At 64.5% G+C, this 54,261-nt stretch carries 62 protein-coding genes and 1 tRNA gene (1 of these 63 only partly in view); 12 read left to right on the top strand and 51 right to left on the bottom strand.

Translation table 11 applies throughout. The features are described from left to right. Nucleotides 1-1,267, bottom strand: partial view of a carboxyl transferase domain-containing protein gene (locus ACTIF6_RS22870; RefSeq protein ID WP_439590047.1) — the 5' portion only. The gene continues 356 nt to the left of window position 1, outside the view; 1,267 of the gene's 1,623 nt are visible here — the first part of the coding sequence; its start codon is at nt 1,265-1,267; the stop codon falls past the left edge of the window. A 107-nt stretch (nt 1,268-1,374) separates the two neighbouring features. Between ACTIF6_RS22870 and ACTIF6_RS22865 the strand changes: the two genes are divergently transcribed. Further along, the gene (locus ACTIF6_RS22865) at nt 1,375-2,412 is read left to right on the top strand and encodes an AraC family transcriptional regulator (protein ID WP_439590046.1); all 1,038 of its coding nucleotides are present in this window, start codon (nt 1,375-1,377) and stop codon (nt 2,410-2,412) included. On the opposite strand, the gene ACTIF6_RS22860 is transcribed toward ACTIF6_RS22865, so the two are convergent. After that, nucleotides 2,377-3,039, bottom strand: a complete 663-nt coding sequence (locus ACTIF6_RS22860; protein WP_439590045.1) for an HAD family hydrolase — start codon at nt 3,037-3,039, stop codon at nt 2,377-2,379. The two genes, ACTIF6_RS22865 and ACTIF6_RS22860, sit on opposite strands and share 36 nt — an antisense overlap. 8 nt (nt 3,040-3,047) lie before the next feature. After that, entirely contained in the window at nt 3,048-3,434 is a 387-nt protein-coding gene (locus ACTIF6_RS22855) for a YchJ family protein (protein ID WP_439590044.1), read from the bottom strand. Nucleotides 3,435-3,524: 90 nt separating this feature from the next. Between ACTIF6_RS22855 and ACTIF6_RS22850 the strand changes: the two genes are divergently transcribed. Then, entirely contained in the window at nt 3,525-4,229 is a 705-nt protein-coding gene (locus ACTIF6_RS22850; RefSeq protein WP_439590043.1) for a glutathione binding-like protein, read from the top strand. Between the two features lie 115 nt (nt 4,230-4,344). Here ACTIF6_RS22850 and ACTIF6_RS22845 read toward each other — a convergent pair whose 3' ends face one another. The 9 genes from ACTIF6_RS22845 to ACTIF6_RS22805 form a co-directional block, all read right to left on the bottom strand. Next, nucleotides 4,345-5,805 (bottom strand): TrkH family potassium uptake protein, encoded by a 1,461-nt coding sequence (locus ACTIF6_RS22845; protein WP_439590070.1) that lies wholly within the window; start codon nt 5,803-5,805, stop codon nt 4,345-4,347. An 18-nt stretch (nt 5,806-5,823) separates the two neighbouring features. Then, nucleotides 5,824-7,215: a Trk system potassium transporter TrkA gene (trkA, locus tag ACTIF6_RS22840; RefSeq protein WP_439590042.1), complete on the bottom strand. Its 1,392-nt coding sequence runs from the start codon at nt 7,213-7,215 to the stop codon at nt 5,824-5,826. 205 nt (nt 7,216-7,420) lie between these two features. Beyond that, on the bottom strand, nt 7,421-8,548 hold the full coding sequence (locus ACTIF6_RS22835; RefSeq protein ID WP_439590041.1) for an acyl-CoA dehydrogenase family protein: 1,128 nt from the start codon (nt 8,546-8,548) through the stop codon (nt 7,421-7,423). A 19-nt stretch (nt 8,549-8,567) separates the two neighbouring features. Further along, nucleotides 8,568-9,755, bottom strand: a complete 1,188-nt coding sequence (locus ACTIF6_RS22830) for an acetyl-CoA C-acyltransferase (protein ID WP_439590040.1) — start codon at nt 9,753-9,755, stop codon at nt 8,568-8,570. A gap of 31 nt (nt 9,756-9,786) precedes the next feature. Beyond that, nucleotides 9,787-11,574: a bifunctional isocitrate dehydrogenase kinase/phosphatase gene (aceK, locus tag ACTIF6_RS22825; protein ID WP_439590039.1), complete on the bottom strand. Its 1,788-nt coding sequence runs from the start codon at nt 11,572-11,574 to the stop codon at nt 9,787-9,789. Between the two features lie 55 nt (nt 11,575-11,629). Then, nucleotides 11,630-12,289 (bottom strand): carbonate dehydratase, encoded by a 660-nt coding sequence (gene can / locus ACTIF6_RS22820; protein ID WP_439590038.1) that lies wholly within the window; start codon nt 12,287-12,289, stop codon nt 11,630-11,632. Nucleotides 12,290-12,304: 15 nt separating this feature from the next. Continuing rightward, on the bottom strand, nt 12,305-13,486 hold the full coding sequence (locus ACTIF6_RS22815) for an isovaleryl-CoA dehydrogenase (RefSeq protein WP_439590037.1): 1,182 nt from the start codon (nt 13,484-13,486) through the stop codon (nt 12,305-12,307). A gap of 33 nt (nt 13,487-13,519) precedes the next feature. Further along, nucleotides 13,520-13,903 carry a PaaI family thioesterase gene (locus tag ACTIF6_RS22810; RefSeq protein ID WP_439590069.1) on the bottom strand — a complete coding sequence of 128 codons (384 nt, stop codon included), beginning with the start codon at nt 13,901-13,903 and terminating at the stop codon, nt 13,520-13,522. A gap of 151 nt (nt 13,904-14,054) precedes the next feature. Beyond that, nucleotides 14,055-14,627, bottom strand: coding sequence for a TetR/AcrR family transcriptional regulator (locus ACTIF6_RS22805; protein WP_439590036.1), 573 nt, complete (start codon nt 14,625-14,627; stop codon nt 14,055-14,057). An 85-nt stretch (nt 14,628-14,712) separates the two neighbouring features. Between ACTIF6_RS22805 and ACTIF6_RS22800 the strand changes: the two genes are divergently transcribed. Continuing rightward, nucleotides 14,713-15,141, top strand: coding sequence for a VOC family protein (locus tag ACTIF6_RS22800; RefSeq protein ID WP_439590035.1), 429 nt, complete (start codon nt 14,713-14,715; stop codon nt 15,139-15,141). Here ACTIF6_RS22800 and ACTIF6_RS22795 read toward each other — a convergent pair. Further along, nucleotides 15,138-15,506, bottom strand: a complete 369-nt coding sequence (locus ACTIF6_RS22795; protein WP_439590034.1) for a DUF1304 domain-containing protein — start codon at nt 15,504-15,506, stop codon at nt 15,138-15,140. The two genes, ACTIF6_RS22800 and ACTIF6_RS22795, sit on opposite strands and share 4 nt — an antisense overlap. 42 nt (nt 15,507-15,548) lie before the next feature. Next, nucleotides 15,549-15,950: a MerR family transcriptional regulator gene (locus ACTIF6_RS22790; RefSeq protein WP_439518088.1), complete on the bottom strand. Its 402-nt coding sequence runs from the start codon at nt 15,948-15,950 to the stop codon at nt 15,549-15,551. A gap of 128 nt (nt 15,951-16,078) precedes the next feature. On the opposite strand from ACTIF6_RS22790, the gene ACTIF6_RS22785 reads away from it, so the two are divergent. Further along, nucleotides 16,079-17,146 (top strand): MBL fold metallo-hydrolase, encoded by a 1,068-nt coding sequence (locus ACTIF6_RS22785; RefSeq protein WP_439590033.1) that lies wholly within the window; start codon nt 16,079-16,081, stop codon nt 17,144-17,146. On the opposite strand, the gene ACTIF6_RS22780 is transcribed toward ACTIF6_RS22785, so the two are convergent. The 9 genes from ACTIF6_RS22780 to ACTIF6_RS22740 form a co-directional block, all read right to left on the bottom strand. After that, nucleotides 17,147-18,028, bottom strand: a complete 882-nt coding sequence (locus tag ACTIF6_RS22780) for a M48 family metallopeptidase (RefSeq protein ID WP_439590032.1) — start codon at nt 18,026-18,028, stop codon at nt 17,147-17,149. It abuts the gene before it with no gap. A gap of 8 nt (nt 18,029-18,036) precedes the next feature. Beyond that, nucleotides 18,037-18,786 carry a lysophospholipid acyltransferase family protein gene (locus tag ACTIF6_RS22775; protein WP_439590031.1) on the bottom strand — a complete coding sequence of 250 codons (750 nt, stop codon included), beginning with the start codon at nt 18,784-18,786 and terminating at the stop codon, nt 18,037-18,039. A gap of 12 nt (nt 18,787-18,798) precedes the next feature. Continuing rightward, a complete protein-coding gene (gene gmhB, locus ACTIF6_RS22770; RefSeq protein ID WP_439590030.1) occupies nt 18,799-19,386 on the bottom strand; it encodes a D-glycero-beta-D-manno-heptose 1,7-bisphosphate 7-phosphatase in 588 nt (195 codons plus the stop codon). 4 nt (nt 19,387-19,390) lie between these two features. After that, entirely contained in the window at nt 19,391-21,517 is a 2,127-nt protein-coding gene (gene glyS / locus ACTIF6_RS22765; protein WP_439590029.1) for a glycine--tRNA ligase subunit beta, read from the bottom strand. 21 nt (nt 21,518-21,538) lie between these two features. Continuing rightward, the gene (gene glyQ, locus ACTIF6_RS22760) at nt 21,539-22,444 is read right to left on the bottom strand and encodes a glycine--tRNA ligase subunit alpha (RefSeq protein WP_439590028.1); all 906 of its coding nucleotides are present in this window, start codon (nt 22,442-22,444) and stop codon (nt 21,539-21,541) included. 102 nt (nt 22,445-22,546) lie between these two features. After that, nucleotides 22,547-24,433 (bottom strand): apolipoprotein N-acyltransferase, encoded by a 1,887-nt coding sequence (lnt, locus tag ACTIF6_RS22755; RefSeq protein ID WP_439590027.1) that lies wholly within the window; start codon nt 24,431-24,433, stop codon nt 22,547-22,549. A 19-nt stretch (nt 24,434-24,452) separates the two neighbouring features. Next, nucleotides 24,453-25,319 carry an HlyC/CorC family transporter gene (locus ACTIF6_RS22750; RefSeq protein ID WP_439590026.1) on the bottom strand — a complete coding sequence of 289 codons (867 nt, stop codon included), beginning with the start codon at nt 25,317-25,319 and terminating at the stop codon, nt 24,453-24,455. Nucleotides 25,320-25,413: 94 nt separating this feature from the next. After that, nucleotides 25,414-26,064, bottom strand: a complete 651-nt coding sequence (locus tag ACTIF6_RS22745; protein ID WP_439590025.1) for a GNAT family N-acetyltransferase — start codon at nt 26,062-26,064, stop codon at nt 25,414-25,416. Between the two features lie 88 nt (nt 26,065-26,152). Next, a complete protein-coding gene (locus tag ACTIF6_RS22740) occupies nt 26,153-26,626 on the bottom strand; it encodes an Lrp/AsnC family transcriptional regulator (RefSeq protein ID WP_439590024.1) in 474 nt (157 codons plus the stop codon). A gap of 129 nt (nt 26,627-26,755) precedes the next feature. Here ACTIF6_RS22740 and hppD point away from each other — a divergent pair, with 129 nt between their 5' ends. Both hppD and phhA read left to right on the top strand, forming a co-directional pair. Further along, nucleotides 26,756-27,877, top strand: a complete 1,122-nt coding sequence (hppD, locus tag ACTIF6_RS22735; RefSeq protein ID WP_439590023.1) for a 4-hydroxyphenylpyruvate dioxygenase — start codon at nt 26,756-26,758, stop codon at nt 27,875-27,877. An 11-nt stretch (nt 27,878-27,888) separates the two neighbouring features. Continuing rightward, the gene (phhA, locus tag ACTIF6_RS22730; protein WP_439590022.1) at nt 27,889-28,743 is read left to right on the top strand and encodes a phenylalanine 4-monooxygenase; all 855 of its coding nucleotides are present in this window, start codon (nt 27,889-27,891) and stop codon (nt 28,741-28,743) included. Here the strand turns inward: phhA and ACTIF6_RS22725 are convergent. Next, entirely contained in the window at nt 28,665-29,666 is a 1,002-nt protein-coding gene (locus ACTIF6_RS22725; RefSeq protein ID WP_439590021.1) for an esterase/lipase family protein, read from the bottom strand. The genes phhA and ACTIF6_RS22725 overlap by 79 nt on opposite strands. A 70-nt stretch (nt 29,667-29,736) precedes the next feature. Here ACTIF6_RS22725 and ACTIF6_RS22720 point away from each other — a divergent pair, with 70 nt between their 5' ends. The 3 genes from ACTIF6_RS22720 to ACTIF6_RS22710 all read left to right on the top strand — a co-directional run bounded on the left by ACTIF6_RS22720 (nt 29,737) and on the right by ACTIF6_RS22710 (nt 33,259). Then, nucleotides 29,737-30,483: an FFLEELY motif protein gene (locus ACTIF6_RS22720; RefSeq protein WP_439590020.1), complete on the top strand. Its 747-nt coding sequence runs from the start codon at nt 29,737-29,739 to the stop codon at nt 30,481-30,483. Nucleotides 30,484-30,597: 114 nt separating this feature from the next. Further along, a complete protein-coding gene (locus ACTIF6_RS22715; protein ID WP_439590019.1) occupies nt 30,598-32,298 on the top strand; it encodes an AMP-binding protein in 1,701 nt (566 codons plus the stop codon). A gap of 19 nt (nt 32,299-32,317) precedes the next feature. After that, complete coding sequence (locus ACTIF6_RS22710) at nt 32,318-33,259, top strand: MBL fold metallo-hydrolase (protein WP_439590018.1); 942 nt, start codon at nt 32,318-32,320, stop codon at nt 33,257-33,259. Between the two features lie 80 nt (nt 33,260-33,339). On the opposite strand, the gene ACTIF6_RS22705 is transcribed toward ACTIF6_RS22710, so the two are convergent. The 26 genes from ACTIF6_RS22705 to ACTIF6_RS22580 form a co-directional block, all read right to left on the bottom strand. Next, nucleotides 33,340-33,416, bottom strand: a tRNA-Met gene (locus tag ACTIF6_RS22705). A gap of 17 nt (nt 33,417-33,433) precedes the next feature. Further along, entirely contained in the window at nt 33,434-33,829 is a 396-nt protein-coding gene (gene rplQ, locus ACTIF6_RS22700) for a 50S ribosomal protein L17 (protein WP_439590017.1), read from the bottom strand. A gap of 71 nt (nt 33,830-33,900) precedes the next feature. After that, nucleotides 33,901-34,887, bottom strand: coding sequence for a DNA-directed RNA polymerase subunit alpha (locus ACTIF6_RS22695; RefSeq protein ID WP_086122381.1), 987 nt, complete (start codon nt 34,885-34,887; stop codon nt 33,901-33,903). Nucleotides 34,888-34,977: 90 nt separating this feature from the next. Next, complete coding sequence (gene rpsD / locus ACTIF6_RS22690) at nt 34,978-35,601, bottom strand: 30S ribosomal protein S4 (protein WP_428289079.1); 624 nt, start codon at nt 35,599-35,601, stop codon at nt 34,978-34,980. 149 nt (nt 35,602-35,750) lie between these two features. Further along, nucleotides 35,751-36,155 carry a 30S ribosomal protein S11 gene (rpsK, locus tag ACTIF6_RS22685; RefSeq protein WP_056268973.1) on the bottom strand — a complete coding sequence of 135 codons (405 nt, stop codon included), beginning with the start codon at nt 36,153-36,155 and terminating at the stop codon, nt 35,751-35,753. A gap of 18 nt (nt 36,156-36,173) precedes the next feature. Further along, a complete protein-coding gene (gene rpsM / locus ACTIF6_RS22680) occupies nt 36,174-36,539 on the bottom strand; it encodes a 30S ribosomal protein S13 (protein WP_086122379.1) in 366 nt (121 codons plus the stop codon). A 23-nt stretch (nt 36,540-36,562) separates the two neighbouring features. Then, the gene (gene rpmJ, locus ACTIF6_RS22675; protein ID WP_009514917.1) at nt 36,563-36,676 is read right to left on the bottom strand and encodes a 50S ribosomal protein L36; all 114 of its coding nucleotides are present in this window, start codon (nt 36,674-36,676) and stop codon (nt 36,563-36,565) included. A 43-nt stretch (nt 36,677-36,719) separates the two neighbouring features. Then, entirely contained in the window at nt 36,720-36,938 is a 219-nt protein-coding gene (gene infA, locus ACTIF6_RS22670) for a translation initiation factor IF-1 (RefSeq protein ID WP_066267877.1), read from the bottom strand. 4 nt (nt 36,939-36,942) lie between these two features. Then, a complete protein-coding gene (gene secY / locus ACTIF6_RS22665) occupies nt 36,943-38,262 on the bottom strand; it encodes a preprotein translocase subunit SecY (RefSeq protein ID WP_439590016.1) in 1,320 nt (439 codons plus the stop codon). 22 nt (nt 38,263-38,284) lie between these two features. Further along, nucleotides 38,285-38,719, bottom strand: coding sequence for a 50S ribosomal protein L15 (gene rplO / locus ACTIF6_RS22660; RefSeq protein WP_439590015.1), 435 nt, complete (start codon nt 38,717-38,719; stop codon nt 38,285-38,287). Between the two features lie 14 nt (nt 38,720-38,733). Beyond that, nucleotides 38,734-38,916: a 50S ribosomal protein L30 gene (gene rpmD / locus ACTIF6_RS22655; RefSeq protein ID WP_086122376.1), complete on the bottom strand. Its 183-nt coding sequence runs from the start codon at nt 38,914-38,916 to the stop codon at nt 38,734-38,736. 11 nt (nt 38,917-38,927) lie between these two features. Then, nucleotides 38,928-39,446, bottom strand: coding sequence for a 30S ribosomal protein S5 (rpsE, locus tag ACTIF6_RS22650; protein ID WP_086122375.1), 519 nt, complete (start codon nt 39,444-39,446; stop codon nt 38,928-38,930). Between the two features lie 18 nt (nt 39,447-39,464). Beyond that, complete coding sequence (rplR, locus tag ACTIF6_RS22645) at nt 39,465-39,830, bottom strand: 50S ribosomal protein L18 (protein WP_086122374.1); 366 nt, start codon at nt 39,828-39,830, stop codon at nt 39,465-39,467. Between the two features lie 11 nt (nt 39,831-39,841). Beyond that, the gene (gene rplF / locus ACTIF6_RS22640; protein WP_086122373.1) at nt 39,842-40,375 is read right to left on the bottom strand and encodes a 50S ribosomal protein L6; all 534 of its coding nucleotides are present in this window, start codon (nt 40,373-40,375) and stop codon (nt 39,842-39,844) included. Between the two features lie 22 nt (nt 40,376-40,397). Beyond that, on the bottom strand, nt 40,398-40,793 hold the full coding sequence (gene rpsH / locus ACTIF6_RS22635; protein ID WP_086122372.1) for a 30S ribosomal protein S8: 396 nt from the start codon (nt 40,791-40,793) through the stop codon (nt 40,398-40,400). Between the two features lie 18 nt (nt 40,794-40,811). Then, a complete protein-coding gene (gene rpsN / locus ACTIF6_RS22630) occupies nt 40,812-41,117 on the bottom strand; it encodes a 30S ribosomal protein S14 (RefSeq protein ID WP_086122371.1) in 306 nt (101 codons plus the stop codon). An 8-nt stretch (nt 41,118-41,125) separates the two neighbouring features. Continuing rightward, on the bottom strand, nt 41,126-41,665 hold the full coding sequence (gene rplE / locus ACTIF6_RS22625; protein WP_297396180.1) for a 50S ribosomal protein L5: 540 nt from the start codon (nt 41,663-41,665) through the stop codon (nt 41,126-41,128). A gap of 2 nt (nt 41,666-41,667) precedes the next feature. Beyond that, nucleotides 41,668-41,988 carry a 50S ribosomal protein L24 gene (rplX, locus tag ACTIF6_RS22620; RefSeq protein WP_439590014.1) on the bottom strand — a complete coding sequence of 107 codons (321 nt, stop codon included), beginning with the start codon at nt 41,986-41,988 and terminating at the stop codon, nt 41,668-41,670. A 9-nt stretch (nt 41,989-41,997) separates the two neighbouring features. Beyond that, on the bottom strand, nt 41,998-42,366 hold the full coding sequence (gene rplN, locus ACTIF6_RS22615; protein WP_056268999.1) for a 50S ribosomal protein L14: 369 nt from the start codon (nt 42,364-42,366) through the stop codon (nt 41,998-42,000). A gap of 176 nt (nt 42,367-42,542) precedes the next feature. Further along, on the bottom strand, nt 42,543-44,117 hold the full coding sequence (locus ACTIF6_RS22610; RefSeq protein ID WP_439590013.1) for an FAD-dependent oxidoreductase: 1,575 nt from the start codon (nt 44,115-44,117) through the stop codon (nt 42,543-42,545). 70 nt (nt 44,118-44,187) lie between these two features. Beyond that, on the bottom strand, nt 44,188-45,921 hold the full coding sequence (locus ACTIF6_RS22605; RefSeq protein WP_439590012.1) for an ABC transporter substrate-binding protein: 1,734 nt from the start codon (nt 45,919-45,921) through the stop codon (nt 44,188-44,190). Between the two features lie 89 nt (nt 45,922-46,010). Beyond that, the gene (locus ACTIF6_RS22600) at nt 46,011-46,319 is read right to left on the bottom strand and encodes a DUF2160 domain-containing protein (RefSeq protein WP_439590011.1); all 309 of its coding nucleotides are present in this window, start codon (nt 46,317-46,319) and stop codon (nt 46,011-46,013) included. 1 nt (nt 46,320) lies between these two features. Continuing rightward, on the bottom strand, nt 46,321-47,133 hold the full coding sequence (locus tag ACTIF6_RS22595; RefSeq protein WP_439590010.1) for a carbohydrate ABC transporter permease: 813 nt from the start codon (nt 47,131-47,133) through the stop codon (nt 46,321-46,323). Nucleotides 47,134-47,204: 71 nt separating this feature from the next. Beyond that, nucleotides 47,205-48,098, bottom strand: a complete 894-nt coding sequence (locus ACTIF6_RS22590) for a carbohydrate ABC transporter permease (protein ID WP_439590009.1) — start codon at nt 48,096-48,098, stop codon at nt 47,205-47,207. Beyond that, entirely contained in the window at nt 48,095-49,171 is a 1,077-nt protein-coding gene (locus ACTIF6_RS22585) for an ABC transporter ATP-binding protein (protein ID WP_439590008.1), read from the bottom strand. Before ACTIF6_RS22585 ends, ACTIF6_RS22590 begins: the two co-directional genes overlap by 4 nt. Further along, the gene (locus ACTIF6_RS22580) at nt 49,171-50,247 is read right to left on the bottom strand and encodes an ABC transporter ATP-binding protein (RefSeq protein WP_439590007.1); all 1,077 of its coding nucleotides are present in this window, start codon (nt 50,245-50,247) and stop codon (nt 49,171-49,173) included. The genes ACTIF6_RS22585 and ACTIF6_RS22580 overlap by 1 nt, the downstream gene beginning before the upstream one ends. 167 nt (nt 50,248-50,414) lie before the next feature. On the opposite strand from ACTIF6_RS22580, the gene ACTIF6_RS22575 reads away from it, so the two are divergent. From ACTIF6_RS22575 to proC, 3 genes are read left to right on the top strand one after another with little or no spacing between them, the layout of a single operon-like run. Next, on the top strand, nt 50,415-51,197 hold the full coding sequence (locus ACTIF6_RS22575; RefSeq protein ID WP_439590006.1) for a DeoR/GlpR family DNA-binding transcription regulator: 783 nt from the start codon (nt 50,415-50,417) through the stop codon (nt 51,195-51,197). A gap of 10 nt (nt 51,198-51,207) precedes the next feature. After that, complete coding sequence (gene glpK / locus ACTIF6_RS22570) at nt 51,208-52,701, top strand: glycerol kinase GlpK (protein WP_439590005.1); 1,494 nt, start codon at nt 51,208-51,210, stop codon at nt 52,699-52,701. 4 nt (nt 52,702-52,705) lie between these two features. Then, entirely contained in the window at nt 52,706-53,533 is an 828-nt protein-coding gene (gene proC, locus ACTIF6_RS22565; protein ID WP_439590004.1) for a pyrroline-5-carboxylate reductase, read from the top strand. A gap of 123 nt (nt 53,534-53,656) precedes the next feature. On the opposite strand, the gene ACTIF6_RS22560 is transcribed toward proC, so the two are convergent. Beyond that, the coding region (locus ACTIF6_RS22560) for an IS30 family transposase (RefSeq protein ID WP_439590003.1) at nt 53,657-54,261 on the bottom strand (605 nt) is incomplete at its 5' end.

Here is a 54,261-nt window from a genome sequence, read left to right as displayed (position 1 = left end):
CGTAGCTGCCGCCAATGATCACGGTGAACTTGGGCACCTGCGCGGTGGCCACGGCGGTGACCATCTTGGCGCCATGGCGCGCAATGCCTTCGCTCTCGTATTTCTTGCCGACCATGAAACCGGTGATGTTCTGCAGGAACAGCAGCGGCACTTTGCGCTGGCAGCAGAGTTCGATGAAGTGCGCACCCTTTTGTGCGCTCTCCGAGAACAGCACGCCGTTGTTGGCGACGATGCCGATCGGCATGCCTTCGATGTGGGCGAAACCGCAGACCAGGGTGGCGCCGTAGCGCGCCTTGAATTCGTGGAACTCGCTGCCATCGACGATGCGGGCGATGATCTCGCGCACGTCGTAGGGCTTGCGCGTGTCGACCGGGATCACGCCATAGATTTCCTGCGGGTCGTAGAGGGGCGCGCGCGGTTCGCGCAGCGCCTGCGTGGCGATCTTGCGGCGGTTGAGCGTGGCCACGGCCTGTCGGGCCAGGGCGAGTGCGTGGGCATCGTTCTGTGCCAGGTGATCGGCCACGCCCGAGAGGCGCGTGTGCACGTCACCACCGCCCAGGTCTTCAGCCGACACGATCTCGCCAATGGCCGCCTTTACCAGGGGCGGGCCGCCCAGGAAGATGGTGCCCTGGTTCTTGACGATGATGGTCTCGTCGCTCATGGCCGGCACGTAGGCGCCACCGGCGGTGCACGAGCCCATCACCACGGCGATCTGTGCAATGCCGTTGGCCGACATGTTGGCCTGGTTGTAGAAGATGCGGCCGAAGTGGTCGCGGTCGGGAAACACGTCGTCCTGGTTCGGCAGGTTGGCGCCGCCCGAGTCCACCAGGTAGATGCACATCAGGTTGTTCTGCATCGCCACCTCTTGCGCCCGCAGGTGTTTCTTCACCGTCATCGGGTAGTAGGTGCCGCCCTTCACGGTGGCGTCGTTGCAGACGATCATGCAGTCCACGCCGCTCACGCGGCCGATACCGGTGATGACGCCGGCGCAGGGCGCGCTGTCGGTTCCATCGCGATCGGGGTACATGTTCAGCGCGGCGAGCGGGCTGAGTTCGAGGAAGGGCGTGCCCGGATCCAGCAGCATCTGCACGCGGTCGCGCGGCAGCAGCTTGCCCCGTTTGGTGTGCTTGGCGCGTGCGGCCTCGCCACCGCCCAGCGTGGCTTTTTCCACCTGCGACCGGAGGTCGTCGACCACCGCGCGCATGGCCTCGGCATTGGCCTGGAATTCGGCGGAACGGGCGTTGAGTTGTGTCTCCAGGATCGGCATGGTGGCATCCGTGGTTGTTTTCGGGGATTGTGGAGGATAGACATCGCGGCGACGCACCGCGGGCCATGAAGGTTGCAAATCGTGCCAAACCAGTGGAAACTTCATCGATGTCCGACTCGTCCGATGCCAGCGCCATCCAGCACGGCTCAGCACTCACACCGATTGCCCTGGTGAGAGCGATGGTGCAGGCTTATGCCACCCGGGGCCTGGATGCCAGGGGGGCCTTGGCGCAGGCACAAATCAGGACATCGGATCTCGATGACCCTGCAGCCCGCATCACCGCCACCCAGATGGAGGTGATCTCGGGGGCTGCCATGCGCGAGCTCGACGATGAAGCTCTGGGCTGCTTCGATCGCGCCCTTCCCTGGGGCAGCTACGGACTGCTCGCTCGCGCCTCTCTCACATCCCCAACCCTGGGCGTCGCCCTCAAACGCTGGTGCAGACACCACGGCCTGCTCGCCACCGACCCGCTGCCCGTGCTGGAGATCGAGGGCGATGTGGCGCGCATCGCCGTTCGCATGCATCGCGACACCGGCGACATGACCGAACTCTGCGTGGTCTCCCTGCTGCGCAACATCCACGGTCTGGCCTGCTGGTACGTGGACTCCCGCATCCCGCTGCAGGGCGCGCAACTGCCTTACCCCGCGCCGCCACATGTGGACGCGTATGCCCTGCTGTTCGATGGCCCTTCGACGTTTGGTGCGGACCACGCCGCGATCCACTTTGACGCGCGTTACCTCGCCCTGCCGGTGCGGCGCGACGAAGCGGCCATGACACAACTGCTGCAACGTGCGCTGCCCTTGACCGTGCGCTCGTTCCGCCGCGATCGCCTGCTGGTGCAGCGCGTACGCCAGGTGCTGGCCACCCAGCCGCTGGACGCACACAACGCCGACGATCTGGCCGCCTTGCTCAACCTTTCGGCCCGCACGCTGCACCGCCAGTTGAAGGAAGAAGGCGCTTCCCTGCAGGCGCTCAAGGACGAGGTGCGCCGCCAGCGCGCCACCGAGCTGCTGCTGCGCACCAAACGCCCCATCAAACAGGTGGCGCAGGCGGCCGGGTTTCAGAACGAGAAGAGTTTCATCCGGGCGTTCAAAGCCTGGACGGGCCAGTCACCGGGCGACTGGCGCAGCGAACAGCTGCCGTAGCTCGTCCATGTGGTGGAAGACGCGGTGCACGCCCATGCCACCGAACGCCCGCCCGTGCCCCTCGGCGCAATAGCCCCACACCGTGGCGCCCGCCGCCAGGCCGGCCTGCGCGCCAGTGGCGGTGTCCTCGATCACCAGGCAGCGCGCCGGGTCCACACCCAGGTGTGCGGCGGCGGCCAGGTACACGTCGGGCGCGGGTTTGGAGCGCGGCTGATCGTGGCCGCTGAAGATGCGATCACCAAAGTACGGCAACAGACCGACATGGTCGAGCTGCATCACCACCTTGGGTCGGTCGGCGCCGGAGGCACAGGCGATGCGGCCGTCGACCTGGCGGTGGATCGCGGCCACGGCGTCCACCGCACCCTTCACCGCTTTGAGTTCGGCCAGCAGGCGTGCATTGCGCCGGGCATAAAAGGCCTGCATCCAGTCCTCCGTGAGCGGTCGGCCAGTCTCGGCTTCGATACGCGCGCGCTCGTCGCGCACCGCCTTGCCGATGAAGATCTGCATGCACTCGGCCTGCGTGATCGCCCAGCCGCTTTCGTTGAGCACCTCGCGCAGCACGCCATTGGTGATGGGTTCGCTGTCCACCAGCACGCCATCGCAGTCAAACAATACGCCGTCGAACATGTCTTCCTTCAAGGGAGGATGTCGCCATCCACATAAAACCAATGGCCATTCTCCCGCACGAAGCGGCTGCGTTCGTGCAGGCGCTGACCGCGCCCCTGGATGCGCGAGCGCGCCACGAACTCGACCTCGGCGTGGTCGGCATCGATGACGGTGTGGCGTTTCACCTCCAGCCCCAGCCATTTCACGCCCCCGTCCAGTTCGAGCAAAGGAGCTCGATGGCTCGCGTGCCAGGTGGCCTGAAGGTAGCCCACGTCGCCGAGCACGAAGGCGGTGTAGCGCGAGCGCATGAGCGACTCGGCATCGGGCGCGGGCGCGCCGGTGCCCAGGTAGCGCCCACAGCAATCAGAAAATCCCGGCGCGCGGCCGCAGGGGCAGGGGTTTGGGTTCGTCGGCATGGCGGAGCGATTATCGATTCCCTTGCAAGGGTGGGGACATGGCAGGCCGGTGTTCCAATGGGCGCTTTCGCCCCGAACTCAGGACCGTCCATGAGCACCCTCGACACCTTCCCCATCACCCAGAAATGGCCTGCCACCCACCCCGATCGCCTGCAGCTGTATTCGCTGCCCACGCCCAACGGCGTGAAGGTGTCGATCATGCTGGAGGAGACCGGCCTGCCGTATGAGCCGCACCTGGTGAGCTTCGAGACGAATGACCAGATGTCGGCGGCCTTTCTTTCGCTCAATCCGAACAACAAGATCCCGGCCATCCTGGACCCGAACGGACCCGACGGCCGCCCGCTCGCGCTGTGGGAGTCGGGTGCCATCCTGGTCTACCTGGCGGGCAAGACCGGGCGCTTTTTCCCGAAAGACGTGGCAGCGAAATACGAGACCCTGCAATGGCTGATGTTCCAGATGGGCGGCGTGGGGCCGATGTTTGGCCAGCTCGGCTTCTTCCACAAGTTCGCCGGCAAGGACTTTGAGGACAAGCGCCCGCGCGACCGTTACGTGGGAGAGACCAAGCGGCTGTTGGGCGTGCTCAACCAGCGCATGGAGGGCCGCGCCTGGCTCATGGGCGACGAGTACACCATCGCCGACATCGCCACCTGGCCCTGGGTGCGCAACCTGGTGGGCTTCTACGGCGCTGGCGATCTCGTGGGCTTCCAGGACTTTCCGAACTTGAGGCGGGTGCTGGAAGCGTTCGAACAACGCCCTGCGGTGCAGCGCGGCCTGAAGATCCCCGCAAGGGGTTGATGCCCTACGAGCGAAGTGACTTGAGTCCAGAGATGCCGCAGAACCGGCTTCGCCGGGCCGCAGGCATCGCCCCCTTGAGGGGGTGACGCGCTGAAGGCGCGGCGCGGGGGTGGGTCTACTTCCTCCAGAAGTGCCCGGTAAAGAGAACGAGGACTGCGAGCAGTTCGAGGCGACCGAGCAGCATCGCGAACGACAGTACCCAGATCTGCACGCTGTTGAGCACACCGAAGTTGCTCGATGGTCCCACCTCTCCCAGCCCTGGACCGATGTTGTTCACGGTGGCCACCACGGCGGAAAACGCGGTCACGATGTCGAGTCCCGTGAACAGCAGCACCATGGTCAGGCCCATGGTGGCGGCACCGTAGATCAGCATGTAGCCGAGCACCGCGGTCATGACCGACGGCGGCATGACGCGCCCGCCGAGCGTGACCGGATTGACCACGCGCGGATGGATGATGCGCACCAGCTCACGCCGCGCCTGCTTGACCAGCAACACCATGCGAACCAGCTTGATGCCACCTCCGGTGGACCCTGCGCAGGAAACAAAACAACCCAGAAACATCATCAGCACAGGCGCAAAGACCGGCCACTGTTCGTAGTCCACGGATGCGTAACCCGTGGTGGTGGCCACAGACACCACGTGGAAAGCACTGGTGCGCAAAGCCTCCGGGAAGTCCGCCACCACGCCTTCTGCCACCAGGAGGATCGCCACGGCGACGATGGACACCGTCAGCACGGCGATGTAGGTGCGGATCTCCCGGTCGTTGGTGAGCGGGCGCAAGGTGCGATGGCGGATAACGACGAAGTAACGCATGAAACTAACGCCCGCCAGTGTCATGAAGACGGTGGCCACCGCCTCGACAGCGTGCGAATCCCAATGGCCGAAGCTCGCATCGTGCGAGGAGAACCCGCCCAGGCCCATGGTGGTGCACATGTGCATGAAGGCATCGGGCCAGCTCATGCCCGCCCAGCGGTAAGCCAGCATGCAGGCCACCGAGAACATCACATACACGCCCCACAGGCCTCGCGCCGTTTCGGCAATGCGGGGCGTGAACTTGGTGTCCTTCATGGGGCCAGGGGTCTCCGCGCGGTAGAGCTGCACGCCACCCAGACCCAGCAACGGCAGCACCGCCACCACGAGCAGCATGATGCCCAGACCACCCACGAGCTGCAGAAAGCAGCGCCAGACGTTCACCGAAACAGGCAGCGAGTCCAGGCCCGAAAGCGCGGTCGCTCCGGTGGCAGTCAGAGCGCTCATGGACTCAAAATAGGCCTTGGTCCAGGTGATGTCGGGCACCGTGAACATCAGCGGGGCCGCCGCAAACGCTGGCAGCAGGGTCCACACCAGGTTCACGAGCAGGAAGCCATCCTTGGCCTGCAATTCTCGCCGGTGCCTGCGCGTGGTCTGCCACAGGATCAGGCCGCAAGCGCTGGTGAAACCAAAGCCGTAGGCCCACACCAGAGCGTGGTGCTGTTCGTCCAGCACCCACGCCCACGCCAGCGGAACCAGAAAAGCGGGCGAAAACGCCAGCATGATGCGCGAGAAGACCGAGAGAACCGGGAGCAGGCTGTGCAGCACGAAATCGACCTGGGCTCAGCCAAAGAAGGTGGCACCCACCTGGAACAGTTTTTCCACTTCGCGCACCAGGCGCTTGTTCGGGATGAACATGATGATGTGATCGTCGGTCTCGATCACTGTGTCGTGGTGCGGCATCAGCACCTCGGACTTGCGCCCTTCGCCGCGCACGATGGCACCAATGCGCGCGCCCTTGGGCAATTTGACCTCTTCCACCTTGCGCCCCACCAGCTTGCTGGTCTTCACGTCGCCGCGCGCGATGCCTTCGAGTGCTTCAGCAGCGCCACGGCGCAGGCTGTGTACCGCTGCCACATCGCCGCGGCGCAGGTGCGTGAGCAGCTCCCCTATGACGGTCTGCGAAGGCGAGATGGCAATGTCGATCGTGCTGCCTTGCATCATGTCGGCATAGGCGCGGCGGTTGATGAGGGACATCACGCGGTTGGCTCCCATGCGCTTGGCCAGCATGGCCGACATGATGTTGTCCTCGTCGTCGCTCGTGAGCGCGAGGAACATGTCCATCTGGCCCACGTTCTCTTCGAGCAGCAGGTCTTCGTCGGCACCGTCGCCCTGGAGGATGAGCATGCCGGAAGGCAACTGGCTCGCCAGGTACTCGCAGCGCTTCTTGTCGCGCTCGATGATCTTGACCTGGCACTGACCTTCGAGCGTGCGCGCCAGCCGAAGCCCAACCCTGCCACCGCCCGCGATCATGATGCGACGCACCGGCTCGTCGATGTTGTGGATGGCACCCAGCACGTAGCGGATCTTTTGCGTGTCGGCCAGCACGAACACCTCGTCACCGGCGAGGATGCGCGTCTGCTTGGTGGCTTCCATCTCGGTGTCGAGTCGGTACAAGGCCACAACCCGCATTTCCGCCTGAGGGAAACGGTCGCGGAACTCGCCGATGGTGTGGCCCACCAGGGCGCCGCCATGCGTGGCTCGCACCGCAATCAGGCTGGCGCGACCATCGGCAAACTCCAGCACCTGCAGCGCTTCGGGGTAGCTGACGAGCTGGTGGATGTAGCGCGTGACCGATTCTTCGGGGCAGATCACGTGGTCCACCGCGAAGCCGTTCTTGCCAAGCAGTTCATCGCCTTCGTTGAATTCGGGCGAGCGCAGGCGGGCGATGGTGCTGGGCACGTTGAAGATGTCGTGAGCGATCTTGCACACCACCAGGTTGGCTTCGTCGTTGGCGGCGCAGGCAATCACCATATCGGCGTCCTTGGCGCCGGCCTCCTGCAGCACCGAGGGCTGAATGCCGTTGCCGACCACCCCTCGAAGATCGATGCGCTCCTCCAGACTGCGCAAGCGGGCCGGATCCATGTCGATCACCGTGATGTCGTTCTGTTCGGAGACCAGGCTTTCGGCAACGCTTTCGCCCACTCTGCCAGCCCCGAGGATGATGATGTTCATGGTCGCGGAATCATACGCGGGGCTTTGTCTTCCTTGGTGCTTTCTCAACTGCCCCTCGCGACTGCCCACGAGGTCATCGGCGGCCATGGGGCACGGCGCAGCGGAATAAAGGAGGAGGACCGGCGAAGCCGGGCCGGGGGACATCCGCGGAGCCGTGCCCCGTGGTCGCCGATGACCGGAACCTCCGGAGAAAGACGAAAAAAACTCAGGCCAACGCGCGTTGGATGATGATCTTCTGCACGTCCGAAGTGCCTTCGTAGATCTGGCACACCCGCACATCCCGGTAAATGCGCTCCACCGGGAAGTCGTTCACGTAGCCATACCCACCGTGCACCTGGATCGCTTCCGAACACACTCTTTCCGCCATCTCGCTGGCAAAGAGCTTGGCCATGGCGGCCTCCTTCAGGCAGGGCTCGCCGGCGTCGCGCAGCGTGGCCGCATGGTGGGTCAGTGCTCGGGCGGCTTCGATCTGCGTGGCCATCTCCGCCAACCGGAACCCCACCGCCTGGTGGTTGAAGATGGGCTGACCGAAACTCTCGCGCTGCTTGGCGTAGGTGAGCGCGCACTCCAGGGCACTGCGCGCCATGCCGATACTCTGCGCCGCAATGCCGATGCGACCGCCTTCCAGCGCCGACAGCGCGATCCTGTAGCCCTCCCCCTCGGCACCGATCAGGTTTTCCGCCGGAATGCGGCAGTTGTCGAAACGGATCTGCGCCGTGTCGCTGCTGTGCTGGCCGAGCTTCTCTTCAAGGCGCTCCACCACATAACCCGGTGTGTCGGTCGGCACCACGAAGGCACTCATGCCCTTCTTGCCAGCGCCTTTGTCCGTCACCGCGATCACGATCGCCAGATGCCCGTTCTTGCCGCTGGTGATGAACTGCTTGACGCCGTTGAGCACATACTCGCCGCCCTGCTTCACAGCCGTGGTGCGCAGCGCTGAAGCATCGGAACCCACATGCGGCTCGGTGAGGCAGAACACACCCAGCATCTGGCCAGCGGCCAGCGGGCGCAGCCACTGTTCCTGCTGGCGCGCGCTGCCATAGCGCATCAGGATGGCGTTGACGGGACAGTTGGTCACCGAAATGGCCGTGCTGGTGCCACCATCACCGGCGGCGATTTCCTCCAGCACCACGGCCAGCGTCACGTAGTCCAGCCCGGCGCCACCCAGTGCCTCGGGCACGCAGATGCCATAAGCACCCAACTCGGCCAGCCCCTGGTGCACGTCCTTCGGAAAGTGGTGCTCCTTGTCCCAGCGTGCGGCGTGCGGCCACAGTTGTTCCTGGGCAAAGGCGCGCACCGCGTCGCGGATCATGAGTTGGTCCTGGTTCAGCATGGCTGTGCCTCGGTTCTGATCACACCAGCTCGACGGCCATGGCGGTCGCCTCGCCGCCGCCAATGCACAGCGTGGCCACGCCCTTCTTGCCACCGCGCGCCTTCAGCGCGTGGATCAGCGTGACGAGGATGCGCGCACCGCTGGCACCGATGGGATGGCCCAGCGCGCAGGCCCCGCCGTTCACGTTCACTTTTTCGTGCGGGATGCTCAGCTCGGTCATGAGTGCCATCGGCACCACGGCGAAGGCTTCGTTGATTTCCCACAGGTCCACGTCGGCCACGGTCCAGCCGGTGTTCTTCAGCAGCTTCTGCGTGGCGCCCACCGGGGCGGTGGCGAACCAGTTGGGTTCCTGAGCGTGGGTGGCGTGGCCCACGATGCGCGCCAGTGGCTTGGCACCGAGCTTCTGCGCGGTGGACTGTCGCATGAGCACCAGCGCGGCCGCGCCGTCGTTGATGGAAGAGCTGGAAGCAGCCGTGATGGTGCCATCCTTCTTGAAAGCGGGCTTCAGGCTGGTGACCTTGTCGAGCTTGACCTTGCCCGGACCTTCGTCGGTGGACACCACGCGCTCGCCGCTGCGGTCTTTCACCGTCACGGGCGTGATCTCGGCCGCAAAGGCGCCGCTTTCCGTGGCGGCCTTGGCGCGAGTGACCGAGGCGATCGCGAAAGCGTCCTGCTGCTCGCGGGTGAAGCTGTACTTGGCCGCGCAGTCCTCACCGAAGGTTCCCATGGAGCGGCCGGGTTCGTAGGCGTCTTCCAGGCCGTCGAGCATCATGTGATCGAAGATCTTGTCGTGGCCCATGCGGTAGCCACCACGGCCCTTCTGCAGCAGGTAGGGTGCGTTGGTCATGCTTTCCATGCCGCCCGCCACCATCACGGTGGCGCTGCCCGCCGCCAGCATGTCGTGCGCGAGCATGGTGGCCTTCATGCCAGAGCCGCACATCTTGGAGAGCGTGACGGCGCCGGCCGACTTGGGCAGGCCACCCTTGAAGGCAGCTTGCCGCGCTGGCGCCTGACCCTGGCCGGCCATGAGGCAGTTGCCGAACAGCACCTCGTCGACCTGCGCAGGGTCGATGCCGGCGCGTTGCACCGCCGCCTGGATGGCTGCACCGCCAAGGTCGTGCGCGGACAGGCTGGCGAAGTCGCTCTGGAACGAGCCCATGGGGGTGCGTGCGGCACCGACGATGACGATGGGGTCTTGCTGGGACATGAAGCTCTCCTTGAAGGGGTAAAAAAAAGGATCAGGCGAGCGCGTGGGCCAGAAAGCGCCGGTCGCGTTCGTAGGGGAAAACGTCGTGCACGTGGCCAGCGGCAATGCGCGCCTTGTGCTGCTGCCAGAAATCGGCGTCGAGCAGGTCGGCATGGTGCTTCATGAACACCTCGCGCACCATGTCGTTGCCGAGCAGGAAAGGGCCGAAGGTCTCGGGGAACACGTCGTGCTTGCCCACCGGGTACCAGACTTCGCCGGACATCTCGTCCTCTTCGTTGCGCGGCGCCGGCACGCGGCGGAACTGACAGTCGGTGAGGTACTCGATCTCGTCGTAGTCGTAGAACACCACCTTGCCGTGGCGGGTGATGCCGAAGTTCTTCCACAGCATGTCGCCGGGAAAGATGTTGCCGGCCACGAGGTCCTTGATAGCGTTGCCGTATTCGATCACCGCGCGCTCCACCTGCGCCTTTGCCCCGGTGTCGAAGGCCTCCTGCAGGTAGATATTGAGCGGGATCATGCGGCGTTCGATGTAGACGTGCCTGAGCACCACTTCGATGGTGCCATCGCCGTCACGGTCGCTGATCTCGAGCTGGCTGGGCGCGAACTGCTGGATCTCGGCAATCAGTTCGTCGGTGAAGCGGTCGCGTGGGAACCCCACCTCGGAGAACTCCAGCGTGTCCGCCATGCGGCCCACGCGGTCGTGCTGCTTGACCAGCAGGTATTTTCCGCGGATCTGCTCGCGCGAGGTGTCCTTCTGCGGCGGGTAGAAGTCCTTGATGAGTTTGAACACGAAGGGAAAGCTCGGCAGGTCAAACACCAGCATGACCATGCCCTTGATGCCCGGCGCGATGCGGAAGCGATCGGTGCTGTGGCGCATGTGGAAGAGGAAGTCGCGGTAGAAGAGCGTCTTGCCCTGCTTGGCCAGGCCGAGTGCGTTGTACAGCTCGGCGCGAGGCTTCCTCGGCATCATCCCGCGCAGGAACTGCACATACGCGCTCGGCACTTCCATGTCGACCATGAAGTAGGCGCGCGCGAAGCTGAACAGCATGAGCAGGTCGTCTTCGCCGAACAGCGCCGCGTCGATCACCAGCTTGCCAGCCGTGTTGTGCAGCACCGGCAGGGCGAACGGCACTTCCTGGAAGCCATTGATGATCTTGCCCACCACATACGCACCCTTGTTCCGGTAGAACAGGCTGGAAAGCACCTGGAACTGGAAGTTCGCGCGCAGCCGGGCGTGATCGAAGTGCCGGAGCATCGCTGCGAGCACAAGACCGGCATCGCGCGGCAGGTCTTCGAAAGGCACGCGCAGGTCGAAGTCTTCCAGCAGGTGCAGCAATTCCGCCTGCATGTTGTCCGACGTGGGGTAGTAGCAGCGGTAGGTCGGGCGGGCGCTGGGTTCTTCGTTCTCGATGTATTCGGTGGAGACTGCGGGACGCACGAAGATGAAGTCGTTCTGAAAGTAAGCCCGCTTCAGGATCTTGGTGGTGACCGAATTGAAGAAAGTCTCCGCCAGCTCGGGCTGGTGGTGGTTCACCAGCAGCCCGATGTAGTGCAGCTTGACCTGTTCCCAAACCGCCATGGGCTGCTGGTCGGCCTGGAATTCCTTCATGAGGCGCATCAGGCATTCCTTGACCCGCAGGTCGTAGAACTCGATGCGCTCGCGCTGTGCCCGTTGCTGGCCCAGCCAGTCGCGCGTTTCGAAACGGTGTTTGGCTCGGGCCGACTCGGTGCGAAACAGGCGGTAGTGGCGGTTGAAGCCGTCCAGCATGGCCTTGGCGATGGCGTAGGCCTGGGGAGCGTCGAGGCGTTGGGGGAACATGGTGCGGGAAGGCCGGGTCGTCCCGCGATGTTCAAGACAGGTGGCGTGCCAGCGCTCAGCTCTGGCGCACCGCGCCCACGCCGGCCACCGCCGCCCGGTACACCGCGTCGATCTGGTCCTTCCCATCGACGGTCATGTGCATGTCGTGCAGCAGGCCGTCGCGCAGGCCGTACACCCAGCCGTGCAGCGTGAGCGACTGCCCGCGCGCCCAGGCGTCCTGCACCACGGTGGTCTGCGCCACGTTCATCACCTGCTCGATGGCGTTGAGCTCGCAGAGCACATCGGCGCGGTGTTGCTCGGGCGTGGCCTCGATCAGCGCTGCGTGGCGATCGCGCACGTCCTTGATGTGGCGCAGCCAGTTGTCGGCCAGGCCCACGCGCACGTCGCGCAGGGCAGCCTGCACGCCACCGCACCCATAGTGCCCCACCACCATGAGGTGCTGCACCTTGAGCATGTCCACCGCGTACTGGATGGTGGAGAGACAGTTCAGGTCGGTCGGCACCACCACGTTGGCCACGTTGCGGTGCACGAACACCTCGCCGGGGTCCAGTCCCGTGATCTGGTTGGCAGGCACGCGGCTGTCGGAACAACCGATCCACATGTATTGCGGGCTTTGCTGGGCCAGCAGATCGGTGAAGAAGGTGGGGCGCGTGGCCACCATGTCGGCGGCCCAGGCGCGGTTGCGCTGGAACAGGTCGGTAAGCTGTGAAGTCATGGTGGGCAATCTTAATCAGCAGGTTTCGGCAAACAACTCCCGTCCGATCAGCATGCGTCGGATTTCGCTGGTGCCAGCACCGATTTCGTAGAGCTTGGCATCGCGCCACAGGCGGCCCAGGGGGTATTCGTTGATGTAGCCATTGCCGCCGAAGATCTGGATGCCGTTGCCCGCCATCTTCGTGGCCTCTTCGGCACACCACAGGATGACGGACGCACAATCCTTGCGCACCTGGCGCACGTGTTCGGCACCCAGCAGGTCGAGGTTCTTGGCCACGGTGTAGGCGAACGAACGACCCGCCTGCAGCACGGTGTACATGTCGGCCACCTTGCCCTGAATCAACTGGAATTCGCCGATGCTCTGGCCGAACTGCTTGCGGTCGTGAATGTAGGGAACGATGTTGTCCATGACGGCCTGCATGATGCCCAGCGGACCACCGGTGAGCACGGCGCGTTCGTAGTCCAGCCCGCTCATGAGCACCTTGGCGCCGTTGTTGAGTCCACCCAGGATGTTCTCGACCGGCACCTCGACGTTGTTGAACACCATCTCGCCGGTGTGGCTGCCGCGCATGCCGAGCTTGTCGAGTTTCTGCGCGGTGGAAAAGCCCTTCATGCCCTTCTCGACCAGGAAGGCGGTCACCCCCCTGGCACCCATCTCGGGCTCCGATTTGGCGTAGACCACCATGGTGTCGGCGTCCGGGCCGTTGGTGATCCACATCTTGCTGCCGTTGAGCAGGTAGTAACCGCCCTTGTCTTCGGCCTTGAGCTTCATGGAGATCACGTCCGAACCCGCGCCGGGTTCGCTCATGGCCAGCGCGCCCACGTGTTCGCCAGAGATCAGCTTGGGCAGGTACTTCTTGCGCTGCGCCTCGTTGCCGTTGCGCTTGATCTGGTTCACGCACAGGTTGCTGTGCGCGCCGTATGAGAGACCCACCGAAGCGCTGGCGCGGCTGATCTCCTCCATGGCGATCATGTGTGCCAGGTAGCCCATGCCGGCGCCGCCGTATTCCTCGCCCACGGTGATGCCGAGCACGCCCAGGTCGCCCATCTTTCGCCACAGGTCCATGGGGAACTGGTCGTTGGTGTCGATGGCACCCGCGCGAGGCGCAATCTCGGCCTGGGCGAAGTCGCGCACCGCATCGCGCAAGGCATCGATGTCTTCACCAAGCTGGAAATTCAGGCCGGGGAGCTGGTTCATGGGTCTTCCTCTTTGTGTGGATGTGTCTCGGGCTCAGCCCTGGATGTTGTCACGGCCGACGACCGCCATGAGCGTGCAACCCATGGTGGCCACCAGCTTTTCGCGCCCACCGTCGATGGCAAACGCCTGACCCTCGCACACCGTGACGGTGCGCCCGGGTTTGATCACCGTGCCGATCATGCGGAAATGTTCGCCTTGAGCAGGCGCCAGCAGGTTGATCTTGAACTCGATGGTCAGCACCGCCGCATCTTCCGCCATGAGGGTGAAGCCAGCGTAGCCGCAGGCCGAATCGAGCGCCGTGGCCACCATGCCGGCGTGCAGGAAGCCGTGTTGCTGGGTCAGCGGTTCTGCCCAGGGCAGCGTGACCACCACCCGCCCGGGCTTCACTTCGGCCAGGCTGGCACCCAGCGTGCGCATGGCCGCCTGGCGAGCAAAGCTCTCGCGCGTGCGGGCGTCGAAGTCGGGGTTCCGGGGTTCGAAAGCGGGTGGTTTCACGGCGTCCTCGGTGTGCAGACAGCCCGCGATTCTACGTTGACGTTTACGTAAACGTCAATTGAACACCACCAGATCAGACGGCGATCAACTTCGAGAGCAGCAGGCGCGTGGCCTTTTCATAAGGCGCCCCCGGCTCGCCCCGGGCAATGGCCAGCGCGGCGCGATCGAACACCGCCGCGAGCAGCACGGTCAGTTCGTGCAGCGGCCATTTGGCACCCGGAAGAGCCTGTCGCAGACCTTCCTGCAAAGCCTGGAAGCCGGCCAGGTCGTTCAAGACCATCACCTGTTCGGAGCTCAACACGGCAGGCGCCTCCAGCAGCAACAGGCGCGCGCGCCCTCGTCCGGCCATGGCGGCGAAATAGGCCTGTGCCCCGGCCATCAAGGCTTCCACAGGCTCCGTGTGAAAGCGCGATTGCAGGGAAATCTCGTCCGCCACCTCCTGCGCCACCTGCTGCGCCACCGCCTCGAACAACTGCGCCTTGTCGGAGAAATGGTGGTACAGCGCACCGCGGGTCACGCTGGCGGCGGCCACGATTTCGGGCGTGCCGGTGGCGGCGTAGCCGCGCTCCTCGAACAGGCTGCGCGCGGCCTGTATCAGTGCCGCCCGAGTGGTTTCGGTGCGCTCGCCCTGCGATCGACGGTTCATGTTGGCCCTCTTTTAATACATGCAGCCTGTATGTTATAGTTCGTTTGCATGCACATTGTATGTAACTTTCAGCAGGAGCCCCGACATGAAATCGACGCAGTACTACCCCGTCCTCATGACCCATCGCGTGGCAGACACCGCGCGCTTTTACGAAGACCACTTCCGGTTCATGCGCCAGTTCGACAGCGACTGGTACATCCACCTGCAGTCGGCCGAGGATCCCTCGGTCAACCTCGCGGTCCTCGACCGCAACCACCCCACCATTCCGGCGCCGGCACGGGGCCAGCAGGTCAGCGGCATGCTTCTGAACTTTGAAGTGGCCGACGTGGACGCCGAATACGAGCGCGCCGTCGCGCAAGGCCTCACCGTGCTGCTGGCGATCCGCGACGAAGACTTCGGCCAGCGCCACTTCATCGTGCAGGATCCCAACGGCGTGATGATCGACGTGATCCAGCCAATCCCACCGAGCGAGGCATTCCTGCGCCAGTATGCCGACGGCGCGGCAGCCAGCTAGGTCGCGCCGCGGCTCAGGTAGAGCAGCACCAGGCCCACGGCCGCGGGCAGCGCCTGCACATAGAGGATCTTGCGGCTGGCGGTGGCCGCGCCGTAAAGACCAGCCACCAGCACGCAGGCCAGGAAGAACACCTTCACGCCGAAGCCCTCCGGACCAAGCCACAGGCCCCAGACCAGGCCAGCGGCCAGGAAACCGTTGTAGAGCCCCTGGTTGGCCGCCAGCACCTTGGTGGCTGCAGCGGAAGCGGGCGTCTGGCCGAAGGCGCGCATGCCGGCGGGCTTGTCCCAGAGGAACATCTCCAGCACCAGGAAGTAGGCGTGCAGAAGTGCAACGAGACCGATGACGATGCTGGCGAGCAAATACATGAGTGACAGGTCCTGGTGGGTGCGAGACACGGGCGCCGCAGCTTACGCCTTCTTCTCCACCTTGCCCAGCAGCGCGCGCGCTTCCTTCTCGTGCGTCTTCACCTCGTCGAGGTTGGCCACCAGGTCGGCCATCTGTTCTTCGAGCTCGCGGCGGTGATCGGCCAGCACCGCGAGAAACTTGCGCAGCTGTGGCCCGGTGTCGCGCGGGCTGTCGTACATGTCGATGATTTCGCGCGCCTCGGTGAGCGAAAGGCCCAGGCGCTTGGCGCGCAGCGTGAGCTTCAGGCGCGTGCGGTCGCGCGCGGTGTAGACCCGGTTGCGTCCCCCGGGCCCTTCGCGCTGGGGCTGCAGCAGCCCCATGTCTTCGTAGAAACGGATGGCGCGGGTGGTCAGGTCGAACTCGCGCGCCAGGTCGCTGATGGTGTAGGTCGGGTTCGTCGCCATGGGTTCGAAATGCCGTTGCGTGCCGTGTCGGGTTTCAGACAGTGCGAGACGCGTTCACTCCGTAGAATGCCTGGAGTCTTTACGTTTACGTCAACGTCACTTGGCGATCTTAACGGAATCCCGCACCCATGAGCCTCTCCCGCGAGCAGTTGGAAGCCCAGCTGCACTACCCCCTGGGCGACACGCTGCCCGCCTCAGGTCGATCGCTGGAAGTGGCGCCCGGTGTGCGCTGGATCCGCATGGCACTGCCTTTTGCACTGGACCACATCAACCTCTGGCTGCTTCGAGACGAAATCGATGGCCAGCAAGGCTGGACCGTGGTGGACTGCTGCATCGCGCGCGATGAAGCCAAGGCGCAATGGGAAGCCATTTTTGCCAATGAACTGCAGGGCTTGCCGGTTCTGCGCGTGATCGTCACGCACATGCACCCGGACCACATCGGTCTGGCCGACTGGTTGTGCCAGCGCTGGAACTGCCGCTTGTGGGTGAGCGCCACCGACTACGCCATGGCCCGCCTGGGCTCACAGAGCACCACCGGCTTCGGCGGCGAAGCCGCTGCCGACTTCTTTGCCGCCAATGGCCTGAGCAACCCGGAAAGCCTGGCGAAGATCCGCGGCCGCGCGAGCTACTACCCCAGCCTCGTGCCTTCGGTTCCCAATGAATACCACCGCCTTTACGACGGCTTGCAAGTGCCGATCGGCGGACACCGCTGGCGCTGCATCAGTGGCTATGGCCACGCGCCGGAACACATGGCACTGCACTGCGAGGAACTCGGCGTGCTGATCAGTGGCGACATGGTGCTGCCACGCATCTCCACCAACGTGAGCGTGTACGACCAGGAACCCGAGGCAGACTCACTCACCCTCTTCCTCGATTCGCTGGAGAAGTACCTGCCACTGCCGGCCGATACGCTGGTGCTGCCCTCGCACGGCAAACCCTTCACCGGCCTGCACGAGCGCATCCAGCAACTGAAAGACCACCACCGCGATCGCCTCGACGAGGTGATGCAGGCATGCAGCGAAAAGCCCTGCAGCGGCGCCGACGTGCTGCCGGTGCTGTTCCCGCGCGCGCTGGATCTGCACCAGACCACCTTCGCCATGGGCGAAGCGGTGGCGCATCTGCACTGGTTGTGGATGGCGGGTGAACTGCGGCGTGCACGCGACGCGCAGGGCGTCTGGCGGTTCAGCGCACGCTGATCACTCGTCCAGGGGCACCGCTGCCTCGCGCAGCGCCCGCCGCCGCTCGGCGTGGTCCGGCAGCACGCTGGCCACCACGTCCCAGAAACGCGGGCTGTGGTCCATGTGGCGCAGGTGGCTGAGCTCGTGCACCACCACGTAGTCCACCATCTCCATCTTCAGATGAATGAGCCGCCAGTTCAGGCGGATGCTGCCGTCGGCACTGGCGCTGCCCCAGCGTGTGCCGGCGCTGGACAGCCGCAGCTTCGTGTAGCGCACACCGAGTTGCGGCGCGAAGTGATCCAGCCGCTGGGTGAAAAGCAACTTGGCCTGGCGCATCAGCCAGGCCTGCGCCGCATCCCGGATCTGGCCTTCGTTCGCGTTGTGGGCCAGCCCCAGGCGCAAGGTGGCCACCTCGCCAGTGTCCTCGAGCACCGCACCCACCTGGGTGAAGCCGTGCGAGGGGTCGAGCACCAGGCGCAGGCGCGCACCCAGGTAATCGAGCTCGGCGCCGTTGGCCCAGACGATGCGGGCCTGGTCGATCTCGCTCGCGCGTTCGCGCGCACTCTGCAATTTTTCCAGCACCCAGGCCGACTTGTCGTGCAGCAAGGCTTCGACCTCGCCCACCGGCGTCCAGCGCGGCGCCCGCACGCTCAGACCGTCGGTGCTGATGGACAGGCCGATGGTTCGTCGCTTGCCGCGCTTGAATTCGTAGCCCACTTCGCAGGAGCCCAGCCGCAGCATGCGGTTGGCACGCGGGTGGTGCCAGGCCGCCGGCTGGAACACCTGGGTCATGGACAACGCGGGTGGTTCGGGCTTCCTGGGCGCTGAAGGCGCAGGGGGCGCCACGGCGGGCTCGGGGCCACCGAAGAAGTCAAGCGCCAGTTGCACGAAGCGCTGCATGGTCTGACTCAGGCAGTGCGGTACGCATCGGGATCGAGCCGATGCATCTCCGCTTCGATCCAGGCTTCCACCTCGCGCATCAGTTCGTCGGGCTCTCGCCCCTCGCTGGGAATGGGCTTGCCGATGGAGAACTCCACCACACCGGGCTTCTTGATGAAAGCCTTGCGCGGCCAGCACTTGGCAGAGGTCACCGCAATCGGAATCACTGGTGCGCCAGTTTCCACGGCAAGGCGCGTGCCACCGCTCTTGTAAACACCCTTCTGCCCGCGCGGTATGCGGGTGCCTTCGGGAAACATGATGACCCAGGTGCCCTGATTCAACAGCCGCTGCCCCTGCTCCACGACCTTTGTGAAGGCCTGCGCGCGCTTGCTGCGATCGATGTGGATCATGTCCATACGGCCCATCGCCCAGCCGAAGAACGGCACGTAGAGCAACTCCTTCTTGAACACATAGGCCAGCGGGTGCGGCATCAGCGTGGGCATGCAGAAGGTTTCCCAGGTGGACTGGTGCTTGAGCAACAGAATGGCCGGTGCGGTGCTGCTCACCGGCAGGTTCTCGAAACCCGTCACCTGGTTGCGGATCCCCAGCATCAGCTTGCCGCTGCTGACCGCCACCCTCAGCCAGCCCACGCACATCCAGTAGATCTGCGTGCTGTTGAGAAACGGCGCGGCCACGAGCACGGCAAGCGCCCACGGCACCACCGTGATGGCCATGAAAAGCGTGTGCAGGATGGCGCGCAGCAGGTTGACCAGGATCATGGTGAGGGGTGTTCAGTTCGGGGCCGGCTGCGCGAGCAGCCAGTCGGCAAAGGCGCCGAGGTCTTCGTGAATCATTGTGGTGAGCGGCAGGTTGGGTGCCAGCGCGGCGATGTCCTGCACCCCGCCCAGCCCCAGCCGTCCCCGCAGGTGCCCGGACTTGCCGGTCAGCAGCAGGTGCGTGGGGCACCCCGCGCGCGCAGCCGCTTCCATGTGGCGAACGGAGTTGCCAGCGGCCGGCGCGTTCGCCAGCAGCGAGCCAAAGCGCTCACCAATCTGCTCGAACAAGCCCGGTGCAGGCTTGCGGCAGCGACACGCATCCTCCGGCGCGTGCGGGCAGAAAAACACCGCTTCCACGCGAGCGCCCACGGCCGCGAGTTGACGGTGCATCTTGGCGTGGATGGCGTTGAGCGAAGCCATGTCGAACAGGCCGCGACCGATGCCGGACTGGTTGGTGGCCAGCACCACGCGCCAGCCACCCTGGTTGAGCCGCGCCACAGCCTCGAGCGCGCCGGGCAGCGCCTCCCACTCGTCCGGCGAGGCGACGTAGTCGTCGCGGCTGCGGTTGAGCGTGCCGTCGCGGTCAAGGATGAGGAGCTTCATGGCGTCAGGCCAGGCGGGAGAGGTCGGCCACGCGGTTCATGGCTTCGTGCAGTTGCTTGAGGAGGCCCAGGCGGTTCGCCTTGAGCGCAGGGTCTTCGGCGTTGACCATCACACCGTCGAAGAAGGCGTCCACCGGCGCGCGCAAGGCCGCGAGCGATTGCAACGAAGCCGTGTAGTCACCGGCCTCGAATTTTGCGTTGGCCTTGGGCACGGTGGACCGCATGGCGCCCAACAGGTCCTTCTCGGCGGCTTCCACCAGCAGGACGTCGTTCACATCCGCGCCCACTTCGCCATCGGCCTTTTTCAGGATGTTGGCGATTCGCTTGTTCGCGGCGGCCAGCGAGGGCGCTTCGGGCAGTGCCGCAAAGGCACGCACCGCCGCAAGCCTTGCAGGGATGGACGACCACTGGCCAAGTTGCCGCGCATAGATGGCGGCGTCCACTTCGGCTACAGAGAAGCCCGCATCGCGCAGGTAACCTTTGAGCCGCTCGATCAGGAACTCATCCAGCTCCACGCTCCTGTCCTGCAACAGCCCCTCGGGAAATGCGGCAAACGCCAGACGCGTGAGCTCATGGAACTGCAGCGAAAGCTTGCCCTCCATGAGCATGCGCACCACACCCAGCGCATGCCGCCGCAACGCAAACGGATCCTTGTCACCGGTGGGCAGGTTGCCGATACCGAACATGCCGACCAGCGTCTCCAGCTTGTCCGCCAGTGCCACTACCACACCCGTGGCATTGCGTGGCAACTCGTCGCCCGCAAAGCGGGGTTTGTAGTGGTCTTCAATGGCAAAGGCGATGTCTTCGGAAAGGCCATCGTGGCGCGCGTAGTAGCCGCCCATGATGCCTTGCAACTCGGGAAATTCACCCACCATGTCGGTGAGAAGATCGGTCTTGGCCAGCTGTGCGGCGGTGTCGGCGCTTTTCGCGAGCACGTCGCCACCGAGTTGCTGGCCAATCGCCCGTGCAATGGCACGAACACGCTCCATGCGCTCTCCCTGCGTGCCCAACTTGTTGTGATAGACCACCTTGGACAGGCCTTCGACGCGCGAAGCCAGCGTCTTCTTGCGGTCCTGATCGAAGAAGAACTTGGCGTCGGCCAGGCGAGGGCGCACCACGCGCTCGTTGCCACCGATCACGGCGCTCGCATCGTCGGGCGTGATGTTGCTGACCACGAGGAACTGGTGCGTCAGGCGACTCTGCGCATCGAGCAGCGGAAAGTACTTCTGGTTGGCCTTCATGGTGAGGATGAGGCATTCCTGCGGCACGTCGAGGAACTGTTTCTCGAACGCACACACCAGCACATTGGGGCGCTCGACCAGCGCAGTCACTTCGTCGAGCAGCGCGTCGTCCTCGATCGGCCGGCAACCGCCGCCGACGCTGGCGGCGGCAGCCGCGAGCTGGCGTACGATCTCGGCCTTGCGTTCGGTGAACGAGGCGATCACGGCGCCGTCCTTCGCAAGCGTGGCTGCGTAGCTGTCGGCGTCTTTCAGCACCACAGGCGAGACCGCCGCCTCAAAGCGGTGGCCGTGCGTGGTGTGACCCGCCCTGAGGCCCAGCGCCTTCACCGGCACCACCGAGCCGCCATGCAAGGCCACCAGGCCGTGCGCGGGGCGCACGAAGTTCACGCTGCTCCAGCCGGGCAACTCGCAATCCGTCTCCAGTTGGTAACTCATGACCTTGGGAATCGGCAACTTCGCAATGGCCTCCTCGAGCGCTTTCTGCAAACCCGTGGCCAAGTCAACACCCGCCTGCACGCTGTCGAAGAACAGGGCCTCGGCCTTGCCGTCCGGCGCGCGCTTGAGCCCGGCGACGGCAGCGGCGTCAGCACCCAGCGCAGCCAGTCGCTTGAGCAGCGCAGGCGTGGGTTGCCCGCTGGCGTCCAGCCCCACGCTCACGGGCATGAGTTTTTGCGACACGGCCTTGTCGGCAGCTTGCGCGAGCACACCACTCACGTGCACGGCCAGCCGGCGCGGCGAAGCAAATGCCGTCACGGCGGCGTCCGCCGGGGCCAGGCCTTGGGCCTTGAGCTGGTCGCCCAGCACGGTGGCAAACGCATCGCCGAGCTTCTTCAATGCCTTGGGAGGCAGTTCTTCAACGAACAGCTCGACGAGCAGGTTCTGTGCGGTCATTCTTGGTCTTTCACGCGGCCTTCAGGCGGCTTTCTTCTCGATCTGTGCCACCCACTCGCGCGGCGCCATGGGGAAACCCAGGCGCTCACGACTCTCGTAGTAGCTCTGCGCCACAGCGCGCGCCAGATTGCGGATGCGGCCGATGTAAGCGGCGCGTTCGGTCACGCTGATCGCACCGCGCGCATCCAGCAGGTTGAAGCTGTGCGCGCACTTCAGCACCTGCTCATAGGCCGGCAGCGCCAGTTGCTGCTCCATCAGGTGTTTCGCCTGCTTCTCGTGTGCGCCGAATGCGGTGAAGAGGAACTCGGCGTCGCTGTGCTCGAAGTTGTAGGCTGACTGCTCCTTCTCGTTCTGCAGGTACACGTCGCCATAGCTCATGCTGTCGGTCCACTTCAGGTCGTAGACGTTGTCCACGCCCTGCAAGTACATCGCCAGGCGCTCCAGGCCGTAGGTGATCTCACCCGTGATGGGCCTGCAATCGATGCCGCCGACCTGCTGGAAGTAAGTGAACTGCGTGACCTCCATGCCGTTGAGCCACACCTCCCAGCCCAGGCCCCAGGCGCCCAGCGTGGGATTTTCCCAGTCGTCTTCCACGAAGCGGATGTCGTTCTTCTTCAGGTCGAAGCCCAGGGCCTCCAGGCTGCCGAGGTAGAGCTCGAGGATGTTGGACGGCGCGGGCTTGAGCACCACCTGGTACTGGTAGTAGTGCTGCAGGCGGTTGGGATTCTCGCCGTAGCGGCCGTCCTTGGGGCGGCGGCTGGGTTGCACATAGGCCGCTTTCCAGGGCTCGGGCCCGAGCGCGCGCAGGAAGGTGGCCGTGTGGCTGGTGCCCGCGCCCACCTCCATGTCGTATGGCTGCAGCAGCGCGCAGCCCTGGCGGTCCCAATAGGACTGCAGGGTCAGGATGATTTGCTGGAAGGTCAACATGCAAGGAGACCGGGGCGCTGCCCGGCAGGGGAGTGTCGAGTTGGGGGAGGCGGGCGACCAGCCGGATCGCGCCGCCCGATCGTGCGATTTTACGGGGCGCGCTCAGCGGCGGCGCGTGCGGCCACCGCGTCGGCCCAGGCCGCGCATCGAGGCGATCAGCAGCGCCAGCGTGAGACAGCCGATCCACAGCGGCGACAGACCCCAGCGCGCGGTCCACACGGCATAGGGGGTGAGGCCGCTGCGCCCTTCCACCGTGGCTTCGAGCCGGCCCTGCGTGAGGCGCTCCAGCGCGTGCGTGACGCGACCGCGGTGGTCGATGACGGCGGTGGCACCGGTGTTGGTGGCGCGCAGCATGGGCCGCCCGAGCTCGATCGCACGCAGCCGCGAGATCTGCAGGTGCTGGTCGATAGCGATGGTGTCGCCGAACCAGGCGATGTTGCTCAGGTTCACGAGCAGGGTGGGCGCCAGCAGGGGATCGCGGAACGAGGCCGCGAGCTCTTCACCGAACAGGTCCTCGTAGCAGATGTTGGGGGCGATGCGCTGGCCACCGAGCGCCCAGGACGGTTGGGGCAAGGCGCCACGGTTGAAATCGCCGAGGGGGATGTTCATGAGGTCGGTGAACCACCGGAAAAGCGGTGGGATGAACTCACCGAAAGGCACCAGGTGGTGCTTGTCGTAGGTGTAGATGCCGGTGTCGCTCGCGTCCAACCGGCTGCCCGCCGCCCGCCGGGCCGAATCGGCGCTGAGGCCCCAGACCGAATTGGTGTAGCCGGCTTCCATGCTGCCCAGCGGCAGGCCCACCAGCGCCCCCAGGGCGTTGGTGCTGCCCGGTTGCTGCGCCAGGTCTTCCAGCAGGGGCTGCCAGAACGACGCGCCGAGCTGGTCGGGCAGCAGCGGCACCGCGGTCTCGGGCGCGACCACCAGTTGTGGCCCGCTGGCGGGTGCGGCGCGCGTGGCGGCGATCGCTTCCGCGATCTGCCGCGGATACCAGGCCAGGGCTTGCGCAATGCCGGTGCCCGGAACGAACTTCTGATCCTGGGCAATGTTGCCCTGCAGGAGCCACACGCGCATCTCGCCCGTGCTGGCGGTGTCGCGCTGCCCCAGGTCGCGCCAGGCGCTGCCACCGCCGACCAGGCTGACCAGCAACAGGCCCACCGACAGGAACAGCAGCAGGCTGCGCACCAGGCCCCAGCCACCATCCGACAGACCCGGCACGATGCGCGCCTGGACCCGGGCACCCGGCGCCGCCACGCGAGAGCCCGCGGCGGATCGGCCGGTGGGCCGGCTCACGGGCGAGAGCATCCACACGCTCAGGCGCCGCCACAGCCCCGAGATCACCGATGCCAGCGTGTAGGCCAGCAGCGCCGCGATGAACCCCATGCCGTACACGCCCACCAGCGGCGCCCACGCGGCCATCAGGTCGATCTGCGCGTAGCCGCCAGCGCCCCATGGGAAACCCGTGAACCAGTGGCCCCGTGCGAGTTCGGCCAGCGTCCAGAGGGAGGCGAACATGAGCGCCTGCGCCGTGCGCGAAACCGGCGCCCAGGCGCACAGGAATCCCACACCCACCGCGTAATAGATCGAGAGGAAACCCGCGAGCGCCAGCACCGCCAGCACCGCCAGCCACGCGGGCAGCCCGCCATAGGTGTGCATGGAGACGAACAGCCACCAGAACGTACCGGCCAGCCACACAGTGGAAAACACCCAGCCACGCCACACGGCCTGCCCCACCCGGGTGGCGAACTGCAGCGCCAGCACGAGCAGCGCCAGTGACACGATCTGCCAGAAACCGTTGGGCTGGCCAGGCACGGCACCGGGCAAGGCCCAGTCTTTCAGCGGCCAGGCAATGGACGCCGCCTGCAGGGCGCCACCGACAAGGCAGACCAGCCACCAGAAGAAGCCGCTGCCACGCGCGCTGCGCCCAGGCGGACGCCGGCTCATCGGGTTGAAACTCGACGGGGTGTGCAGCGATCCGAACAGGCTTCTCATGGGTCTGGAGGCCTGTGGCTCAAGCCTCGCCCGGCACGGGCATGACCTTGAACCACTTCACCGCACCGCCCTTGGTGTGCAGCACGACGAAGCGCAGGCCTTCGAGTTCGTGCATCTCTCCGCGTTTGGGCACGTGCCCCATGGCGTGCGCGATCATGCCGCCGATGGTGTCGAAGTCTTCCTCGGGCAGCTTCAGGCCGAAGGACTCGTTGATGCGCTCGATCGGCGTGTCGCCGCTCACGCGCCAGGTGCTGTCGGCCAGGGCGAAGATGTCGCCCTCGTCTTCGGCCACGTCGAATTCGTCCTCGATCTCGCCAACGATTTCCTCCAGCACGTCTTCAATGGTGATGAGACCGGCCACGCGGCCGAATTCGTCGATCACGATGGCGAGGTGGTTGCGGTTGCCGCGGAATTCGCGCAGCAGGTCGTTGAGGCCCTTGGTCTCGGGCACAAAGGTGGCTGGGCGCAGCAGGGCGCGGATATTGAGTTCGGGCGCGCGCTGCAGCTTGAGGAGGTCCTTGGCCAGCAGGATGCCGATGATGTTTTCACGCTCCCCCTCAAACACCGGAAAGCGCGAGTGCGCGGTGTCGATGACGAGGTGCAGCAGCTCGTCATAAGGGGCGTCGATGTCGAGCACGTCCATGCGCGGTGTGGCCACCATCACGTCGCCAGCGGTCATGTCGGCGATGCGGATCACGCCTTCGAGCATGACGCGCGATTCGGCGTTGATGATGTCGTTGTCCTCGGCCTCGGCGAGGGTCTCGATCAGTTCGTCCTTGGAGTCCGGCCCGGGGTTGATGAACTCCGCGAGCTTTTGAAGGAAACCACGTTTGTCGGCATGCCGCAGGCTGCGCTGCGGCCCACTACTGGGAGGGGATTCGGCCACTGAAGGTAGTTCGGGGGTTGTAACGGTTCGAAAGGATACCCCAAGCAGGTGGCGCGGCGCAAAGCGCCGCCGTCCGTCGCAGCCGAGCGGCGCCTCAGCCGCGAACGCGTTCGCGGGCGTCGCGCACGCCGCGCCGGATGTCCTGCAGCACCGAGAGCAGGCCCCAGAACTGCTTGGCCTGAGCCTTGAAGTGGTAGTCGGTGATGGCCACCTGCTGGTTGACCATTTCGGTCACCCGCGAATCGAAGTCGGCCGGGGGGAGACGCAGGTGCGCTTCGGACTCGGAGCCGTCGCGCTCGATCACCGCGCCGGCATGGCGTGCGATCTTGAGCATCGCCGTGTTCTCTGACAGCGCGTGGATGAACAGCATGCTCACGCCTTCGTTGCGCGCGTGCATGACGGCGCGCTCGAACAGCCGGCTGCCATAACCCCGGCCGCGCGCGCTCTTGGCCACCGACACGCCAAACTCGGCACAACTGGTGTACTCGGGATCCAGTGAAAAAGCCAGGTGGGCCATGGCGATGAGCTCGAGCTTGCGGTTGAAGATGCCGAACAACTCATCGCGATCGAAATTCAGCTGCGCCACATAGCGGCTGATCTGCTCGTCGTTGGCTGCGTAGCCAAAGCGCAGGTAGCGGTCGTGCGGCTCCAGCGCGAGCAGGTGCGCCTCGATGCGCTCGACCTGCCCCGGTCCGATGGATCGGATGGGCACGACGGGCGTGGAGGTTTTGTCGGAAGTCACCATGCGGTCAATGTACGGGTTTTCCCTATATTCACAAGGACTCGCGTCCCTAAAGCAGGGGGAACCCGACGGGCGGGACCCGACTCGCGCATCAAACCGGCAAGGCCGTGGTGCTTTTCACGCGGTCCATCACGAAACTGGTCTTGCAGTCCTGCACGCTGGGGTGTTTGAGGAGGGTGTCCATCATGAAGCGCGAATAGGCCGCCATGTCGGCCACCACCAGGCGCAACTGGAAGTCCATCTCCCCCGTGAGCGCGGCACATTCAACCACCTCCGGCCAGCTCAGCACACTGGCACGGAACTGGTCCATCGGGCTGCGCTTGCCACTGCCGGCGTGTTTCTCCAGCCGCACATTCACATGGGCAGTCAGGCCCAGGCCCACGGCCTCAGGGCGCACCAGCGCCACGTAACGGTCGATCACGTGCGCTTCTTCCAGCCGCCGCACGCGGCGCAATACCGCGCTGGGTGAGAGCCCCACGGCCTCGGCGATCTGGTCGTAGGTGGCTCGGCCATCGGCCTGCAGGCTGCGAAGAATCTGGCGATCGAGCTTGTCAAGTGCTTCCATAGCACGAATTTTGCAGGTTTCCTGCAATCCAGACAAGTGGAGCGCCCCAAAACGCCGGAATCGTGACAGGCTGCGCCGATACAGTGGCGCCTTGCCTGCCATTTCCCCACACGCACCCGGAGACACTTCATGAACAGCGCACTGCCCACATCCGCGACGACCGCCGCGACCCCTTGGGACAACCCGATGGGCACCGACGGTTTCGAATTCATCGAATACGCCGCACCCGATCCCGTGGCCATGGGCGCGCTGTTCGAGCGCATGGGCTTCAAGCCCATTGCAAAGCACCGCCACAAGGCCGTGACGCTGTACCGCCAGGGCGAGATCAACTTCATCATCAACGCCGAACCCGACAGCTTCGCGCAGCGTTTCGCGCGCCTGCACGGGCCCAGCGTGTGCGCCATTGCCTTCCGGGTGAAGGACGCCAAGGCGGCCTACGAGCGTGCCATTTCGCTCGGCGCCTGGGGTTACGCGCAATCCGCTGGCCCAGGCGAACTGAACATCCCCGCCATCAAGGGCATCGGCGACTCCATCATCTATTTCATCGACCGCTGGCGCGGCAAGAACGGCGCGAAGACGGGCGACATCGGCAACATCGGCTTCTACGACGTGGACTTCGAGCCCTTGCCGGGCGCCGAGCTCAACCCGGCGGGCCACGGCCTCACCTACATCGACCACCTCACGCACAACGTGCACCGCGGCCGCATGGAAGAGTGGGCCGGGTTCTACGAGCGGCTGTTCAACTTCCGCGAGGTGCGCTATTTCGACATCGAGGGCCAGGCCACCGGTGTGAAGAGCAAGGCCATGACCAGCCCCTGCGGCAAGATCCGCATTCCCATCAACGAGGAAGGCAACGAGAAAGCCGGCCAGATCCAGGAGTACCTGGACCGCTACCACGGCGAGGGCATCCAGCACATCGCCATGGGCTCGACCAACCTGTACGACACCGTGGACGCGCTCGAGCTCAGCGGCGTGAAACTGCTCAACACCAGCGAGACCTACTACGAGCTGCTGCCCAAGCGCATCCCGAACCACGGCGAGGATGTCGAAGGCCTGAAGCAGCGCAACATCCTGGTGGACGGCATGCCCGGCGAACTGCTGCTGCAGATTTTCAGCGAGAACCAGTTGGGTCCGATCTTCTTCGAGTTCATCCAGCGCAAAGGCAACCAGGGTTTTGGCGAGGGCAATTTCAAGGCGCTCTTCGAGACCATGGAGCTGGACCAGGTGCGCCGCGGTGTGTTGAAGGCCTGAAGGCGCACGCCATGGCCGTTGAACCCGTTGTCTATGGCGCCAGCGAGCGCCCCCCGCGCGGCGACTACTCGCGCGCCCGCGCCGACTACACCTGCCCGCAGAACTGGTTGGCGTACACCGACGCGGACCACGACACCTACCGCCGGCTCTACGAGCGCCAGACCGCCCTGCTGCCCGGGCTGGCGTGCGACGCATTCATCGACGCCCTGCCCTCGCTGGGCGTGCAGGACCGCATTCCCCGCTTCGATGAGATCAACGAGCGCCTCAAACCCGCCACCGGCTGGGAGATCGTGGCCGTGCCGGGCCTGATCCCGGAGCGCCCGTTTTTCGACCTGCTGGCGAACCGCCGCTTCCCCGTGACCGACTGGATCCGCACGCCCGCCGAATTCGACTACATCGTCGAACCGGACGTGTTTCACGACCTGTTCGGCCATGTGCCACTGCTGTTCAATCCGGTGTTCGCCGACTACGTGCAACGCTACGGCGCCGGCGGCCTCAAGGCACACGACCTGGGCGCTGGCGAGCTGCTCTCGCGGCTGTACTGGTACACGATCGAATTCGGGCTGATGCGCCAGGCCGATGGCCTTCGCGCCTACGGTGCCGGCATCCTCAGCTCGTCGAGCGAGCTGAAATACAGCGTGACCAGCCCGCAGCCGAAGCGCGTGGCCCTCGACCTGTTGCGCTGCATGCGCACGCGCTACAAGATCGACGATTTCCAGGCCACCTATTTTGTCATCGACAGCTTCGAGCAGCTGTTCGAGATGACCGCGCCCGATTTCGCCCCGCTCTACGAAGCGGTGCGCTCGCTCGGGGAACTGGGCGCAGAGGACAGCAGCTCGAGCGACTCGCTCATCACCCTCGGGTGAAACGCCATCGCCACGTGGGCCGCGCCGGGCAGCAGCCGGTTGTCGGCTCCCGGCAAGGTGGCGGTGGACGCGGGAAACACGATGTTGTCGGCGTTCGAATACCAGCAGACAAAACGCGCGTAGGTGTCGGAGGGACTGATCTGCGCCTCGCGCGCCTGCAACGCCTGCAACCAGTCGCCGCCCAGCCTCATCTGCCGGCCATTGGCCACGCGACTGAAGCGCCCCAGCCACGTGCCACGGTGCGGGCTGCCGATGGTGACCACCCGGTGCACCAGCGTCTCGGGCTCGCTGGCCAGCCACACGCGGGCCGCCAGCCCGCCCATGCTGTGGCAGACCAGCATCGGTGGACTCCCTGTCAAGGCGTGCGCGCGCCGCACGCCGTCTGAAATCAGCTGGGCGTAGTCGTCGATGCTGCCAAACACCGGCTCGAGGTTGACCGATACATAGGGCACGCCCTGCTCCCGCAGGCGCCGCATCCACGGCAGCCAGAGGCCGCGGTTGCAAACGAAGCCGTGGATGAACACCACGGCGGGTGTGCCGGTCGCTGAAGGCTCTTCGGTATCGGGCAGGCTGGCCCAACGAAAAGGCTGGCGCCAGGCGAACACCTGCGGCGCCACACAGACCTCCTGCCACCAGGCGCCGATCAGCTCGCGCCACCCCGCGCGTGGCGCTTCGTCCAGCCGGTTCAGCCAGGCCGCGGCCAGCCCTTCGAGGGCCAGCACCAGCGCGTACCCGCCCACGCTCAGAAACACGCCGAGCAGCGCGAGCCATGGCGCACGCGGCCACCAGTAGACCAGCCACAGTGCGCTGAACACCAGTGTGGCCACCATCAGCCCTTGCTGCAGGCGTGCCAGGGCGGAACGAGCCCGCACTGCAGGCTGGGCGCCGACGGAGGAGGTGGCATTCGGAGGGGTGTCCTGCATCGCCACACTATCGCACGCAGCCGGGCCGTCGAATTAGACTGGGCTTACCTTTCCAGTTCATCCTCAGCCCATGAACCAGCCCGCCAGCGCCGCCGACCGCATCCGCACCCATCTGGACCGTGTGCAACAACTTCGCCTGCAAGCCCAAGGCGCCGGCCTGGGTGCGGCGGTCAACGAGGTGAAGCAACTGCAGGCCCAGCGCTTTCGGGCCACCTATGCCGATCTCATCCAGGACCCCGCTTGCGCGCCGGCCACCCGGTTTTTCCTGGATGAGCTTTATGGTGTGCGAGATTTCGCCCAGCGCGATGCCCAGTTCGGCCGCATCGCAGGCGCCCTGGAACGCCTGTTCCCCGAAGCGGTAGCACAACTGGCGGTGGATCTGGCTGAAACCCACGCGTTGACCGAAGTGCTGGACCACGAACTTGCCCGTCAATGGCTTTCCCTGGATCCGGGGCTCTCGCGTGCGCACCGGTACACGCTGAGCTGGCGTCTGGCCGATGACCGTCCCGCACGCGAGCGCCAGCTGGCCGTGGTGCAGCACATGGGGCTCGAACTGCAGCGGCTCACGCGCATGAAGCCGCTGCGCCTGGCGCTGCGGATGATGCGCAACCCGGCACGCGCGGCAGGGCTCGATTCGCTGCAGCACTTTCTGGAAAGCGGTTTCGATGCCTTCGCCGCCCTGGGAGACGCGCGGCGGTTCCTGGACACCATCAGCGAGAGGGAGTCGCGCTGGATCAGCACCCTGTTCGACGCGCCTCCGGAGGAATGCAGCCGTGCGCTGGCGGCCGAACTGGCTCGTGCCCCAGGCCAGGGTTGAAGGTCGCAACGCCCAGTGTGCTTTGCGTGACAGGCCCCTAGGGCTGGCCCGGTTCCCGAGCCATCGAGGCCTTGCCAGAATGCTTGTTCCGATCCATGCACACCCTGGACCACCATGACCCGTCACTGGCTTTCCCAATACCCCGAAGGCGTTGCACATGAAGTGACACCCGAGCGCTACCGGTCGCTGGCGGCGCTGCTGGAAGAGTCGTTCAAGCAGCACGCCCGCGAGCCCATCAGCGTCTGCATGGAACGCTGGATGACCTACGGCCAGCTCGACGAATACAGCAGCGCCCTGGGTGCCTGGCTGCAAGGCCGGGGCCTGGCGCCTGGTGCGCGGGTGGCCATCATGCTGCCCAACGTGCCCCAGTTCCTGGTGGCCATGGCGGCGGTCGTCCGCGCGGGCTACACCGTGGTGAACGTCAACCCGCTCTACACCGCTCGCGAGCTGGAGCACCAGCTCAAGGACTCGGGTGCGCAAGCGATCGTCATCCTCGAGAACTTTGCACACACCCTCGAAGAAGTGATCGACCGCACCGGGCTGGAACACGTGGTGATTGCCAGCCTGGGCGATCTGCTCGGCTTCTGGTACGGCCGCTGGCTGACCTTTGCGGTGCGCCATCTGGCGAGGATGGTCCCGGCCTACAAGCTGCCCATCAACGGCGCCACAGGTGCACGCACCATCGTCTCGTTTCGCCATGCGCTGGCCGAAGGGGCATCTCGCCGCCTCCAGCCCAGCAGCGACACGCTCGATTCGGTGGCGTTCCTGCAATACACCGGTGGCACCACCGGTTTGTCCAAGGGCGCGGTGCTCACGCACCGGAACGTGATCGCCGCCATCCTGCAGGCCGAAGCCTGGTTCTCGCCGGCGTTGCAACGCGTGGGCGATCTGCGCAAGGTCAACGGCATCGCCGCCCTGCCGCTGTACCACATCTTCGCGCTGACACTGAGCCTGCTCTGCATCCGCTGGGGCGCGCACATGACGCTCATCCCGAACCCCAGAGACATTCCGAAATTCGTGGAAACACTCAAGCGCCGGCCTTTCCACCTGCTGCCGGCCGTCAACACCCTGTTCAACGCCCTGCTGCAGAACCCGCAGTTCCGTCAACTCGACTTCTCGCAACTGGCGATGTCGCAGGCCGGCGGAATGGCCGCCTCCGAAGGCACGGCGCGTCAATGGATGTCGGTCACGGGCTGCGCCATGATCGAAGGCTGGGGCATGAGCGAGACCTGCGCCATCGGTACCAACAATCCCGTGAACGCGCGTGAATTCAGCGGCACCATCGGCCTGCCGTTGCCAGGCATCGACATCGCCATCAAGGACGAGGCCGGCAACAGCCTCGCGCTGGGTGAGACCGGCGAGATCTGCATCAAAGGGCCCAATGTGATGCAGGGCTACTACAACCAGCCCGAGGAAACCGCGAATGCATTCACCGCCGACGGCTTCATGCGCACCGGCGACGTCGGCGTGATGGACGAGCGAGGCTACACGCGCATCGTCGACCGCAAAAAAGACATGATCTTGGTGTCGGGCTTCAACGTCTTCCCCAGCGAACTGGAGAACACCATCTCCCTGTGTCCCGGTGTGCTGGAATGCGCGGCCATCGGTGTGGAAGACGACAAGCAGGGAGAGGCCGTCAAGGTGTTCGTCGTGCGCTCGGACCCGAGCCTCCGGGAAGAGGACGTCGCGCGCTTCTGCCAGGAGAACCTCACCGGCTACAAGCGGCCGCGCCACATCGAGTTTCGCGACGAGCTGCCCAAGAGCAATGTGGGCAAAATCCTGCGACGGGCACTGCGCACACCCTCTCCCCACTGAGCAGTCCTCAGAAAGACACATGACGACAACTGGTTCATCTGCGGACCTGGTACTGGCGGGCGTCACCGTTCTGGAACGGGGCTGGCTTTCGTCCAACAACACGCTCATCCAGGGCGATGGTCCTGCCACGCTGGTGGACTCCGGCTATTCAAGCCACGCCGAACAGACCGTGGCACTGGTGGATGCCGCGCTCCAGGGGCGACCGCTTGAGCAGTTGCTTAACACCCACCTGCACAGCGATCACTGCGGTGGGAATTCAGCGCTTCAGGAGGCCCATCCGTCGCTCGAGATCTGGATACCACCGGGTCAGGCCGATGCCGTTCGTCGATGGGACGCCGTGGCGCTCACTTACGAACCCACGGGCCAGACCTGCCCCCGGTTCAGGTACCAACGTCTGCTGACACCCGGAACCTCAGTACAGATGGGATCGTTGCTCTGGGAGGTTCACGCGGCCAAGGGCCACGATCCGCATTCCATCGTGCTTTTTCAACCTGAGTTGCGCGTGCTGATCTCGGCCGACGCGCTGTGGGAAAACGGCTTCGGCATCGTGTTTCCGGAGCTCGAAGGCGAATCGGCGTTTGATGAGGTGGCCCAGACGCTCGACCTGATTGAAAGTCTGCAACCCACCACGGTGATACCCGGGCACGGCGCGGTCTTTCACGACCTGGATGGCGCCCTGGCACGCGCGCGCAGCCGCCTGGAGCAATTCGTCACGCAACCCGAGAAACATCGACGCCATGCGCACAAAGTGTTGATCAAGTTCAAGTTGCTCGAATGGCAACGCATTCCCTTGGACGCGCTGCACAGTTGGGTCATGCAGACCGACTACTTCGTCCGCGGCCTGCCCCCTGAACTCAAGAACGATGCCGTGGCCAGCAGAGCGTGGCTCGTCACCCTGCTCGGGGAACTCGAGCGCGTCCAGGCACTTCGGCAAGAAGGTGAACTGGTGGTGAACCTCTAACCATCCATCGGGCGCGAGAAACGCCCACAAAAAAGCCCACGTTTCCGTGGGCTTCAGTGACAAGCAAGGGCTTGTTGGTTTGGTTGCGGAGGCAAGATTTGAACTTGCGACCTTTGGGTTATGAGCCCAACGAGCTACCAGGCTGCTCCACTCCGCGTCAAGCCTTATATTCTATCACGCCTTGTCGGCTTCAGCGGTGGGAGCAGCATCCTCTGCGCGATCCACCAGCTCGACCAGAGCCATCGGCGCGTTGTCGCCGACGCGGAAACCCATTTTCAGGATGCGCGTGTAACCACCAGGACGGGCCTTGAAGCGCGGGCCGAGTTCGTCGAACAGCTTGACGACCACATCGCGGTCGCGCAAACGGTCGAACGCCAGACGGCGGTTCGCCACGGTGGGCACCTTGGCCAAAGTGATCATGGGTTCGACCACGCGGCGCAGCTCTTTGGCCTTGGGCACCGTGGTCTTGATGACTTCGTGCGTGAGCAGCGAGTTCATCATGTTGCGCAGCATGGCGAGGCGGTGCTCGCTGGTGCGGTTGAGTTTGCGGAGTCCATGTCCGTGACGCATTTGAGTTTCCTTTCAGTGTTTTGCCCCCAGCCGGATCAGGTACTGGGAGTTCGTCAGACAGTTGCGTGTCTTCAGTGCTTGTCGAGGCCGGCGGGCGGCCAGTTTTCCAGCTTCATGCCCAAGGTCAGCCCGCGCGAAGCAAGCACTTCCTTGATTTCGTTGAGCGACTTGCGACCCAGGTTGGGGGTCTTGAGCAGTTCGTTCTCGGTGCGCTGGATCAGGTCACCGATGTAATAGATGTTCTCGGCCTTGAGGCAGTTGGCCGAACGAACGGTGAGTTCGAGCTCGTCCACGGGGCGCAGCAGGATCGGATCGAACTGTTGCGAGCTGCGCTGGGCAGGTGCATCGAAAGCGGAGAGTTCCACGCCTTCGAGCTGCGCGAACACCGCGAGTTGCTCCACCAGAATCTTGGCCGAAGCGCGCACGGCTTCTTCCGGGCCGATCGAGCCATTGGTCTCGATTTCGAGCACGAGCTTGTCGAGGTCGGTGCGCTGCTCGACGCGGGCGCTTTCCACGGTGTAGCTCACGCGCTTCACAGGCGAGAACGACGCGTCGAGGACGATGCGGCCAATGGAACGGGCCTGATCGTCGTTGCGGCGCAGGCTGCCCGGCACGTAGCCGCGGCCTTTTTCCACCTTGATCTGCATGTCCAGCTTGGCGCCGGCAGACAGCGTGGCAATCACGTGGCCGGGGTTGACGATCTCGACGTCGTGCGGCGTCTGGATATCGGCGGCGGTCACCAGGCCCTCGCCGTCCTTGCGCAGGCTCAGCGTGACTTCATCGCGGTTGTGGAGCTTGAACACCACGCCCTTGAGGTTGAGCAGCATGTTGACGACGTCTTCCTGCACGCCATCGATGGACGAATACTCATGCACCACCCCGGCGATGGTGACTTCGGTCGGCGCATGGCCGGTCATGGAGGACAGCAGAACCCGACGCAGGGCATTGCCCAGCGTGTGGCCATAGCCGCGCTCGAAAGGCTCGAGCGTGACTTTGGCGCGATTGGTCGACACTTGTTCGACGTTGATGGTCTTGGGCTTGAGCAGATTGTTCAGCATTCAAACTTCCTTCAGTACCCTCGGCTCGTTACACCGATAAGGCAGACGGAGCATGGCCCGGACGCGCAGAAAGCGTGACCGGGAACGAAATTAACGGGAATACAGTTCGACGATCAGCGATTCGTTCACGTCGGAAGCGAACTCGTCACGATCAGGCGACTTCTTGAACACACCCTCGACCTTGTCGACGGAGACGTCGACCCAGGCAGGGAAGCCAATCTGCTTGGCCAGTTCCAGCGCCTCGATCACACGGCCCTGCTTCTTCGACTTCTCGCGCACCGCGATGACGTCACCGGCCTTGACCGAGTAAGAAGGAATGTTGACCGCTTTGCCATTGACCGTGATGGCCTTGTGCGAAACGATCTGGCGGGCTTCGGCGCGGGTCGATGCGAATCCCATGCGGAACACGACGTTGTCAAGGCGGGCTTCCAGCAGGAACAGCAGGTTGGCGCCGGTGTTGCCACGGCGGCGATCGGCTTCAGCGAAGTAGCGGCGGAACTGGCGCTCGAGCACACCGTAGGTGCGCTTGACCTTCTGCTTCTCGCGCAGCTGCACGCCGAAATCGGAGGTGCGCTGGCCAGAGGTGCGGCCATGCTGGCCGGGCTTGGAGTCGAATTTCGCCTTGTCGCTGATGGAGCGGCGGGCGCTCTTGAGCAACAGGTCGGCGCCTTCACGGCGGGAGAGTTTGGCCTTGGGGCCGAGGTAACGTGCCACTTTGGTTTCCTTGTATCACTGCCGCAACCTGTTGTTGCGGGAGCCACCCTTCATTGAAGGTGGCGGTGGGCTTAGCAAAAATGCCACCGCAGGCGACTGCGGTGGCGCTCGAAAAAAGCTTTCGATTATACCGCGTCAGCGGCCGAACATCAGATGCGGCGGCGTTTCTGCGGGCGGCAGCCATTGTGCGGCACCGGCGTCACATCAGAGATCGAGTTGATGCGGATGCCCAGGGCACCCAGCGCGCGCACCGAAGACTCACGACCCGGGCCAGGGCCCTTGATCTCGACGTCTAGGTTCTTGATGCCTTGCTCGATGGCGGCACGACCCGCCACTTCAGACGCCACCTGGGCGGCGAAAGGCGTCGACTTGCGCGAACCCTTGAAACCCTGGCCACCCGACGAAGCCCACGACAGGGCGTTGCCCTGGCGGTCAGTGATGGTGATGATGGTGTTGTTGAACGACGCGTGCACGTGCGCAATGCCGTCGGCAATGTTCTTGCGGACTTTCTTGCGGACGCGGGCGGATGCGCTGGTGGAGGGAGACTTGGCCATGAGGGTCCTTCTTACCGATTACTTCTTCAGCGACTGGGCAGCCTTGCGGGGACCCTTGCGCGTACGGGCATTGGTCTTGGTGCGCTGACCACGCAGCGGCAGACCACGGCGATGACGGAAACCACGGTAGCAACCGATGTCCATCAAACGCTTGATGTTCATGGTGGTTTCACGGCGCAGGTCACCCTCGATCGTGAACACACCGACCTGATCGCGCACTTTTTCAAGCTCCGCGTCGCTCAGGTCCTTGATCTTCTTGGAGTAGTCGATGCCACAGGCTTCGCAGATCTTGCGAGCGCGGGTGCGACCAATGCCAAAGATTGCCGTCAAGCCGATTTCGGCGTGCTTGTGCGGCGGAATGTTGATGCCTGCAATACGAGCCATGTTGGGTCCTCTGAACTAACCAATCAGCCTTGACGCTGTTTGTGACGCGGGTCGGTGCAGATGACGCGCACCACACCATGCCGCTTGATGATCTTACAGTTGCGGCACATTTTCTTGACCGAAGCCGAAACTCTCATAGTCTTCTCCTAGATATTCCTAAAACATTCAACAGCTGACCACTCACTTCGATCGGAACACGATCCGCGCCCGCGTGAGGTCGTAGGGCGTGAGCTCCACCTTGACCTTGTCCCCCGGGAGGATCCGGATGTAGTGCATCCGCATCTTTCCGGAGATATGCCCCAGAACCACATGACCGTTTTCGAGCTTGACCCTGAAGGTTGCATTGGGGAGGTTTTCAACAACCTCACCTTGCATCTCGATCACGTCATCCTTGGCCATAAAACTAATTGCCGAGGGAGGTTTTGAAGTTGGCCTTTTTCAGCAGCGACTCATATTGCTGCGACATCATGTAATTCTGAACCTGGGCCATGAAGTCCATGGTGACCACCACGATGATCAACAGGGAGGTACCGCCAAAATAGAACGGCACGTTGTACTTCAGGATCAGGAACTCGGGCAGCAGACAGACGGCGGTGATGTAAATGGCACCAGCCAGCGTCAGCCGCAAAAGAATCTTGTCGATATAGCGAGCGGTCTGGTCACCGGGACGAATGCCGGGAATGAACGCGCCGCTCTTCTTCAGGTTGTCTGCCGTTTCACGGCTGTTGAACACCAGCGCCGTGTAGAAGAAGCAGAAGAAAATGATGGCCGCGGCGTACAGCGCCACGTAAATCGGCTGTCCAGGCGACAGCGCCGAAGCGATGTCGCGCAGCCAACGGGTGGAATCCCCGGTGCTCACCCAGCTCACCACCGTGGTGGGCAGCAGGATGATGCTGGACGCAAAGATGGGAGGAATCACACCAGCCATGTTCAGCTTGAGCGGCAGGTGCGAGGACTGGCCCCCGTACACCTTGTTGCCCACCTGACGGCGTGCGTAATTCACCAGAATCTTGCGCTGACCGCGTTCGACAAACACCACGAAGTACGTGACCAGGATCACCAGGGCGATGATGAAGATCGACACCAGGATGTTCATGGCGCCGGTGCGCACCAGCTCCAGCAGACCGCCCACGGCACTTGGCAACCCAGCGGCAATGCCCGCGAAGATCAGGATCGAGATGCCGTTGCCCAGACCGCGTTCGGTGATCTGCTCGCCAAGCCACATCAGGAACATCGTACCGGCTACCAGGCTCACCACGGCGGTGAGGCGGAAGCCCATTCCCGGATCGATCACGAGACCAGCCTGCCCCTCCAGCGCAAGGGCAATGCCCATGGACTGGAAGATAGCCAGACCCAACGTGCCATAGCGCGTGTACTGGGTGATCTTGCGGCGACCGGCTTCGCCCTCTTTCTTCAGTTGCTCGAACGTGGGCACCACGTAAGTCATGAGCTGCATGATGATCGAGGCCGAGATGTACGGCATGATCCCCAGCGCGAACACGGTGAAGCGTGAAAGCGCGCCGCCCGAGAACATGTTGAACAGGCTCAGAATACCGCCCTGCTGCCCCTGAAACAGACGTTCCAGTTGCGCGGGGTCGATGCCGGGCACGGGGATGTGCGCCCCGATGCGGTAGACCACCAGCGCCAGCAGCAGAAAGACGAGACGGCGACGCAAGTCACCGAACTTTCCGGTTTTGGCCAGGGACGTCGAACCAGTTGCCACGAGTGCTTCCGTTCAGTTCCGGTCAGGCGGCCAGCGAGCCGCCAGCAGCTTCAATGGCCTGCTTGGCGCCGGCAGTCGCGCTGATGTCCTTGAGCGTCACCGCGCGGGTGATCTCACCGGTCTTGACGACCTTCACGCGCTTGGCCAGTTGCGACACCAGGCCGGACTGCTTCAGCACCAGCAAGTCCACTTCAGCAACTTCGAGCGCATTGAGATCTGCCAGGGTGACTTCAGCATTGAACTGCAGTTGCGCGGACTTGAAGCCACGCTTGGGCAGCCGGCGCTGCAGCGGCATCTGGCCGCCTTCGAAGCCGACCTTGTGGTAACCGCCCGAGCGGGACTTCTGACCCTTGTGGCCACGACCAGCGGTCTTGCCCAAACCGGAGCCAATGCCACGACCGACACGGCGCTTGGCATGCTTGGAGCCTTCGGAAGGCTTGATGGTGTTGAGTTGCATGTCAGTGACTCCGATCAGACGATTTTGACCAGGTAGCTGATCTTGTTGATCATGCCGCGCACGGCGGGCGTGTCCTGCAGCTCGCTGATGCTGTTGAGCTTGCGCAGGCCCAGGCCGCGAACGGTATCGCGGTGCGACTGCTTGGTACCAATGGGGCTGCGCACCAGTTGGACCTTGACGGTGTTTTGAGTGGTCATGATCGCTCCGTTCAGCCCACGATTTCTTCCACCGACTTGCCGCGCTTGGCGGCCACGTCGGCGGGGGTGGTCGAGTTCTTCAGCGCGTCCAGCGTGGCGCGCACCAGGTTGTAGGGGTTGCTCGAGCCATGGCTCTTGGCCACGACATCGGTGATGCCCAGCACTTCGAAGACCGCGCGCATCGGGCCGCCGGCAATGATGCCGGTACCCTTGGCGGCCGGCAGCATCATGACGTTCGAAGCGCCGTGCTCGCCGTGCACGCTGTGGTGCAGCGAGCCGTTCTTGAGCGAAACCTTGATCATGTTGCGACGGGCTTGTTCCATGGCTTTCTGCACGGCCACCGGCACTTCACGCGCCTTGCCCTTGCCCATGCCGACGCGACCGTCGCCATCACCGACCACGGTGAGTGCAGCGAAGCCAAGAATGCGGCCGCCCTTGACCACCTTGGTCACGCGGTTGATCGCGATCATCTTCTCGCGCAGGCCGTCTTCGTTCGCTTCGTTCTTGATGTTTGCCGTAAATTTAGCCATTTTGAATATTCCGTTTGATCAGAACTGCAGACCGGCTTCACGGGCCGCGTCTGCCAGGGCTTTCACCCGGCCGTGATAGGCAAAACCGGAGCGGTCGAAGGCCACCTTCTCGATGCCGGCGGCTTTCGCCTTCTCGGCAATGCGCTTGCCGATGATGGCGGCGGCGGCGGCATTGCCGCCCTTGCCGGCACCACCGATCTGGGCGCGCACTTCGGCTTCGGCCGTAGAGGCAGAGGCCAGCACCTTGGAGCCATCGTCGGAAATGACGTTGGCGTAGATGTGCAGGTTGGTGCGGTTCACGGTCAGGCGCACGGCACCTTGCTGTGCAATGCGGATGCGCGTTTGACGCGCGCGGCGCAGACGTTGCTCTTTCTTGGTCAACATGATCCTGATCCTTATTTCTTCTTGGTTTCCTTGATCACGACCTTCTCATCCGCATAACGGATGCCCTTGCCCTTGTAGGGCTCGGGAGGGCGAACGGCTCGCACCTCGGAAGCGATCTGGCCCACACGCTGACGGTCCGAACCCTTGATCACGATCTCGGTCGGCGTCGGCGTTTCCACCTTGATGCCGGCGGGCATGTCCATCACCACGGGGTGGGAGTAGCCAACCGTGAGGTTGAGCTTGGCACCCTGTGCCTGAGCCTTGTAGCCCACGCCCAGCAGGGTCAGCTTCTTTTCGAAACCCTTGCTCACGCCATTGACCATGTTGTTGACCAGCTGGCGCATGGTGCCCGACATGGCATTGGCTTCGCGAGATTCGTTTGCGGGAACGAAGGTCAGCACGCCGGCCTTGTTCTCCACCTTGACCAGCGCGTTCTGCGCCAGCGCCAGAGCACCCAGGGTGCCCTTGACATTGATCAGGTCGTCCTTGACCGCGACTTCCACCCCGTTGGGGACGGTGACCGGCAGTTTTCCAATACGTGACATTAGTTTCTCCTCAATGCCCGCATCAGGCGACGTAACACAGGACTTCGCCACCGACACCGGTGGCGCGCGCCTTGCGGTCGGTCATCACGCCTTGCGGAGTGGTGACGATGGCCACGCCCAGGCCGTTCTGGACCTGGGGAATGGCGTTGCGGCCGCGGTAGACGCGCAGGCCAGGACGGCTCACGCGCTCGATGCGCTCGATCACGGGACGGCCTGCGTAGTACTTCAGGGCAATCTCGAGTTCGTTCTTGCCGTCGGTGCTCTTGACCTGGAATCCGTCGATATAGCCCTCGTCCTTCAGGACCTGGGCAATCGCGGCCTTGACCTTGGAAGCCGGCATCGAAACGCTGGCCTTTTCGACCATCTGCGCGTTGCGGATGCGGGTCAACATGTCAGCGATAGGATCACTCATGCTCATTTGTGGTTCTCCTAGGGCTTACCAGCTGGCTTTGGTGATGCCGGGAATTTCACCGGCAAACGCCATTTCACGAACCTTGGCGCGAGCCAGGCCGAAGTGGGCGAAGGTGCCGCGCGGACGACCGGTGATCTCGCAGCGGTTGCGCTGACGGGTCGGATTCGAATTGCGGGGCAGCTTCTGCAGACCCAGGCGGGCCGCATCGCGCTCTTCGTCGCTCTTCTTGGCGTCGTTGGCGGTTGCCTTCAACTCGGTGTATTTCTTGGCGAACTTGGCCGCGAGCTTTTCGCGCTTGAGTTCACGTTGGAGAAGTGCTTGTTTAGCCACGCGCCACCTCAGTTCTTGAACGGGAAACGGAAACCAGCCAGAAGAGCCTTGCACTCTTCATCGTTCTTGGCGGTCGTCGTGATGCTGATGTTGAGACCGCGCAAGGCATCGACCTTGTCGTACTCGATCTCAGGGAAGATGATCTGTTCCTTGACGCCGACGTTGTAGTTGCCACGGCCGTCGAAAGAACGGCCGGAGATACCACGGAAGTCGCGCACGCGGGGCAACGCCACGGTGACGAAGCGGTCCAGGAATTCGTACATGCGGGCACCGCGCAGGGTCACCATGCAGCCGATGGCCTGCTGTTCGCGGATCTTGAAACCCGCAATGGCCTTGCGGGCCTTGGTCACCACTGGCTTCTGTCCAGCGATCTTGGTCAGGTCGCCCACGGCGTTGTCCATGACCTTCTTGTCGGCCACAGCCTCGCTCACGCCCATGTTGAGCGTGATCTTGGTGATGCGCGGCACTTCCATCGTCGACTTGTAGCCGAACTTCTTCATGAGATCCGGCGCGATGGTGTCGCGGAAAACTTCTTGCAAACGTGCCATGGTCATGCCGCCTTGATTTCTTCGCCACTGGACTTGAAGACGCGCACTTTCTTGCCGTCTGCCAGGAGCTTGATGCCCACACGATCCGCCTTGCCGGTGGCGCCATTGAAGATGGCGACGTTGGACTGGTGGATGGGCATGGTTTTCTCGATGATGCCGCCGGTTTCGCCCTTGGCAGGGTTCGGCTTGGCGTGCTTCTTGACGAGGTTCACGCCTTCGACCACCACACGGTCTTCGCTGCTGCGCAACACAACCTTGCCGCGCTTACCCTTGTCGCGCCCGGCAATCACGATGACTTCATCGCCACTACGAATCTTGTTCATGATGATTCCTCAGAGAACCTCGGGTGCCAGCGACACGATCTTCATGAACTTCTCGGTGCGCAGTTCGCGCGTGACCGGTCCGAAGATGCGGGTGCCGATGGGCTCCAGCTTGGCGTTGAGCAACACTGCAGCGTTGCCGTCGAATTTGATCAGGGCGCCGTCCTGGCGGCGAATACCCTTGGCGGTGCGCACCACCACAGCGTTGTAAACCTCGCCTTTTTTGACGCGGCCACGGGGCGCTGCTTCCTTGATGGTGACTTTGATGACGTCGCCCACGCTGGCGTAACGGCGCTTGGAGCCGCCGAGCACCTTGATGCACATCACGGACTTGGCACCCGTGTTGTCGGCAACATCGAGTCGAGATTGCGTTTGGATCATTTGATTTAAGTCCCAACTTGAATCCCTCCAGCCACCACGGCCGGAAGTGATCAGTCTTGGGCCCGTCGTTCAAGGCCCGTCCTGGCGTTGCACCAGCAGGAGCCCCTTTCGGTGGGCAGATAGCTCTCCGCCTTTTCAAGCGAAGCCGCAAATTATGGCACGGTTTGCTTTTGGCGTCAAACCACGGGCAGGTAGCGTTCGCACAACGCCTGGAAACCCGCCAGATCGGGGTCGGTTCCGAGCTCTTCTGCCAGGATGGCCGCCACGGCCGGGGCCATGCGGGCGGCCTCTCGCGCATCCAGGAACAGCACGCGCCAGCGGCGGGCGAGCACGTCCTCGACGGTCTGGGCGAACTCCACCCGTGCCGCGTGGCGCACCATGGCTTCATTCAAACCCATGCCCAGCAAATTGCCCAGACCCTTGCATTTCTGCACTTCCGCCCATTCCGACCCATAAAGGTGCATGCCCGGCGCGGCATGCAAAGGCGTAGGCGGAAGGCCTGTCATGCCGGCGCCGAGCAGGCGATGGGCGGCACTGTGTCCGCCGGGCCGTCGCGGCAGCAATTGACTGTCGAAACAGTGATCCAGAACGTCTTCGGCCATGGCGCGGTAGGTCGTCCATTTGCCGCCGGTCACGGTGACCAGCCCGTTGGCGTCGACCACGATGGTGTGCTCGCGCGACAGCGCCTGGGTGCCCCCGTCGGCCGATGCGGGCGCCGCCACCAGGGGCCGCAAGCCGACCCAGAGACTGCGGATGTCGGCGCGGCGCACCGGCCGGCTGAGCGCCTGGCCGGCCTCCGCCAGGATGAATTCGAGCTCTTCGGCAAAGGCGTCGGGCTCGCGCGGCAGATCCTTGCGGGGAGTGTCGGTGGTGCCCAGCACCAGCTTGCCGAGCCAGGGCACGGCGAAAAGCACCCTTCCGTCGCGCGTGCGCGGCACCAGCAGGGCGTGACCGCCGGGCATGAAGTTGCGGTCCACCACCACGTGCACACCCTGACTGGGGCTCACCATGTGAGAGGGTTCGCCAGCTGCCGGCGGTTGCGTGCGGTCGCGCAGTGCATCCACCCAGACGCCGGTGGCGTTGACCACACAGCGCGCGCGAACCGAGAAGGCCGCGCCGGTACGGCGGTCGAATGCCTCCAGCGTGGCCACCCGGCCTTGCCCATCGGATGCCTGGCGCACGGCCGTCACTTCGGCGTAATTGAGCACCCGGGCACCTGCGGCTTCGGCGCTGCGCGCCAGTGCCAGCGCCAATCGGGCATCGTCGAATTGCCCATCCCAGTACTTGACGCCTCCGCGCAGCCCCTCCGGGTTCACGCCCGGCAACGCCTCCATCGCCTGCTGGCGATTCAGGAACTCGGTGGGGCCCAGGCCCGCGCCACCGGCGAGCAGGTCGTACAGCTTGAGGCCCAGGCCATAGAAAGGGGTCTGCCACCAGCGGTAGGACGGCATGACGAAGGGCAGCGGCTGCGCCAGATGGGGCGCGATGCGCAACACCGTGGCGCGCTCCGCCAGCGCCTCGCGCACCAGCGCCAGGTTGCCCTGTGCGAGGTAACGCACGCCGCCGTGCAGCAACTTGGTGGAGCGAGAGGAGGTCCCTCCCGCGAAATCGTGCGACTCCAGCAGCACCACGGAAAAACCGCGCAGCGCCGCATCGAGCGCCACGCCCAGACCCGTGGCACCGCCCCCCACGATGGCCAGATCGAAATCGGGCGATGAGGTGAGCGATGCAAGCAGTTCTGCGCGTTTCATGGGTGAGAGGATGGCCCCTCGCACCTGAAAGGCGCGAGGGGCAGGTTGCTACAGGCGGCAGGGCCAGGGTTCAGCGGACCTTGCCATTCTTCCATGCGTTGAGCAGCTGGTCGTAGGCGATGGTTTCTCCCTTGGGCTTCTCATTGGCCAGCTTCTTCCAGGGCGCGGCCTTGTCGCTGAGGTACTTGTTGGGATCGCCCTTGGCGTTGAGCTTGGGCGCACAACGCTCCATGCCGGCGCGCTCCAACCGCGACATGACCTGGTCCATCTGGTCGGCAAGGCTGTCCATGGCAGCCTGAGGCGTCTTCTCGCCAGTCACCGCCTGCGCCACGTTCTGCCACCAGAGCTGGGCCAGCTTGGGGTAGTCGGGCACGTTGGTGCCGGTGGGCGTCCAGGCCACGCGCGCGGGGCTGCGGTAGAACTCCACCAGTCCGCCGAGCTTGGGCGCCATGTCGGTCATGGCCTTGCTCTGGATGTCGCTCTCGCGAATGGGCGTGAGGCCCACGATGGTCTTCTTGAGCGAGGTGGTCTTGGCGGTCACGAACTGCGCGTACAGCCAGGCCGCCGCCGTGCGGTTGGCGTCGTGCTTCTCGAAGAAGGTCCAGGAGCCCACGTCCTGGTAGCCGTTCTGCATGCCCTGCTTCCAGTACGGGCCGTTGGGGCCAGGGGCCATGCGCCACTTCGGCGTGCCATCGGCATTGACCACCGGCAGGCCGGGCTTGGTCATGTCGGCGGTGAAGGCGGTGTACCAGAAGATCTGCTGCGCGATCTGTCCTTGTGCAGGCACAGGGCCGGCTTCGCCGAAGGTCATGCCGGTGGCTTCCTTGGGCGCGTATTTCTTCATCCAGTCCACGTACTTGGTGAGCGCGTACACGGCCGCCGGTGAATTGGTAGCGCCACCCCGGGAGACGCTCGCACCCAGCGGGGTGCAGCCATCGGCCGATGCGCGAATGCCCCATTCGTCCACCGGCTTGCCATTGGGGATGCCCACGTCGGCGGTGCCGGCCATCGACAACCAGGCGTCGGTGAAGCGCCAGCCCAGCGAAGGGTCCTTCTTGCCGTAGTCCATGTGGCCATAAATCGGCTTGCCATCGATGGTCTTGACGTCGTTGGTGAAGAACTCGGCGATGTCTTCGTAGGCGCTCCAGTTCAGCGGCACGCCCAGGTCGTAGCCGTACTTGGCCTTGAACTTGTCCTTGAGGTCCTGGCGCGCGAACAGGTCGGCGCGGAACCAGTACAGGTTGGCGAACTGCTGGTCGGGCAGCTGGTAGAGCTTCTTGTCGGGTCCGGTGGTGAAGCTGGTGCCGATGAAGTCCTTGATGTCCAGGCCCGGGTTGGTGAACTCCTTGCCCTTGCCGGCCATGTAGTCGGTCAGGTTCATGATCTTGCCGTAGCGGTAGTGCGTGCCGATCAGGTCGGAATCGCTGATCCAGCCGTCGTAGATCGACTTGCCCGATTGCATGGAAGTCTGCAGTTTCTCCACGACATCGCCTTCTTGAATGAGGTCGTGCTTGACGGTGATGCCGGTGATTTCGGTGAAGGCCCTGGCCAGTGTCTTGCTCTCGTACTCATGCGTGGTGATGGTCTCGGAAACCACCGAGATCTCCTTCACGCCTTTGGCCTTGAGCTTGGCCGCGGCGTCGATGAACCACTTCATCTCGGTGGCCTGCTGGGCCTTGCTCAGGGTGGAAGGCTGGAATTCGCTGTCGATCCACCTTTTGGCGGCGGCCTCGTCGGCCCACGCGGGCAGAGAGCCCATGGCCATCAGCGCGGCCATGGCCAGGACGGTATGTCTCAATTTCATGCTGTCTCCTCTAGCGATGTGCTTCCCCGGTGTGTGACAGGTCTCGGCCCCGGGGAAACAATGGGCCGAATGCCGGAATGGAAACCGATTCAGCCTTTTCGCAGCGCCAGCAACAGCCAGCCCATGGACACCACAAAGGCCCACCAGATGCTGGGCTCCTGCTCCAGCGAGAACCATTGCGTGAACCATCCCGCCATGCCGATGAAGGCCAGGTTGATGTAGGCAGCGCCGAGCAGGCCGATGAACAGGCGGTCGCCGCGCGTGGTAGCCATGGGCAGGAAGCCTTTGCGCTCAACGGTGGGCGACTTGATTTCCCACACCGTCATGCCGACCAGCATGAGCCCGATGCAGGTGAAGAAAATGGCCACTGGGGTGGTCCAGACCATCCAGCTGAACATGTCAGACCCTCCCCATGGCAAAGCCCTTGGCGATGTAGTGCCGCACGAACCAGATCACGATCGCGCCCGGCACGATCGTGAGCACGCCCGCGGCGGCCAGCGTGGCCCAGTCCATGCCGCTGGCGCTCACGGTGCGCGTCATGGTGGCCACGATGGGCTTGGCGTTCACGCTGGTGAGCGTGCGCGCGAGCAACAGCTCCACCCAGCTGAACATGAAGCAGAAAAACGCCGCCACACCCACGCCCGCCTTGATGAGCGGCAGGAAGATGGTGAAGAAGAAACGCGGAAAGCTGTAGCCGTCGATGTAGGCGGTCTCGTCGATCTCGCGCGGGATGCCGCTCATGAAGCCTTCGAGAATCCACACCGCCAGTGGCACGTTGAACAGCAGGTGCGCCATGGCCACGGCGATGTGTGTGTCCATCAGGCCCAGCGTGGTGTAGAGCTGAAAGAACGGCAACAGGAACACCGCGGGCGGTGTCATGCGGTTGGTGAGCAGCCAGAAGAACACGTGCTTGTCACCCAGAAAACGGTAGCGGGAGAACGCGTAGGCCGCCGGCAGTGCCACGGTGAGCGAGATCACCGTGTTGATGCCCACGTAGATCAGGCTGTTGATGTAACCCGAGTACCACGACGGGTCGATGAAGATGGTCTGGTAGTTGGCCCAGGTGAATTCGGCCGGCCAGAGCGTGAACGAGGAGAGGATCTCCTGGTTGGTCTTGAAGCTCATGTTGACCATCCAGTAGATGGGCAACAGGGCAAAGATCAGGTAGGCGATGAGGAACAGCGTCCTCTTCCTGAAGCGCCGGTTATCCATGGAGCCCCCTTGACGCTGCGCGCCATCCCCCCAGGGGAGAGCAATTTTTCTTGAGGCGGCTCGGCGAAAAATCATCCATGTCCCTGCTCCTTCTCGGACGTGCCCAGGCTCTGCATCCAGTTGTAGAGCACGAAGCAGAACAGCAGGATGATGAGGAAATAGATCAGCGAGAACGCCGCCGCCGGGCCGAGGTCGAACTGGCCGACGGCCTTGGTGGTGAGGTACTGCGAGAGGAAGGTGGTGGCGTTGCCGGGGCCACCGCCGGTGAGCACGAAGGGCTCGGTGTAGATCATGAAGCTGTCCATGAAGCGCAGCAGCACCGCGATCATCAGCACACCGCGCATCTTGGGCAGCTGGATGTAGCGGAACACCGCCCACTTGCTCGCGCCGTCGATGGCGGCGGCCTGGTAGTAGGCGTCGGGAATGCTGCGCAGCCCCGCGAAAGCCAGCAGCGCGACCAGCGGTGTCCAGTGCCACACATCCATCATGAGCACCGTCCACCACGCGTGCACGGGGTTGCCGGTGTAGCTGTAGTCCATGCCCGCCCATTGCAGGAAGTAACCCAGCAAGCCGATGTCGGCGCGGCCGAAGATCTGCCAGATGGTGCCGACCACGTTCCAGGGAATGAGCAGCGACAGCGCCACCAGCACCAGCACGGCCGACGATTTCCAGCCCTGCGCGGGCATGGACAGCGCCAGTGCGATGCCGAGCGGAATCTCGACCACCAACACCGCCAGCGAGAACTGGATCTGCCGCCACAGCGCCAGGTGCAGTTCCTCGTCGCGCATCACGGCGGCGAACCACTCGGTGCCGACGAACACGCGCCGATCGGGCGAGAGCACGTCCTGGACCGAGTAGTTCACCACCGTCATCAGCGGCAACACGGCAGAAAACGCCACACAGAGAATGACCGGCAGCACGAGCCACCACGCCTTCTGGTTCACGGGTTTGGTGGTCGCGCTCATTGGATCAATACCTCATCCTGGTAGAAGCAGGTGTGCTGGCCGAGCACGCGAAGGTGCACCGTGTCGCCCACCGCCGGCAGCACGGCCTCGGGCGCCAGTCGGCACTTGAGGCGGTGTTCACCCACTTCGCAGGTGACCATCACGTAAGTACCGATGTCCTGCACCCGCGTCACTTTCGCGGGCAGGGTGTCGGGCTCGCCGGCCTCGCCCAGTGACAGGTATTCGGGACGAATGCCGAGCTTGATCGGCCCCTCGGGCAACACATGGCCACGGGTCAGCGCCAGCGGGTGGTCCAGCACCACCAAACCACCACGCACGCTGGTGGCTGGCAGGAAGTTCATGCCTGGCGAGCCGATGAAGTGACCGACGAAGGTGTGTGCCGGCCGCTCGAACAGCGCCTCGGCCGAGCCCACCTGCACCGCCCGGCCACGCGTCATCACCACGACCTCGTCGGCAAAGGTCAGCGCCTCCACCTGGTCGTGCGTCACATAGATCAGCGTGAGCTTGAGTTCGTGGTGGATCTGTTTGAGCTTGCGCCGCAGTTGCCATTTCAGGTGCGGGTCGATCACCGTGAGTGGCTCGTCGAACAGCACTGCCGACACGTCCGAGCGCACCAGGCCACGACCCAGCGAGATCTTCTGCTTCTGGTCGGCAGACAGGTTGGCCGCGCGCTGGTCCAGCTGGTGGCTCATCTCCAGCATCTCGGCGATGCGCCCTACCTGCACCCGGATCTCGGCTTCCGGCACCTTGCGGTTGCGCAGCGGGAACGCCAGGTTCTGCGCCACGGTCATGGTGTCGTAGATCACCGGGAACTGGAACACCTGCGCGATGTTGCGCTGCTGCGGACTCTGGCGCGTCACGTCCTTGCCGTTGAAGTGCACCGTCCCCGTGCACGGCACCAGCAAGCCCGACATGATGTTGAGCATGGTGGTCTTGCCGCAGCCCGAGGGACCGAGCAACGCATAGGCGCCACCGTCTTCGAAGGTCATCTTCAACGGCAACAGCGCGTAGTCCTCGTCCGCCTTCGGGTTCGGCTTGTAGGCATGCGCCAGGTCGAGTTCGATGCGGGCCATCAGCGTGCCCCTCCTGGCCGAGCCGGCGCGTGCACGAGCGGTCCTTCTGCGTCGAAGACGAAGAGGCTCGCGGGCTGCAGGTACAGCGTGATCGGGTCACCGAGCGGGCAGTCGTGCACGCCGGAGAGCTGGGCCACCAGTTCGCCCACCGCGGTGTGCACGTGCACGAAGGTGTCGGAGCCGGCGATCTCGGCCAGCTCGACGCGCCCCGCCAAGGCCACGTCACCGGGCCGCGCGACCACGCGCAGACCGCCGGCGCGCAGGCCGAGCGTGAGGCGCGCCGGCGCGTCGGGCGGCAGGGACAGCGGCCACACCTCGCCGCCTGGCACCCGCACGCCACCGGCCACCGCCTCAGCGGCCATCAGGTTCATGGGTGGATCGCTGAAGGCGCGCGCCACGCGGATGCTCTGCGGCGTGTGAAACACCTCGGCCGTCGGGCCGTACTGCAGCAGCTCGCCCGCGTCCATCACCGCCGTGTAGCCCCCCAGCAGCAGCGCTTCGCCCGGCTCGGTGGTGGCGTACACCACGGTGGCATCGCCGCTGGCGAACAGTTGCGTGAGCTCCTCGCGCAGTTCCTCCCTCAGCTTGTAGTCCAGGTTCACCAGGGGCTCGTCGAACAGCATCAGCGGCGCGCGCTTGGCCAGTGCGCGGGCCAGCGCCACGCGCTGTTGCTGGCCACCCGAGAGTTCGGCGGGCAGGCGGTCCAGGAACATCTCGATGTGGAGCCGCTCAGCGAGTTCGCGCACGCGCTGGTCCACATCACGTTCACCGCGCAGGCGCATCGGCGAAGCGATGTTCTGCGCCACCGTCATCGACGGGTAGTTGACGAACTGCTGGTAGACCATGGCCACGTTGCGCTGGCGCACCGGCACGCGCGTCACGTCCACACCATCGGCCACCACCCGGCCGGTGCTGGCCACATCCAGGCCAGCCATCACGCGCATCAGGCTGGTCTTGCCCGCCTGCGTGGCACCCAGCAGCACCGTAACGGCGCGCGGCGCCAGGGTCAGGCTTTGCGGGTAGAGGTGGACGGCAGGCCCGACGGTCTTGCCCACTTGCTCCAGAGAAAGCTGCATTCGAATCCCTGTGTGAAAAACCGCACACCTGCTGAAAGGGGCACGATTCGTTTCAGCGATTCTATTGTTCGTTTATGTTCCTTTTTATTCGGTACTTACCCTGACTGGGGCCCAAAAAAATTCCGTTATGTTCGGGTAGCTTTGACCCAGACGCCCGCCCTCCCCCGATGAACCTCAATCCCCGACACACCCAGTTGCTCGACGAAGTGCGCGCACACGGCCCACAGACCATCGAGGCTTTGGCCGACCGTTTCGGCGTCACCCTGCAGACCGTGCGCCGGGACGTTCAGCGCCTGGCCGAGGCTGGCCTGCTGTCGCGCTTCCATGGCGGCGTGCGGCAGCCGGGCTCCACCACGGAGAACATCGCCTACCGCCAGCGCCAGGCCATGCAGTCGGACGCGAAGACGCGCATTGCGCGTGCCGTGGCGCGGCGCGTGCCCAACGGCTGCTCGCTGATCATGAACATCGGCACCACCATCGAAGCCGTGGCGCGCGAACTGCATCACCACCGCGGCCTGCGCGTGATCACCAACAACCTGCACATCGCTTCGCTCATGAGCACGCACCCGGACTGCGAGGTGATCGTGGCTGGTGGCCAGGTGCGCAGCGCCGACCAGGGCATCGTGGGCGAGGCCACGGTGGACTTCATGCGCCAGTTCAAGGTCGACATCGGCCTGATCGGCATCAGCGGCATCGAGGCCGATGGTTCGCTGCGCGACTTCGACTACCGCGAGGTGAAGGTCGCGCGCGCCATCGTCGAACAATCCCGAGAGGTGTGGCTGGCGGCCGACCACAGCAAGTTCAACCGCCCGGCCATGGTGGAACTGGCCCGGCTGGACGACCTGGACGTGGTGTTCACCGACCTGCCCCCGCCCCCGCCTTTCGACGAACTGCTCGCGCTGGGCAACGTCGAATGTGTGATCACCGGCGTCTCCACCGACAACGCCTGAGACCTTCCACATGACCTACCTGCTGGCCCTGGACCAGGGCACCTCCAGCTCGCGCACCATTGTTTTCGACGGCGCAGGCCGCGTGGTGACCATGGCGCAACGCGAGTTCGCCCAGATCTACCCGAAGCCAGGCTGGGTCGAACACAACCCGCTCGACCTGTGGCAGACGCAGCTGGAAACCGCGCGCGAGGCGCTCCAGCAAGCGAAGCTGCGCGCAGAGCAGATCCAGGCGGTGGGCATCACCAACCAGCGCGAAACCACGCTCGTGTGGAACCGCAAGACCGGCGAGCCCGTGTACAACGCCATCGTCTGGCAGGACCGCCGGGCCGAGGACACCTGCGCCGCGTTGCGCGAGCAGGGCCATGAGGACACCGTGCGGCAGAAGACCGGGCTGCGCATCGACGCCTATTTCTCCGGCACCAAGCTCAAGTGGATTCTCGACAATGTGCCGGGCGTGCGCGCACAGGCCGAGCGCGGCGAGCTTGCTTTCGGCACGGTGGACACCTGGCTGATCTGGCAGCTCACGGGCGGCCAGCGCCATGTCACCGACTTCAGCAACGCGTCCCGCACGCTGCTGTTCAACGTCCACAGCCGCCAGTGGGACGAAGAACTCATGGCCTTGCTCGACATCCCGCGCAGCCTGATGCCCGAGGCCCTGCCCTCCAGCGCCCCTTTCGGTCGCATGCGGGCCGAGTGGCTGGGTGCACCACTGGAGGTCGGCGGCGTGGCCGGCGATCAGCAGAGTGCGCTGTTCGGCCAGGCCTGCTTCCAGGCCGGCATGGCCAAGAACACCTATGGCACGGGCTGCTTCATGCTCATGCACACCGGTGAGCGGTTCCAGACCAGCGAGAACGGCCTGATCACCACGGCTGCCGCCCAGCGCGATGGAACGCCGCAGTACGCGCTGGAAGGCAGCGTGTTCATCGGCGGCGCGGTGGTGCAATGGCTGCGCGACGGGCTGCGCGCCATCGAGGCCAGCAGCGAGGTGCAGGCGCTGGCCGAGAGCGTGCCCGATGCCGGCGGCGTGGTGCTGGTGCCGGCCTTCACCGGCCTGGGCGCACCCTACTGGCAACCGGACGCGCGCGGCAGCATCACCGGCATCACGCGCGGCACCACCATGGCCCACATTGCGCGCGCGGCGCTGGAGAGCATCGCCTTCCAGAGCGCGGCCTTGCTCGAAGCCATGAGTCGCGACGCCGTGGCTGCGGGCGGCGTGCCGGTGCGCGAACTGCGGGTGGATGGCGGCGCCTGCGTGAACAACCTGCTGATGCAGTTCCAGGCCGATCTGCTGGGCATCCCGGTGGTGCGGCCGGAAGTGATCGAGACCACCGCGCTGGGGGCGGCCTACCTGGCCGGCCTGCAGGCGGGCGTGTACAGCGGGACGGACGAACTGTCCGCACAGTGGCGTGCCGAGCGGACCTTCCAGCCGGCCATGCCGCGCGAACAGGCACAGGAGAAGATGGCGCAATGGGAGCGGGCCGTGCGGCAGAGCACCCGACAATAGCCGCATGAACACGTCCACCTCACCCACCATCACCTTCATCGGCGGCGGCAACATGGCCAGCGCCATCGTCGGCGGCCTGCTGCGCCAGGGCCATCCGGCCAACGCCGTGCAGGTGGTCGAGCCTTTTGACGAGCAACGCGCGAAACTCGCGCAGCAATTCCCCGGCGTGACCCTGCTGCCCGAAAGCAGCGGGCTCCAGAAGGCCTCCGATCTGGTGGTCTGGGCCGTCAAGCCGCAAACGTTCAAGGCCGCTGCGCTGGCCAGTCAAACCCACCTGGGTGGCGCACTGCACCTGAGCGTGGCTGCCGGCATCACCAGCGACAGCATTTCGGCCTGGCTGCAGACGCAGCGCGTCGTGCGCGCCATGCCCAACACGCCCGCACTCGTGGGCCTGGGCATGACCGGCCTGTTCGCGCGCGAAGGCGCGAGCGCGGCGGACCGTGGTCTTGTGGAGACCGTGGTGAAAACCACCGGCGAACTGGTGTGGGTCACGGCAGAAGCGCAACTCGACGCCGTGACCGCGCTGTCGGGCTCGGGTCCCGCCTATGTGTTCTATTTCCTCGAGGCCATGCGCGACGCGGGCAGCCGCATGGGACTGCCACCCGAAGTGGCCTACCAGCTTGCTGTAGGAACCTTCGTGGGGGCCGCCACGCTGGCTCAGCGCTCCGAAGATCCGCCGCAGACGCTGCGCGAGCGCGTCACCTCCAAGGGCGGCACGACCTACGCCGCACTCACGTCGATGGAGTCGGCGGGTGTGAAAGCCAGGTTTGAAGAGGCGTTGTTCGCCGCGCAAAAACGCGCGGAGGAACTTGGCCGCGAGTTCGGCAAGTAACTCACGCGGGCTCGCGGACGCCGTGTGCACTCCTCCGCGGCTGTCCCCCGGCGGCTGGAGCCGCCTCGAGGGTTAAGCGCGATCATGTTGATGTGAGTTGAATGTCCGCTTCTGGCGGCGGATTCAACCGGTCGACGCAACACATTCGCTGAACATCTCAGCGGGTGTGTGGAAGCCGAGCGTCTTGCGCGGCCTCTCGTTCAATTGTCTCGCGATCGCGTTGAGCTGAAGCTGTGAGAACCCCGAGATATCCATACCCTTGGGCATGTACTGCCTGAGCAGCCCGTTCGTGTTCTCGTTGCTTCCGCGTTGCCACGGGCTTTGTGGATCGCAGAAATAGACCTGGATGTCCGTGGCGACCGTGAACTGCTTGTGCGCATGCATCTCCGTGCCTCTATCCCAGGTCAGTGACTTGTAGAGCTCTTGCGGCAGTTTTCGGGCGTTCTTGATGAGCGCGTTGACGACCGTTTGCGAGTCTTTGCCATCCAGCTTCACCAACATTACGTATCGCGTTTGACGCTCGACCAATGTCGCGATCTGGCTCTTGCCACTGCCAAAGACCAGGTCCCCTTCCCAGTGACCTGGTACCGCTCGGTCTGCAGCGCAGGCGGGGCGCTCGCTGATCGAAACAGCATCGGCGATCTGTCCGTGAATGGCTGTCTTCTGCGTGTAGTGACGAGATCGACGCATCCCGCGGGTGCGCCTGAGGTGCGCCAACAGTTCCTTCT

The organism is Hydrogenophaga sp., from assembly GCF_051860785.1.
Lineage (GTDB): Bacteria > Pseudomonadota > Gammaproteobacteria > Burkholderiales > Burkholderiaceae_C > Hydrogenophaga.
This window is presented reverse-complemented; position numbering and strand designations above follow the sequence as displayed.

Excerpts from the sequence above, each read along its gene's own strand:
- ACTIF6_RS22830 (WP_439590040.1), bottom strand. The coding sequence starts at position 9,755 with ATGTCCCAGCAAGACCCCATCGTCATCGTCGGTGCCGCACGCACCCCC.
- ACTIF6_RS22805 (WP_439590036.1), bottom strand. The coding sequence starts at position 14,627 with ATGAACCGTCGATCGCAGGGCGAGCGCACCGAAACCACTCGGGCGGCA.
- ACTIF6_RS22595 (WP_439590010.1), bottom strand. The coding sequence starts at position 47,133 with ATGGATAACCGGCGCTTCAGGAAGAGGACGCTGTTCCTCATCGCCTAC.
- ACTIF6_RS22740 (WP_439590024.1), bottom strand. The coding sequence starts at position 26,626 with ATGGAAGCACTTGACAAGCTCGATCGCCAGATTCTTCGCAGCCTGCAG.
- ACTIF6_RS22725 (WP_439590021.1), bottom strand. The coding sequence starts at position 29,666 with ATGCAGGACACCCCTCCGAATGCCACCTCCTCCGTCGGCGCCCAGCCT.
- ACTIF6_RS22580 (WP_439590007.1), bottom strand. The coding sequence starts at position 50,247 with ATGCAGCTTTCTCTGGAGCAAGTGGGCAAGACCGTCGGGCCTGCCGTC.
- rplE (WP_297396180.1), bottom strand. The coding sequence starts at position 41,665 with ATGGCACGTTTGCAAGAAGTTTTCCGCGACACCATCGCGCCGGATCTC.
- ACTIF6_RS22745 (WP_439590025.1), bottom strand. The coding sequence starts at position 26,064 with ATGGTGACTTCCGACAAAACCTCCACGCCCGTCGTGCCCATCCGATCC.
- ACTIF6_RS22610 (WP_439590013.1), bottom strand. The coding sequence starts at position 44,117 with ATGAAACGCGCAGAACTGCTTGCATCGCTCACCTCATCGCCCGATTTC.
- ACTIF6_RS22600 (WP_439590011.1), bottom strand. The coding sequence starts at position 46,319 with ATGTTCAGCTGGATGGTCTGGACCACCCCAGTGGCCATTTTCTTCACC.
- glpK (WP_439590005.1), top strand. The coding sequence starts at position 51,208 with ATGACCTACCTGCTGGCCCTGGACCAGGGCACCTCCAGCTCGCGCACC.
- infA (WP_066267877.1), bottom strand. The coding sequence starts at position 36,938 with ATGGCCAAGGATGACGTGATCGAGATGCAAGGTGAGGTTGTTGAAAAC.
- rplO (WP_439590015.1), bottom strand. The coding sequence starts at position 38,719 with ATGCAACTCAACACCATCAAGCCTTCCGAAGGCTCCAAGCATGCCAAG.
- ACTIF6_RS22835 (WP_439590041.1), bottom strand. The coding sequence starts at position 8,548 with ATGCTGAACCAGGACCAACTCATGATCCGCGACGCGGTGCGCGCCTTT.
- ACTIF6_RS22590 (WP_439590009.1), bottom strand. The coding sequence starts at position 48,098 with ATGAGCGCGACCACCAAACCCGTGAACCAGAAGGCGTGGTGGCTCGTG.
- ACTIF6_RS22605 (WP_439590012.1), bottom strand. The coding sequence starts at position 45,921 with ATGAAATTGAGACATACCGTCCTGGCCATGGCCGCGCTGATGGCCATG.
- ACTIF6_RS22695 (WP_086122381.1), bottom strand. The coding sequence starts at position 34,887 with ATGCTGAACAATCTGCTCAAGCCCAAGACCATCAACGTCGAACAAGTG.
- rpsK (WP_056268973.1), bottom strand. The coding sequence starts at position 36,155 with ATGGCCAAGTCTCCCTCCACCAGCGCATCCGCCCGCGTCCGCAAGAAA.
- can (WP_439590038.1), bottom strand. The coding sequence starts at position 12,289 with ATGACTTCACAGCTTACCGACCTGTTCCAGCGCAACCGCGCCTGGGCC.
- rpmJ (WP_009514917.1), bottom strand. The coding sequence starts at position 36,676 with ATGAGAGTTTCGGCTTCGGTCAAGAAAATGTGCCGCAACTGTAAGATC.
- ACTIF6_RS22585 (WP_439590008.1), bottom strand. The coding sequence starts at position 49,171 with ATGGCCCGCATCGAACTCGACCTGGCGCATGCCTACAAGCCGAACCCG.
- rpmD (WP_086122376.1), bottom strand. The coding sequence starts at position 38,916 with ATGACCACTCAAAACACCGTCAAGGTCCAACTGGTGCGCAGCCCCATT.
- aceK (WP_439590039.1), bottom strand. The coding sequence starts at position 11,574 with ATGTTCCCCCAACGCCTCGACGCTCCCCAGGCCTACGCCATCGCCAAG.
- ACTIF6_RS22715 (WP_439590019.1), top strand. The coding sequence starts at position 30,598 with ATGACCCGTCACTGGCTTTCCCAATACCCCGAAGGCGTTGCACATGAA.
- rpsE (WP_086122375.1), bottom strand. The coding sequence starts at position 39,446 with ATGGCTAAATTTACGGCAAACATCAAGAACGAAGCGAACGAAGACGGC.
- glyS (WP_439590029.1), bottom strand. The coding sequence starts at position 21,517 with ATGACCGCACAGAACCTGCTCGTCGAGCTGTTCGTTGAAGAACTGCCT.
- proC (WP_439590004.1), top strand. The coding sequence starts at position 52,706 with ATGAACACGTCCACCTCACCCACCATCACCTTCATCGGCGGCGGCAAC.
- ACTIF6_RS22575 (WP_439590006.1), top strand. The coding sequence starts at position 50,415 with ATGAACCTCAATCCCCGACACACCCAGTTGCTCGACGAAGTGCGCGCA.
- rplN (WP_056268999.1), bottom strand. The coding sequence starts at position 42,366 with ATGATCCAAACGCAATCTCGACTCGATGTTGCCGACAACACGGGTGCC.
- ACTIF6_RS22790 (WP_439518088.1), bottom strand. The coding sequence starts at position 15,950 with ATGGCGACGAACCCGACCTACACCATCAGCGACCTGGCGCGCGAGTTC.
- trkA (WP_439590042.1), bottom strand. The coding sequence starts at position 7,215 with ATGAACATCATCATCCTCGGGGCTGGCAGAGTGGGCGAAAGCGTTGCC.
- phhA (WP_439590022.1), top strand. The coding sequence starts at position 27,889 with ATGGCCGTTGAACCCGTTGTCTATGGCGCCAGCGAGCGCCCCCCGCGC.
- rpsM (WP_086122379.1), bottom strand. The coding sequence starts at position 36,539 with ATGGCTCGTATTGCAGGCATCAACATTCCGCCGCACAAGCACGCCGAA.
- rplR (WP_086122374.1), bottom strand. The coding sequence starts at position 39,830 with ATGTTGACCAAGAAAGAGCAACGTCTGCGCCGCGCGCGTCAAACGCGC.
- ACTIF6_RS22810 (WP_439590069.1), bottom strand. The coding sequence starts at position 13,903 with ATGCGCACGCTGGGTGCCAGCCTGGCCGAAGTGAAGCCCGGGCGGGTG.
- rpsH (WP_086122372.1), bottom strand. The coding sequence starts at position 40,793 with ATGAGCATGAGTGATCCTATCGCTGACATGTTGACCCGCATCCGCAAC.
- ACTIF6_RS22795 (WP_439590034.1), bottom strand. The coding sequence starts at position 15,506 with ATGTATTTGCTCGCCAGCATCGTCATCGGTCTCGTTGCACTTCTGCAC.
- ACTIF6_RS22800 (WP_439590035.1), top strand. The coding sequence starts at position 14,713 with ATGAAATCGACGCAGTACTACCCCGTCCTCATGACCCATCGCGTGGCA.
- rplX (WP_439590014.1), bottom strand. The coding sequence starts at position 41,988 with ATGAACAAGATTCGTAGTGGCGATGAAGTCATCGTGATTGCCGGGCGC.
- rplF (WP_086122373.1), bottom strand. The coding sequence starts at position 40,375 with ATGTCACGTATTGGAAAACTGCCGGTCACCGTCCCCAACGGGGTGGAA.
- gmhB (WP_439590030.1), bottom strand. The coding sequence starts at position 19,386 with ATGAAGCTCCTCATCCTTGACCGCGACGGCACGCTCAACCGCAGCCGC.
- rplQ (WP_439590017.1), bottom strand. The coding sequence starts at position 33,829 with ATGCGTCACGGACATGGACTCCGCAAACTCAACCGCACCAGCGAGCAC.
- ACTIF6_RS22775 (WP_439590031.1), bottom strand. The coding sequence starts at position 18,786 with ATGATCCTGGTCAACCTGCTGCGCGCCATCCTGCACACGCTTTTCATG.
- ACTIF6_RS22720 (WP_439590020.1), top strand. The coding sequence starts at position 29,737 with ATGAACCAGCCCGCCAGCGCCGCCGACCGCATCCGCACCCATCTGGAC.
- ACTIF6_RS22865 (WP_439590046.1), top strand. The coding sequence starts at position 1,375 with ATGTCCGACTCGTCCGATGCCAGCGCCATCCAGCACGGCTCAGCACTC.
- ACTIF6_RS22855 (WP_439590044.1), bottom strand. The coding sequence starts at position 3,434 with ATGCCGACGAACCCAAACCCCTGCCCCTGCGGCCGCGCGCCGGGATTT.
- glyQ (WP_439590028.1), bottom strand. The coding sequence starts at position 22,444 with ATGTTGACCTTCCAGCAAATCATCCTGACCCTGCAGTCCTATTGGGAC.
- ACTIF6_RS22710 (WP_439590018.1), top strand. The coding sequence starts at position 32,318 with ATGACGACAACTGGTTCATCTGCGGACCTGGTACTGGCGGGCGTCACC.
- hppD (WP_439590023.1), top strand. The coding sequence starts at position 26,756 with ATGAACAGCGCACTGCCCACATCCGCGACGACCGCCGCGACCCCTTGG.
- ACTIF6_RS22850 (WP_439590043.1), top strand. The coding sequence starts at position 3,525 with ATGAGCACCCTCGACACCTTCCCCATCACCCAGAAATGGCCTGCCACC.
- ACTIF6_RS22815 (WP_439590037.1), bottom strand. The coding sequence starts at position 13,486 with ATGAACCAGCTCCCCGGCCTGAATTTCCAGCTTGGTGAAGACATCGAT.
- ACTIF6_RS22860 (WP_439590045.1), bottom strand. The coding sequence starts at position 3,039 with ATGTTCGACGGCGTATTGTTTGACTGCGATGGCGTGCTGGTGGACAGC.
- ACTIF6_RS22780 (WP_439590032.1), bottom strand. The coding sequence starts at position 18,028 with ATGCAGCGCTTCGTGCAACTGGCGCTTGACTTCTTCGGTGGCCCCGAG.
- lnt (WP_439590027.1), bottom strand. The coding sequence starts at position 24,433 with ATGAGAAGCCTGTTCGGATCGCTGCACACCCCGTCGAGTTTCAACCCG.
- ACTIF6_RS22785 (WP_439590033.1), top strand. The coding sequence starts at position 16,079 with ATGAGCCTCTCCCGCGAGCAGTTGGAAGCCCAGCTGCACTACCCCCTG.